49 protein-coding genes (1 of these 49 running past the window's edge) are annotated in these 57,671 nt (G+C 44.2%); 41 read left to right on the top strand and 8 right to left on the bottom strand.

Features of this window, described 5'->3' with window-relative positions; all coding sequences use genetic code 11:
* Window positions 1-141 precede the first annotated feature (141 nt).
* The 6 genes from urtA to HB631_RS10980 all read left to right on the top strand — a co-directional run bounded on the left by urtA (window position 142) and on the right by HB631_RS10980 (window position 6,366).
* A complete protein-coding gene (urtA, locus tag HB631_RS11005; RefSeq protein ID WP_255556921.1) occupies window positions 142-1,440 on the top strand; it encodes an urea ABC transporter substrate-binding protein in 1,299 nt (432 codons plus the stop codon).
* Between the two features lie 116 nt (window positions 1,441-1,556).
* Window positions 1,557-2,483 carry an urea ABC transporter permease subunit UrtB gene (gene urtB, locus HB631_RS11000; RefSeq protein WP_213991186.1) on the top strand — a complete coding sequence of 309 codons (927 nt, stop codon included), beginning with the start codon at window positions 1,557-1,559 and terminating at the stop codon, window positions 2,481-2,483.
* 10 nt (window positions 2,484-2,493) lie between these two features.
* Window positions 2,494-3,657, top strand: a complete 1,164-nt coding sequence (urtC, locus tag HB631_RS10995; protein WP_213991185.1) for an urea ABC transporter permease subunit UrtC — start codon at window positions 2,494-2,496, stop codon at window positions 3,655-3,657.
* Window positions 3,658-3,663: 6 nt separating this feature from the next.
* Window positions 3,664-4,410 carry an urea ABC transporter ATP-binding protein UrtD gene (gene urtD, locus HB631_RS10990; protein WP_213991184.1) on the top strand — a complete coding sequence of 249 codons (747 nt, stop codon included), beginning with the start codon at window positions 3,664-3,666 and terminating at the stop codon, window positions 4,408-4,410.
* Window positions 4,411-4,419: 9 nt separating this feature from the next.
* Window positions 4,420-5,109: an urea ABC transporter ATP-binding subunit UrtE gene (gene urtE / locus HB631_RS10985; protein ID WP_213991183.1), complete on the top strand. Its 690-nt coding sequence runs from the start codon at window positions 4,420-4,422 to the stop codon at window positions 5,107-5,109.
* A gap of 246 nt (window positions 5,110-5,355) precedes the next feature.
* Window positions 5,356-6,366, top strand: a complete 1,011-nt coding sequence (locus HB631_RS10980; RefSeq protein WP_213991182.1) for a formamidase — start codon at window positions 5,356-5,358, stop codon at window positions 6,364-6,366.
* A 268-nt stretch (window positions 6,367-6,634) separates the two neighbouring features.
* On the opposite strand, the gene cdd is transcribed toward HB631_RS10980, so the two are convergent.
* The 3 genes from cdd to HB631_RS10965 all read right to left on the bottom strand — a co-directional run bounded on the left by cdd (window position 6,635) and on the right by HB631_RS10965 (window position 8,784).
* The gene (gene cdd / locus HB631_RS10975) at window positions 6,635-7,549 is read right to left on the bottom strand and encodes a cytidine deaminase (RefSeq protein WP_213991181.1); all 915 of its coding nucleotides are present in this window, start codon (window positions 7,547-7,549) and stop codon (window positions 6,635-6,637) included.
* Between the two features lie 132 nt (window positions 7,550-7,681).
* The gene (locus tag HB631_RS10970; protein ID WP_213991222.1) at window positions 7,682-8,377 is read right to left on the bottom strand and encodes a CidB/LrgB family autolysis modulator; all 696 of its coding nucleotides are present in this window, start codon (window positions 8,375-8,377) and stop codon (window positions 7,682-7,684) included.
* A complete protein-coding gene (locus HB631_RS10965) occupies window positions 8,377-8,784 on the bottom strand; it encodes a CidA/LrgA family protein (RefSeq protein ID WP_213991180.1) in 408 nt (135 codons plus the stop codon). Before HB631_RS10965 ends, HB631_RS10970 begins: the two co-directional genes overlap by 1 nt.
* Window positions 8,785-9,127: 343 nt before the next feature.
* On the opposite strand from HB631_RS10965, the gene HB631_RS10960 reads away from it, so the two are divergent.
* Both HB631_RS10960 and HB631_RS10955 read left to right on the top strand, forming a co-directional pair.
* Entirely contained in the window at window positions 9,128-9,757 is a 630-nt protein-coding gene (locus HB631_RS10960) for a protein phosphatase (RefSeq protein ID WP_213991179.1), read from the top strand.
* 217 nt (window positions 9,758-9,974) lie between these two features.
* Window positions 9,975-10,880 (top strand): dihydrodipicolinate synthase family protein, encoded by a 906-nt coding sequence (locus tag HB631_RS10955; protein WP_213991178.1) that lies wholly within the window; start codon window positions 9,975-9,977, stop codon window positions 10,878-10,880.
* Between the two features lie 31 nt (window positions 10,881-10,911).
* Here HB631_RS10955 and HB631_RS10950 read toward each other — a convergent pair whose 3' ends face one another.
* A complete protein-coding gene (locus tag HB631_RS10950; protein ID WP_213991177.1) occupies window positions 10,912-12,222 on the bottom strand; it encodes an MFS transporter in 1,311 nt (436 codons plus the stop codon).
* 88 nt (window positions 12,223-12,310) lie between these two features.
* Complete coding sequence (metG, locus tag HB631_RS10945) at window positions 12,311-14,356, bottom strand: methionine--tRNA ligase (RefSeq protein WP_213991176.1); 2,046 nt, start codon at window positions 14,354-14,356, stop codon at window positions 12,311-12,313.
* Window positions 14,357-14,561: 205 nt separating this feature from the next.
* On the opposite strand from metG, the gene apbC reads away from it, so the two are divergent.
* The 7 genes from apbC (at window position 14,562) to HB631_RS10910 (ending at window position 18,593) form a co-directional block, all read left to right on the top strand.
* A complete protein-coding gene (gene apbC / locus HB631_RS10940) occupies window positions 14,562-15,674 on the top strand; it encodes an iron-sulfur cluster carrier protein ApbC (protein ID WP_213991175.1) in 1,113 nt (370 codons plus the stop codon).
* Window positions 15,675-15,694: 20 nt separating this feature from the next.
* Complete coding sequence (locus HB631_RS10935) at window positions 15,695-16,069, top strand: type II toxin-antitoxin system VapC family toxin (protein WP_255556920.1); 375 nt, start codon at window positions 15,695-15,697, stop codon at window positions 16,067-16,069.
* Between the two features lie 104 nt (window positions 16,070-16,173).
* The gene (gene nadS / locus HB631_RS10930; RefSeq protein WP_213991173.1) at window positions 16,174-16,470 is read left to right on the top strand and encodes a NadS family protein; all 297 of its coding nucleotides are present in this window, start codon (window positions 16,174-16,176) and stop codon (window positions 16,468-16,470) included.
* A gap of 430 nt (window positions 16,471-16,900) precedes the next feature.
* Window positions 16,901-17,053 (top strand): hypothetical protein, encoded by a 153-nt coding sequence (locus HB631_RS10925; RefSeq protein ID WP_213991172.1) that lies wholly within the window; start codon window positions 16,901-16,903, stop codon window positions 17,051-17,053.
* 229 nt (window positions 17,054-17,282) lie between these two features.
* Window positions 17,283-17,756 carry a hypothetical protein gene (locus HB631_RS10920; protein ID WP_213991171.1) on the top strand — a complete coding sequence of 158 codons (474 nt, stop codon included), beginning with the start codon at window positions 17,283-17,285 and terminating at the stop codon, window positions 17,754-17,756.
* Window positions 17,757-17,923: 167 nt separating this feature from the next.
* On the top strand, window positions 17,924-18,295 hold the full coding sequence (locus HB631_RS10915) for a type II toxin-antitoxin system RelE/ParE family toxin (RefSeq protein ID WP_213991170.1): 372 nt from the start codon (window positions 17,924-17,926) through the stop codon (window positions 18,293-18,295).
* Window positions 18,296-18,323: 28 nt separating this feature from the next.
* Window positions 18,324-18,593: a DNA-binding transcriptional regulator gene (locus HB631_RS10910; RefSeq protein WP_213991221.1), complete on the top strand. Its 270-nt coding sequence runs from the start codon at window positions 18,324-18,326 to the stop codon at window positions 18,591-18,593.
* Window positions 18,594-18,729: 136 nt separating this feature from the next.
* Here HB631_RS10910 and HB631_RS10905 read toward each other — a convergent pair whose 3' ends face one another.
* Window positions 18,730-19,386: a phosphatase PAP2 family protein gene (locus HB631_RS10905; RefSeq protein WP_213991169.1), complete on the bottom strand. Its 657-nt coding sequence runs from the start codon at window positions 19,384-19,386 to the stop codon at window positions 18,730-18,732.
* A gap of 250 nt (window positions 19,387-19,636) precedes the next feature.
* Here HB631_RS10905 and udk point away from each other — a divergent pair, with 250 nt between their 5' ends.
* The 3 genes from udk (at window position 19,637) to asmA (ending at window position 22,820) form a co-directional block, all read left to right on the top strand.
* Window positions 19,637-20,278, top strand: a complete 642-nt coding sequence (gene udk, locus HB631_RS10900) for a uridine kinase (protein WP_213991168.1) — start codon at window positions 19,637-19,639, stop codon at window positions 20,276-20,278.
* Between the two features lie 73 nt (window positions 20,279-20,351).
* Window positions 20,352-20,933, top strand: coding sequence for a dCTP deaminase (gene dcd, locus HB631_RS10895; RefSeq protein WP_213991167.1), 582 nt, complete (start codon window positions 20,352-20,354; stop codon window positions 20,931-20,933).
* A 45-nt stretch (window positions 20,934-20,978) separates the two neighbouring features.
* On the top strand, window positions 20,979-22,820 hold the full coding sequence (asmA, locus tag HB631_RS10890; protein ID WP_213991166.1) for an outer membrane assembly protein AsmA: 1,842 nt from the start codon (window positions 20,979-20,981) through the stop codon (window positions 22,818-22,820).
* A gap of 52 nt (window positions 22,821-22,872) precedes the next feature.
* On the opposite strand, the gene HB631_RS10885 is transcribed toward asmA, so the two are convergent.
* Window positions 22,873-24,453, bottom strand: coding sequence for a TerC family protein (locus HB631_RS10885; protein ID WP_213991220.1), 1,581 nt, complete (start codon window positions 24,451-24,453; stop codon window positions 22,873-22,875).
* 1,233 nt (window positions 24,454-25,686) lie between these two features.
* On the opposite strand from HB631_RS10885, the gene HB631_RS10880 reads away from it, so the two are divergent.
* The 23 genes from HB631_RS10880 (at window position 25,687) to galE (ending at window position 56,854) form a co-directional block, all read left to right on the top strand.
* The gene (locus HB631_RS10880; RefSeq protein ID WP_213991165.1) at window positions 25,687-26,814 is read left to right on the top strand and encodes a polysaccharide export protein; all 1,128 of its coding nucleotides are present in this window, start codon (window positions 25,687-25,689) and stop codon (window positions 26,812-26,814) included.
* Window positions 26,815-26,831: 17 nt separating this feature from the next.
* Entirely contained in the window at window positions 26,832-27,269 is a 438-nt protein-coding gene (locus tag HB631_RS10875; protein ID WP_213991164.1) for a protein tyrosine phosphatase, read from the top strand.
* A 12-nt stretch (window positions 27,270-27,281) separates the two neighbouring features.
* Window positions 27,282-29,462: a tyrosine-protein kinase Wzc gene (gene wzc, locus HB631_RS10870; protein ID WP_213991163.1), complete on the top strand. Its 2,181-nt coding sequence runs from the start codon at window positions 27,282-27,284 to the stop codon at window positions 29,460-29,462.
* A 203-nt stretch (window positions 29,463-29,665) separates the two neighbouring features.
* Window positions 29,666-30,502, top strand: coding sequence for a glycosyltransferase (locus HB631_RS10865; RefSeq protein WP_213991162.1), 837 nt, complete (start codon window positions 29,666-29,668; stop codon window positions 30,500-30,502).
* A 127-nt stretch (window positions 30,503-30,629) separates the two neighbouring features.
* Window positions 30,630-31,706, top strand: a complete 1,077-nt coding sequence (locus tag HB631_RS10860; protein ID WP_213991161.1) for a glycosyltransferase family 4 protein — start codon at window positions 30,630-30,632, stop codon at window positions 31,704-31,706.
* The gene (locus HB631_RS10855) at window positions 31,703-32,920 is read left to right on the top strand and encodes an O-antigen ligase family protein (RefSeq protein WP_213991160.1); all 1,218 of its coding nucleotides are present in this window, start codon (window positions 31,703-31,705) and stop codon (window positions 32,918-32,920) included. The genes HB631_RS10860 and HB631_RS10855 overlap by 4 nt, the downstream gene beginning before the upstream one ends.
* A complete protein-coding gene (locus tag HB631_RS10850) occupies window positions 32,913-33,926 on the top strand; it encodes a glycosyltransferase family 1 protein (RefSeq protein WP_213991159.1) in 1,014 nt (337 codons plus the stop codon). The genes HB631_RS10855 and HB631_RS10850 overlap by 8 nt, the downstream gene beginning before the upstream one ends.
* Entirely contained in the window at window positions 33,913-35,064 is a 1,152-nt protein-coding gene (locus HB631_RS10845; protein WP_213991158.1) for a glycosyltransferase family 4 protein, read from the top strand. The genes HB631_RS10850 and HB631_RS10845 overlap by 14 nt, the downstream gene beginning before the upstream one ends.
* Window positions 35,065-36,299: 1,235 nt before the next feature.
* Window positions 36,300-38,273: a hypothetical protein gene (locus HB631_RS10840; RefSeq protein WP_213991157.1), complete on the top strand. Its 1,974-nt coding sequence runs from the start codon at window positions 36,300-36,302 to the stop codon at window positions 38,271-38,273.
* Window positions 38,274-38,433: 160 nt separating this feature from the next.
* Entirely contained in the window at window positions 38,434-39,333 is a 900-nt protein-coding gene (locus tag HB631_RS10835; protein ID WP_213991156.1) for a glycosyl transferase, read from the top strand.
* 14 nt (window positions 39,334-39,347) lie between these two features.
* Window positions 39,348-40,481 (top strand): glycosyltransferase family 4 protein, encoded by a 1,134-nt coding sequence (locus HB631_RS10830; protein ID WP_213991155.1) that lies wholly within the window; start codon window positions 39,348-39,350, stop codon window positions 40,479-40,481.
* Window positions 40,474-41,775, top strand: coding sequence for a hypothetical protein (locus HB631_RS10825; protein WP_213991154.1), 1,302 nt, complete (start codon window positions 40,474-40,476; stop codon window positions 41,773-41,775). Before HB631_RS10830 ends, HB631_RS10825 begins: the two co-directional genes overlap by 8 nt.
* An 822-nt stretch (window positions 41,776-42,597) precedes the next feature.
* Window positions 42,598-43,122: a serine acetyltransferase gene (locus HB631_RS10820; RefSeq protein WP_213991153.1), complete on the top strand. Its 525-nt coding sequence runs from the start codon at window positions 42,598-42,600 to the stop codon at window positions 43,120-43,122.
* 276 nt (window positions 43,123-43,398) lie between these two features.
* Window positions 43,399-44,820 (top strand): mannose-1-phosphate guanylyltransferase/mannose-6-phosphate isomerase, encoded by a 1,422-nt coding sequence (locus HB631_RS10815; RefSeq protein WP_213991152.1) that lies wholly within the window; start codon window positions 43,399-43,401, stop codon window positions 44,818-44,820.
* 19 nt (window positions 44,821-44,839) lie between these two features.
* A complete protein-coding gene (gene cpsG, locus HB631_RS10810) occupies window positions 44,840-46,213 on the top strand; it encodes a phosphomannomutase CpsG (RefSeq protein WP_213991151.1) in 1,374 nt (457 codons plus the stop codon).
* A gap of 210 nt (window positions 46,214-46,423) precedes the next feature.
* On the top strand, window positions 46,424-47,485 hold the full coding sequence (gene rfbB, locus HB631_RS10805; protein ID WP_213991150.1) for a dTDP-glucose 4,6-dehydratase: 1,062 nt from the start codon (window positions 46,424-46,426) through the stop codon (window positions 47,483-47,485).
* 23 nt (window positions 47,486-47,508) lie between these two features.
* Window positions 47,509-48,381 (top strand): glucose-1-phosphate thymidylyltransferase RfbA, encoded by an 873-nt coding sequence (gene rfbA / locus HB631_RS10800; RefSeq protein WP_213991149.1) that lies wholly within the window; start codon window positions 47,509-47,511, stop codon window positions 48,379-48,381.
* Window positions 48,381-48,911: a dTDP-4-dehydrorhamnose 3,5-epimerase gene (rfbC, locus tag HB631_RS10795; protein WP_213991148.1), complete on the top strand. Its 531-nt coding sequence runs from the start codon at window positions 48,381-48,383 to the stop codon at window positions 48,909-48,911. The genes rfbA and rfbC overlap by 1 nt, the downstream gene beginning before the upstream one ends.
* A gap of 2 nt (window positions 48,912-48,913) precedes the next feature.
* Window positions 48,914-49,771, top strand: coding sequence for a dTDP-4-dehydrorhamnose reductase (rfbD, locus tag HB631_RS10790; RefSeq protein ID WP_213991147.1), 858 nt, complete (start codon window positions 48,914-48,916; stop codon window positions 49,769-49,771).
* 696 nt (window positions 49,772-50,467) lie between these two features.
* Window positions 50,468-51,901, top strand: coding sequence for an undecaprenyl-phosphate galactose phosphotransferase WbaP (gene wbaP / locus HB631_RS10785; protein WP_213991219.1), 1,434 nt, complete (start codon window positions 50,468-50,470; stop codon window positions 51,899-51,901).
* Window positions 51,902-52,751: 850 nt separating this feature from the next.
* Entirely contained in the window at window positions 52,752-54,737 is a 1,986-nt protein-coding gene (locus HB631_RS10780) for an acyltransferase family protein (protein ID WP_213991146.1), read from the top strand.
* 158 nt (window positions 54,738-54,895) lie between these two features.
* The gene (locus HB631_RS10775; protein WP_213991145.1) at window positions 54,896-55,786 is read left to right on the top strand and encodes a sugar phosphate nucleotidyltransferase; all 891 of its coding nucleotides are present in this window, start codon (window positions 54,896-54,898) and stop codon (window positions 55,784-55,786) included.
* Window positions 55,787-55,837: 51 nt separating this feature from the next.
* Window positions 55,838-56,854 (top strand): UDP-glucose 4-epimerase GalE, encoded by a 1,017-nt coding sequence (galE, locus tag HB631_RS10770; RefSeq protein WP_213991144.1) that lies wholly within the window; start codon window positions 55,838-55,840, stop codon window positions 56,852-56,854.
* A gap of 133 nt (window positions 56,855-56,987) precedes the next feature.
* Here galE and HB631_RS10765 read toward each other — a convergent pair whose 3' ends face one another.
* Window positions 56,988-57,671, bottom strand: the 3' end of a protein-coding gene (locus HB631_RS10765) for a glucosyltransferase domain-containing protein (protein ID WP_213991143.1). It continues 789 nt past the right edge of the window; 684 of the gene's 1,473 nt are visible here — the last part of the coding sequence; its start codon lies off the right edge, out of view; the stop codon is at window positions 56,988-56,990.

The following is a 57,671-nucleotide window of genomic DNA, read 5'->3' as shown; positions in this document are numbered from 1 at the left end:
ATTGTGCGCGCCCGGCCGTCTCCGGCCTATACGTCAAATGACGTAGGGCCTGCGTATATTGGCCCATTGCCGCTTTCTGGCACTGAACACACTATGGAGACCTTACAAAACCAGACAGCCATTTATCAGGGGATACCAATCATGCTCAACCAACAGCAGGCGGCGGACGCGGGCCAAGGCGCCATTCGTGCCGCATATCGGGGCGATAAAAGCAGGGCGGGGCGCTTTTGGCGCACCCCCTTGCTGGCCGCGGCGCTTCTGGCCGCCGGTCATTTCACGCCGGTTTTCGCCGCGCCGCCGGCCACCGCCGCCGTCAATACCAGCGGCCTTGCCGTCACCGACAGCACGGTGAAAGTCGGCATACTGCACTCTTCCACCGGCACCATGGCCATCAGTGAAACCGGGTCGATTCAGGCGGAAAAGCTGGCAATAGACCAGATTAACCAGTCCGGCGGCGTGCTGGGCAGAAAAATCGATTTTATTCAGGAAGACGGCGCCAGCGACTGGCCGACCTTTGCCGAGAAGGCCAAGAAGCTGCTGGTGAGCGATAAAGTCGCGGCCATTTTCGGCGGCTGGACTTCCGCTTCACGCAAGGCGATGCTGCCGGTGCTGGAGCAATATAACGGCATGTTGTATTACCCGACCTTTTACGAAGGACTGGAACAATCCCCCAACGTGATTTACACCGGGCAGGAAGCCACCCAGCAGATTATCACCGGCATTGATTGGTTGGTAAAAAATAAACACGCCAAAACATTCTACCTGCTGGGTTCGGACTATATCTGGCCCCGCACCGCCAACAAAATCGCCCGTCATCATATTGAAAAGCTGGGCTTGAAAGTGATTGGCGAAGATTATTATCCGCTGGGCAATACCCAGTTCAATTCGGTCATCAACAAGATCAAATTGAAAAAACCGGATGTGATTTACGCCATTGTGGTGGGCGGCTCCAACGTGGCGTTTTATAAACAGCTCAAGGCGGCGGGTATCGACATGACCAAGGAAAAACCGCTGCTGATGACCATTTCGGTTACCGAAGATGAAATCCGCGGTATCGGCGGCGAGAATATCGTCGGCGCCTATGCGGCTATGAAGTACTTCCAGAGCATGGATAACCCGGCCAATAAAGCCTTTGTGGCGGCCTTCAAGCAACGCTGGGGCAACGATATCGTCATCGGCGATGTCACTCAGGCGGCCTATCTGGGACCCTGGTTATGGAAAGCCGCGGTGGAAAAAGCCGGCTCCTTCGATATCGATAAGGTACGCGCCGCCTCGCCGGGCATTGAAATGAAAAATGCCCCCGAAGGTTATGTGCGTATTCACGAGAATCATCATCTGTGGTCAAAAACGGTGATTGGCCGGGCGCGGGCGGACGGACAATATGACGTCATCTACCAAACCCCCAACCTCATCGAACCCAACCCGTTCCCGAAAGATTAATGACAACGGCCCCCCGTTTCTGACGGGGGAATCATGGCATTTTACCCTAAATAATTCGTGTTGCAGGAAGGCCAACGTACCTGCAACTCGAAGTATGACGGGTAAAGGGGCATATCATGTTCAGTGGTTATAGCATTGCCGACCTGACCTCAATTTTTGTCATGCAGGGTTTCGCCGGACTGAGCCTGTTTTCGGTTTTTGTCCTGATGTCGTTAGGGCTGGCAATAATATTCGGCCAAATGGGCGTGATTAACATGGCCCATGGGGAATTTATGATTCTGGGGGCCTATGTCACCTGGCTGACGGAACTCTTTTTTAAACACTATTTGCCGGGCTTATTCGGCGGCTACTTTTTTGTGGCGGTGGTGCTGGCGTTTATCAGCGCCGCCTTATTGGGCATGTTTATCGAGCGGGTATTAATCCGTCATCTCTATCACCGGCCGCTGGATACTCTGCTGGCCACATGGGGCTTGAGTCTGATACTCCAGCAAACTTACCGTACCTTATTCGGTCCGCGGGAAGTGGGGGTGGATTTGCCGGACTGGCTGATGGGCTCTTATCACTTCGGCGACAATATCGAAATTCCCATCAACGGCGTCTTTGTCATGCTGTTGACCCTGGTCATCACCCTGCTGCTGGGCTGGCTTATGTATCGATCCCCCTGGGGCATTCATGTACGGGCGGTGGTGGCCAACCGGGCCATGGCCGGCGCGGTGGGCATCAATACCGCCCGGGTGGATAATCACAGCTTCGCCCTGGGCTGCGGCATTGCGGGTATCGCCGGCAGCGCCTTTACCATGATCGGCTCCACCGGGCCCACCGCCGGACAGCAATATATCGTCGATACCTTTCTGGTGGTGGTGTTCGGCGGCGCGCAGAGCCTGTTAGGCACCATTGCCTCGGCGTTCGCTATCTCGCAGTCGCAGTCGACGCTGGAATTTTTTCTCAGCGGCTCCATGGCCAAGGTCATGACCCTGCTGATTGTCGTCGTGATTTTAATGCTGCGTCCCCAAGGCCTGTTTGCCAGCCGGATTCGTCGTTAGGAGAATTATCATGTTTGCATCTATCAAACGATTAGCGGGACAGCGACAGGTATCTGGCGTCGTGCTGCTGTTTATCCTGATTGCCGTCGTGTTTCCCCTGACCATGGATATTTTCCGCCTCAACCTGGTGGGCAAATACCTCACTTACGCCTTCGTGGCGGTGGGACTGGTATTATGCTGGGGCTACAGCGGCATATTAAGTCTCGGCCAGGGAATATTTTTCGGCCTGGGCGGCTACTGCATGGCGATGTTCCTGAAGCTGGAAGCCTCCACCCCCGCCGCCACCAAAATTCAAACCACCCCCGGCATTCCCGATTTCATGGACTGGAATCAGCTGACCCGGTTACCGGCTTTTTGGCAGCCGTTTCACTCCTTCAGTTTCACCCTGCTGGCCATCGTGGTGGTGCCGCTGATCTTTGCCTATATCCTCGGCATCGCGATGTTCAAACGCCGGGTGGGCGGCGTCTATTTCGCCATTATCACCCAGGCGGTTTCAGCCATTCTGACCATCCTGATTATCGGCCAACAGGGTTATACCGGCGGCATCAACGGTATTACCGATCTCCGTACCCTGATGGGCTGGGATATCCGAACCGATTACGCCAAATACGTTCTTTATTATATTAACGCCGGCTGTTTACTGGCGGTGGTGCTGATGGCCTATTTTATCCTGAAAAGCAAATTAGGCCGGTTATTGGTGGCCATTCGCGATAAAGAGGACCGAGTCAGATTTTCCGGTTATGACGTAGCCAATATCAAGACCATGATATTTTGCGTCAGCGCCATATTCTCCTCCATCGGCGGCGCGCTGTTTACTTTGCAGGTGGGATTTATGTCCCCCGGTTTTATCGGCACCGTGGCTTCCATTGAGATGGTGATTTTCTGCGCGGTGGGCGGGCGTTTATCCATTCTGGGCGCGATATACGGCACCTTATTGGTGAACAGCGCCAAGAGTCAAATATCGGAAGCCTTTCCGGAAATCTGGCCCTTTGCCATGGGAGCCTTATTTATCCTGGTGGTATTAGGCTTCCCGAAAGGTTTGGCGGGCATCTACAGCGATATTTTGCTGCCGAAAGTAAAACAGCTGTTATTTCCCCGGCGGGTGAAAAACCTCCCCCCGGCCCCCCCTATCCTGGCTACCGATCCGGTAGACGATAAAGTTTCTCCACGGTGAATGCTGATGAAAACCAACAAGGACATCATATTGGCCGTTGAGGGACTCACCGTCTCTTTTAACGGATTCAAAGCGGTAAACGACTTCTCCATGTATGTGGATGAGGAGCAGATTTACGTGATTATCGGACCTAACGGCGCCGGTAAAACCACGGTGCTGGATTTGATTTGCGGTAAAACCGCCGCCACGGCGGGAAGTATTAAATTTAAAGGCCGCGAACTGAGCAAATTAAGTGAAAACCAAATTGTCCATGCCGGCGTGGGGCGTAAATTTCAGAATCCGTCGATTTATGAAAACCTGACGGTATTCGAGAATCTGGAGCTCTCCTATCCCCAGGCAAGAACGGCGCTTGGCGCCCTGTTCGCCCGGCGCGATCAGGCCATGACCGACAGCATTCTTGACGTTGCGCAACAAATCTTCCTTTCCGACTTTCTCGGTGTGCAGGCGGATTTTCTCAGCCACGGCCAGAAACAGTGGCTGGAAATAGGCATGCTGCTGATTCAAAACCCCAGCCTGCTGATGCTGGACGAACCGGTCGCCGGCATGTCGGTGGCGGAGCGGCGGCAGACCGCCGAGCTGTTGCGGCGTATTGCCACCGGACGGTCGGTATTGGTGATTGAACACGATATGCAGTTTGTGGAAAACATCGCCGATCACGTCCAGGTGATGCACCAGGGCAAATCGCTGTCGGAAGGCAGTATGCAAAAAGTGAAACAAGACCCACGGGTTATCGATGTCTATTTGGGACATTAAGGGGGAACTATGCTGAAAATCCAGGATTACCATGTTGCCTACGGACAAAGCCGTATTATTGAAAACCTTAATATCGAGGTGAAGGAAAATGAAATCGTGGCCTTGATCGGCCGCAACGGCATGGGCAAAACCACCCTGATGAAATCCCTTATCGGCATGATACCCGCGCAGTCCGGCCGGGTGTTATTCAAGGGCAGCGATATTTCCGCCTTAAAAAGCTATCAACGCGTACGGAAGGGCATAGGGTATGTGCCCCAGGGCAGAATGGTGTTTGCCACCATGACGGTGGAAGAAAATATCAAAACCGGTTTGGCGGCGAAAGAAAAAGGCAAAATTCCCGCCGCGCTGTATGCCATTTTCCCGGTGCTTGAAGAAATGAAAACCCGGCTGGCGGGCAATCTTTCCGGCGGCCAGCAGCAGCAGTTGGTTATTGCCCGGGCGCTGGCGGGAAATCCTAGTTTGTTGTTATTGGACGAACCCACCGAGGGGATCCAGCCTTCCATTATTAAAGAAATGGCGCAAACGCTGCGCAACATTCGCGATCGGCAGGGATTAACCATTGTGGTTTCCGAACAGGTATTGAGTTTTGTCCTTGATGTGGCGGATCGGGTGTTGGTGATTGAAAAGGGCGCCGTCGTGCATCAGGAAGAAAGGCAAACCATCGATGAAAAAACCATTGGGGCGTATTTATCCGTTTAAGAAATAGGTATTGGAAATAAGGACAATTTATGTTTTCGGAAACGGGCAGCCCCGAATGAAAATATTAATTATGGAGTCGTTATTAATTTTTAAGTAAGTGCCAATTTGCAGTTAGCTGTCGTGACGTATCTTGCGTTGGTGAACAAAGGGGCATGTCAATTTGTACTTATCGTCATTGTAAACGCTGAAATAATAATGTTTCGGCCGCCGTTAGTATTGCCAATCAATCGCTATAAGGGGTGATTTATGGGAAGTACCGGAAGTGTCAGTGCCTGGGAAGAAGCGTTATTGGTCGCCATGATTCAATATCCGGTTCCCGTGATAAAAGGACCTGAGGATATCCAGGTTCAGGTACAGCAGATATGTAAAGCCTTGGCCAATACCAAAGCAGGTTATCCCGATCTGGATTTAATCGTTTTCCCTGAATATTCCACGCAGGGATTGAATACCAAGATCTGGACCTATGATGAGATGCTACTGACCATCGATAGCCCGGAAATAGACTGTTTCCGTCAGGCCTGCCGGCAAAGCGATGTCTGGGGGGTATTTTCATTAATGGAGCGCAATGAGGATCCCGCGCTGCCTCCTTACAATACCGCCATCATTATTAACAGCCAGGGCGAGATTGCGCTCCATTACCGCAAGCTGCAACCCTGGGTCCCTATCGAACCCTGGATGCCCGGTAACTTCGGTATGCCGGTATGCGACGGGCCGAAAGGATCGAAGCTGGCGGTGTGTATTTGTCATGACGGTATGTTCCCGGAACTGGCACGGGAAGCGGCATATAAAGGCTGTAATGTTTATATCCGTATTTCCGGTTATTCCACCCAGGTGAACGATCAGTGGATCTGGACCAACCGCACCAACGCCTGGCAGAACCTGATGTATACCATTTCGGTGAATCTGGCGGGCTACGATGAGGTTTTTTATTATTTTGGCGAAGGGACCGTATGTAATTACGACGGTAATGTTATTCAGCAGGGGCAGCGCAATCCCTGGGAAATAGTGACCGCCGAGCTTTTCCCGCGTCTGGTGGATAAAGCGCGGGAAAACTGGGCGCTGGAGAATAACATCTTTAATCTGGGCTGCCGGGGTTATGTGGGCAAGCCTGGGGGCGAGCGGGAGAATTATCTGACCTGGGTGAAGGATTTGGCCAACGGGGAGTATAAATTGCCGTGGGATGAAAAGGTTCGTATCCGCGACGGCTGGAAATACTATCCGGACGGCGTGAAGCTCGGGCCGATGCCGAAGGAGTAAGTTGCGGCGCGGTCTCCCTTTAACAGGCTCGTTGCACGTTCGGTGATCGCGGGCCTACCGAGCCATGTGGCACTCGGTCGGGCGGAAAAACCACGCCCGATTCGACCACATTGGCACGGTCTCCCTTTAACAGGCTCGTTGCACGTTCGACGATCGCGGGCCTACCGAGCCATGTGGCACTCGGTCGGGCGGAAAAACCACGCCCGATTCGACCACATTGGCGCGCTCTCCCTTTAACAGGCTCGTTGCACGTTCGGTGATCGCAGGCCTATCCCTCCAGCGTCCGGCGATATATTTCCCCGCAGCCTAAGGCGCGTAGGGTGGAGCAGGTGGCGTCCCATTGCGATAACGGCGCGGCGTCGCGTTCCACCAGTACCGCGCGACGGATATCCAGGCAATTCCCTCCGTTGATATTCAATAAAATCAGCGCTGATTGCAGCGGCGGCAGGCTGGGGTTGAAGGCGGCGTTTTCAGCATAACGGCCGGCGAAGATCCGGCCGTCCGCCAGTTGTAGTGCTACACCACTGTGCGCCTGACTGTAGGGCGCATGGCTCTGGTTGGCCGCTTGTAATGCCTGTTGCAATAGGGGGTCGTTGGTGCTGAGCCCGTTCGCCGTGGCGGCTGTCAAACGATAGCCATGATCTACCTTATCCAATAACAGGCTTTGGATGGATAGATCGCGGGGGCCGAACGCATCGGGCAGATAATGGGAGAGGGTAGCGGGTGCGCGTCCGGGCAGGTGAATCATGATATCCACGCCGCTGTTCAATTCATTCATAAACTGCCGGCAGTGGCCGCAAGGGGTGTAATTAACCGTGATGCCGCGCAGGCGCTGTTCGTCACGCAGCCAGGCATGGTTGATGGCGCTCTGTTCGGCATGGACGGTTTGAGACAGGGGAACGCCTGGGAATTCCATATTGGCGCCGAAATAGAGATTCCCGCCGATTCCCCGGGCAATGGCGCCGACGCTAAAATGGGATACCGGCGCCAGGGCACAGGCGGCCGCCAGGGGTAATAAAGCCAGGCACAGATCGTCTTCATTCAGATTGCCGGCATTCATTAGCGCCTTAACCTGCGAGGCGCTCAGCATGCCGTTGAAAGCCGGTTCGGCGAGCATAGGCGCCAGTGCCGCCCGCAGCCCCGGTTCAAGGGTTGCCAACGGTGATTCAAAACGTGCGTGCATGGTGGAGATTCTCCCGGGATGCCAAGGGAGGATCATTCTAAACGCTCATGGAAAAAATAATATGATCATTATCTTATCCCGGCCTGCTATCAGCGAAAACCACCAGCGCTAACGGCATCCTCAGCCGTTCATTTAGCCAAAAACCGCCAGCAATACCGGGAACAGGAAGGGTGCGATCAATGAGGTGATAATGCCGCAGATCACCAGCGCCAGCGAACTGAAGGCCCCTTCCTGGAAATCCATTTCGGCGCAGCGGGCGGTGCCGAGGGCATGGGAGGCGGTGCCCATCGCCAAACCGCGCGAAGCCTTGGTGGTGATGTTGAGCAGGTTCAACAGGGTGTGGCCGAAGACCGCGCCGAGGATACCGACAAAAATAACGCAGACCGCGCTGATGGCGGGAATGCCTTTAATGGACTGCGACACCGCCATGGCGATGGGGGTGGTGACCGATTTAGGCAGAATTGACGCGGCGATTTCCGGGGTGGCTCCCATCCATAACGCAATCACGGTACCGGTTATCATGGCGGTGAGGCTGCCGACAAAGCAGATGCTGATGATGGATTTCCAGCGTGCGCGGATTTGGTGCAATTGCTCATAAAGGGGAAATGCCAGGGCCACCACCGCCGGTTGTAATAAGTCGTTAAGCACCCGGCTGCCGGCAAAATAACGATCATAAGGAATGCCGGTCATCAACAGAAAGGGAATAATCACCACCATCGAGACCAATAACGGATTTAACAGCGGCATGGGGTATTTAACCGCCAAACGGCGCGCGGCGAAAAATACCAGCAAGGTCAACGGCAGAGACCACCAGATATTGGCTAACATCATTTATCCTCGCGGGGTTGCGGCGGCTCATCGGCCACCGGGCGTTCGCGGTGAATATAATGGGAACTGTAACCCACCACCAGCATGACAATAAGGGTACTGACCATGCATGACACCACAATGGGTCCGAATTGCGATGAAAGTTGCTGGTAATAATTCATCACGCCGACCCCGATGGGCACAAACAACAGCGCCATATAACGAATCAGCAAATGGCAGCCCGGCTTGAGCCATGCCGGCGGCAGCAGCTGCAATGAGAGCAGTAAAAACAATATGAGCATGCCGATGATACTACCGGGAATGGTAATAGGCAGCAGCGAGGACAGGAAATTACCGGCAAAAAGACAAAGATAAATCAAGGCAAAAGCGCGGATTAAGGCCCAGCCATCCAACATTATATTGCGCATTATATCAACCTTATTACTCATCGCTTTCATCATACAATTAAACCACAGGACGTGCTACCGCGCTCTGCGTATCCCGGCAAAAGGTTTTAATGACATTGTCATAGATCATGGCTATGGTAATTCAGCCGCCCGGCGCGTTATACCCATCATCTTTCAAGTTGCAGCTGTGTTGGCTGCGCCCGTTCACCCCAGTCACTTAGTTATCTAAGTTCCTGGGGTTCACGGGCTTGCCGCCTTGCTGCAACTTGAAAGCTATAGTGTATATATTGCTGTCCTATTATTAATAACCTGTGCATTATCCGTTGACGGCTTGTCCGTCGTAACCAAGCCGCATGAGGTCTCTATGAAGGTGAAACCGGCTCCGCTTCAGGAGAATCTTATCACGTCCTTACCCACCCTATCGACAAAGCAATATGAAGACAGCCGGCCGTTGCTTTGGCCGGTGGAACATCATGTCGGGCCTTATGATGCCACGCTGTTTCTCGGTAACGGCCGGGCGGCCTGTGACGGGGAGTTACTGGCCGCGAGGGGCATCACCAGCGCCTTGAATGTGGCGGTGAATTTGCCGCTGGCGCCATTAATCCTGCCTGACGGCATGCTGTTGCGCCGCAGCCATGTGGGTCTGATCGACGGACGGGGCAACACCGCCCCTCATCTGCTGGCGGCCATGCTGGCGCTGGCCGGGCTGCTTACCCAGGCGAGCCCCGGTAAGGCCGGTTATCCCGCCCACAGGCCCGGAAATATTCTGGTGCATTGCCGTGGCGGGCGCAGCCGTGGGGTGGCGGTACTGGCGCTGTTTTTGCATTTGGCGCTCACCGAGCGCTACCCGACGCTGAAAGATGCCCTTGATCACCTGCGTGAGGTACGCGGCCTGGATAGCACTGAGCCCTGCGGACCGCTGTGGCAACTCATGGTGCAGTGCCTGAACAGTCATTTAAGCGCCTGGCTGAAGGGATTGCTGCACGGCTACTAATAAACAGTACCGGTTGGCCCCGGCGGCGGCGCGTTCTTCTTCTGACGAGACATGGAAGGCTGCCCGGCAGGGGACCGGTCGCCAAGGGCATTTTTTTGAACTGGCGCACGAAACAGAGCCAGTTAATCTGCTAACAAATATACCCGTCATACTTCAAGTTGCAGGTATGTTGTCTTTGTTACTCTGCTCAATTCAGCTATCAGGAGAAAGATTGATTATGGCGAATCCACGCTTTTATGGGGTTATCCCGCCGGTGCCCACGTTGTTTACCCCAGATGAACAATTAGATGAAACCAGTATGGCCAATCTCTTGGACAGCCTGCTTGCGTCGGATGTCAACGGTCTGTTTTTTCTCGGCAGCGCCGGCGAGTTCGCGCATATGTCCGAAGCTTTGCGTTTTCAGACCGCTGAATTTTGCGTCAACTATGTCAACAAGCGCAAGCCGGTATTGGTGGGTATTGCCCATTCCGGCACGCGGGAGGCCATCCGTTTCGGCCTGCATGCGCAAAAAATCGGCGCCGACGGCGTGGTGGCGGTCAATCCTTATTACAATCCTCTCAGCGAGGAGAATCTGTATCTGCATTATAAACATCTCGCCGATGCTCTCGAACTGCCGATCCTCATCTACAACTTTCCCGGTTTAACCGGTCAATCGATAGCGGTTCCGTTAATACGCCGTCTGGCGGAAACCTGTCCGAATATCGTCGGCCTTAAGGATACCGTGGATACCTTGAGCCATATTCGCGAAACAATCCATGCCGTCAAGCCGGTACGGCCCGATTTCGCGGTATTCTCCGGCTACGACGAATATCTGTTCGGCACCCTTATCCTTGGCGGCGACGGTTGTATTCCCGCCAGCGCCAATTTCGCGCCGCAATTGACCTGCGGCATTTACCAGGCCTGGCAGCGGCAGGATTACGCCGAAGCGGTGAGATTGCAGCAGCGGCTCTCGTTTATCCCCGAGCTGTATAACTACGATTTGCCCTTTTATAACGTGGTGAAATACGCCATTCAGCTGGTGGGGGTGGATGTATCGGTGAATGCGCTGTGGCCCGCCTCTCCCTTGACCGATGAACTGAAAGCCAGAATCAAGGCGGCGCTGCAGCGCAGCGAGGTGATTTGAGGCAGATATTTCCATCCCACAGGGAATGGGATCAGCCCAAAGCGGAAGATGTCCGCCGCGAATAGCGAAAGCCGCGGTAAAACAGCCCGAGGCTGATAAGCGTCGCGAGGATCAACACCCAAAACAGCGTCACCGGCGGCGCATAGGTGAGCACAAAACCGGTCAACAGCGGATTGGCCGCGCCGCCCAGGCTGCCCAGGTTCTGCATGCCGTAATAACTGCCCTTCAGGTGCGGCGGGGCGATAAAGTCGATAAACAGGTATTCCACCGGGATAATGATGATTTCCCCAAGGGAAAAAATGGCGACGCCGATAATCCACAGCGGCAGCGAATGATGGGCAAAGGTGAATATCACCAGGCCGATAATAAAAAACAGGCTGCCGGCCACGAGCCAGGGCATCAGGGTCTCCCGCCTGATGTTCCGGCTCACCAGGTATTGCAGCGTAATCACGATGGCGGCATTGGTGGGCAGGGTTAACCCCACCACCCGGTAGGCGAACTCGCTGTTGAACGCCACCATGAGAAACTGGGATATACAGCTGGCGAACTGGCTGCACACCAGGCTGCCTAACGCGCCGCCCAAGGTAAAATACATAAGCCGTTTATCATGGCCCAGCACATAAAAGACCTGGCGGAAGTTAACCGTCTGTTTCTTTGTCGGCGATTGAGGGGTCGGTATTTCGCGGGCCGATGTGTCATGAACAGATGCTTTATGGGCCGACGTTGAATTGGCCGATGTTTCATCGGTTTCGATAGTTACCGGCGGCTGGCCGCAGCGGGGCAGGATCCAGGCCATGATAAGCGTCGCACCGGCGCTCAATACGCCGGCCAGATAAAAAGGCAGGGTCGGATTGGTTTTGGCCACCATCACCCCCAGCGGCGGACCCACCGCCCAGCCCACATTCACCAGCGTATAGTTGGCGGAAAACGCCTTGATGCGCGACGCCACCGGCAGCCACTCGGCGATGGTGGCCTTAAGGGTAATGCTGAACTGCCCGTAGGCGCTGTTGATCAGCCCTATCAGCAGCACCAGCCCCATGACGGCGCGGCACTCCGGCAGCAGGAAAAACGACAGCGCGAACAGGATCATGGAACCCAATATCAACAGATGCTTGTTGAATCTGTCCACCAGGTAACCGCCGTACAAATTGAAGATAATGCCCAGGGTCAATCCGCTGCCCAGCACCAGTCCGATTTCACCGGGGGTCATGCCCCGTTGCCGGGAAAAATAGAGGGCCAGAAACGGCAGGGTCAGGCCGCGCCCGATGGTCAGCACAACGGAGGTCAAGACCAGGGCGTTGATAATCGGCGGAAATCCTTTCTTGGCAAACACGGCTTCCATGGTAAAACCTTAAAATATCCGGCCTCACCGAGGCCGGATAGGTTTGTCTACAGGCTAAGCCGGAGATTCTCTCCGGCGAGGGATTCTCTTATTTCACCGCCATGCCCGGCAGCGCGCCGGCGTCCGGGCTGAGCAGGAAGATGTCTTCTCCCCCCGGACCCGCCGCCATGACCATGCCCTGGGAAACGCCGAAGCGCATTTTGCGCGGCGCCAGATTAGCCACCATCACCGTCAAACGTCCTTCCAGCTGCTCTGGATCGGGGTAAGCGGCCCGGATGCCGGAAAAAACCTGGCGGGTCTCGCCGCCCAAATCCAGGGTCAGCTTCAGCAACTTATCCGAGCCTTCCACCAGTTCAGCCCGTTTGATCAAGGCAATGCGCATATCCACTTTGGCGAAGTCATCAAAGCTGATGGTCTCCAGCAGCGGCTCGTCCGCCAGGGGACCGGCGCCCGGTTTGTCAACGGAGGGGGTCCCGGCTGCGGCGGCCTCTTCTTTCGACTCGGCGATCATGGCTTCCACATGGGCCGGATCGATACGGTTGAACAGCGCCTTGAAGGTGCTGATGGTATGTCCGGTCAGCGGCGTTTGGATAGCGTCCCACTCAAGGGTGGCGTTCAGAAAGGCTTCCGCCCGCTGAGCCAGCGACGGCAGCACCGGCTTCAGATAGGTCATGAGCACGCGGAACAGATTTATGCCCATGGAGCAGATATCCTGTAGCTTCTGTTCACCGCCTTCCTGCTTGGCCACCACCCACGGCGCCTGTTCATCCACATAGCGGTTAGCCACATCCGCCAGCGCCATGATTTCCCGGATCGCCCGGCCGGATTCGCGGCTGTTGAACGCCTCGGCAATGCTCTGCGCCGCATCGGTAAAGGTGCGGTATAACGCCGGATCGGCCAGGGTATCGGATAAGCGGCCGGCAAACCGCTTGGCGATAAAGCCGGCGTTGCGGGAAGCCAGGTTTACCACTTTATTGACGATATCCGCATTGACCCGCTGGATAAAATCTTCCAGGTTCAGATCGATATCGTCGATATGGGACGAAAGCTTGGCGGCGTAATAATAACGCAGACAATCCGGGTCCAGATGTTTGAGATAGGTGCTGGCCTTGATAAAGGTGCCGCGGGACTTCGACATCTTGGCGCCGTTTACCGTGACATAACCGTGCACGAACAGATTGGTGGGCTTGCGGAAATCGCTGCCCTCCAGCATGGCCGGCCAGAACAGGCTGTGGAAGTAGACAATATCTTTACCGATAAAGTGGTACAGATCCGCATCGGAACCCACCCGCCAGTAATCGTTAAAATCGATATCGCCCCGCTTATCGCACAAATTTTTAAACGACCCCATATAGCCGATGGGGGCGTCCAGCCAGACGTAAAAATATTTACCCGGCGCGTCCGGCACTTCAAAACCGAAGTAGGGGGCGTCACGGGATATATCCCACTGCTGCAGGCCGGTTTCAAACCACTCCTGCATTTTGTTGGCCACCTGTTCTTGCAACGCGCCGGAGCGGGTCCAGGCCTTGAGCATGTCGCTGAACGCCGGCAGGTCGAAGAAGAAATGCTCCGACTCCCGCATCACCGGGGTAGCCCCGGATACCGCCGATTTAGGATCGATCAAATCGGTGGGGCTGTAGGTGGCGCCGCAGACTTCACAGTTATCGCCGTACTGATCCGGAGACTTGCACACCGGGCAGGTGCCCTTGACGAACCGGTCCGGCAGGAACATCTCCTTTTCCGGATCGTACAGCTGGGATATGGTGCGGTTTTTGATATGGCCTTTCGCTTTCAACCGCCGGTAAATCAGGTTGGATAACTCGCGGTTCTCCTCGCTGTGGGTGGAGTGGTAGTTATCATAGCTGACGCCGAAGCCGTTAAAATCCGTCAGATGTTCATGGTTCATTTCATCGATCATTTTTTCCGGCGCAATGCCCAACTGCTGTGCTTTCAGCATAATCGGCGTGCCGTGCGCGTCGTCGGCGCAAATGAAATAAACCTGATTGCCGCGCATTCGCTGAAAACGGACCCAAATATCTGCCTGGATGTGCTCCAGCATATGGCCTAAATGGACTGAACCGTTTGCATATGGCAACGCACAGGTTACCAATATTTTTTTCGCGACTTGAGTCATGTTGGGAATGCGCTTTTGTTGGGTGTCATAAAGAATTCTGATGGTAACCGATAGCGACACCCCGCGTAAACAAGCTCGGCCAGTTCTGTTATGCTATGGCCATCGGTGACCAACCCTATTTACTCTAAATAATTCGAGTTGCAGGAAAGCCAACGCACCTGCAACTGTAAGTATGACGAGTATAAACAGAATACAAGGAGCCGGGATGACATCTCCATCACCCGAACAATCAACCCCCGACGCGCTGCGCGCCCAGGTTGCCCAGGTCCTCGCCGCCTTTGGGCACCCAACCCTCAAGGGCAATGTGATCGCCCTCAAGGCACTGAGCCACTGCGCCCTGCTCGACGGGACGCTGCACATTGAACTCACCATGCCCTTTGCCTGGCAAAGCGCCTTTGATGAGATGAAAGAGAGCCTCAGCGCCGAGCTGCTGCGGGTCACCGGCGCCGGCGCCATCGACTGGAAGCTGTCGCACAATATCGCCACCCTGCGGCGGGTGAAAGATCAGCCCGGGGTCAGCGGCGTGCGCAACCTGATTGCGGTCAGCTCAGGCAAAGGCGGCGTCGGCAAATCCAGCACCGCGGTCAACCTGGCGCTGGCGCTGGCGGCGGAAGGAGGGCGCGTCGGCCTGCTGGACGCGGATATCTACGGTCCTTCCATCCCCGCCATGCTCGGTACCGCCCATGAACGTCCCACCTCACCCGACGGCCAGCATATGGCGCCGATCATGGCTCACGGCCTGGCCACCAACTCCATCGGTTATATGGTCACCGACGACAACGCCATGGTCTGGCGCGGTCCCATGGCCAGCAAGGCGCTGTTGCAACTGCTGCAGGATACCCTGTGGCCGGAGCTGGATTATCTGGTGCTGGATATGCCGCCGGGCACCGGAGACATCCAGCTTACCCTGGCGCAGAATATCCCGGTCACCGGCGCGCTGGTGGTGACCACCCCGCAGGACATCGCACTCACCGATGCCCGCAAAGGGATTATCATGTTTGAGAAAGTCGGCGTGCCGGTGCTGGGCATCGTGGAAAACATGAGCATGCATATTTGCAGCCATTGCGGTCATCTGGAGGCCATCTTCGGCTCCGGCGGCGCGGAAAAGCTGGCGGAACAGTTCAACTGCGCCCTGCTGGGCCAACTGCCGCTGCACATCAGCCTGCGGGAAGATCTCGATCGGGGCGAACCCACGGTGGTCAGCCGGCCGGACAGCGAATTCACCGAGCTTTACCGCCAGCTGGCGGGACAAGTGGCGGCCCAGCTATATTGGCAGGGGGAGGTAATACCTACCGAGATCGCGTTTAAGGCGGTTTAACCCCCCCCATCTTTACGGGGATGGGCGAGTGTCCCGTCCCCGGCAAGGTGCGGCAATGGGGTCAAAGAATCGAACATCATGAGATGTTTACGTCAGTACTGGTCATCATGGAGATTGAAAAGGGCATTCTGTTAAAAGAACGAAAAGACCCTGATCATGCTAAATTACTGCGCTCTTGGTATACAGAATCGGTTATGAAGAATTTTGACGGACGGATTTTGGACATAAACGTGCCCGTCGCGTTATGTTGCGCAAAAATGCACGTGCCGGACCGTAAATCCATTGCGGACTCGCCTATCGCCGCGACCGCCGTGGTTAACGCCATGACGCTGGTGACGCGCAACACAGCGGATTTTGCCCAAACGGGTACCGTTTTACACAACCCCTGGCTTTAGCCGAGCGCCCTCATCATGTTAATCCCTCAAGCTGAGGTTCTGTAACCCCCATATGGGCGAAGTATAAGGCCCGATGCGGCGTCAACGAGGGCGATGAGGTACAGATGAAAGACGAATTATTTGCCGATCTGCTGGCCAGTGCAGAAGAAATGGTAAGAATTGAAAAGGGCGAGCTGACACCGGAACCGGAGCATGTTCATACGTTTAGTCCGATTGATGTTAAAGCGATTCGTGAGGCGACTGGGTTGAAACAACAGGATTTTGCTGTCGCTGTTGGCGTCAGCTATGACCTTGTAAAAAGCTGGGAAACAAAACGGCGTCAGCCAACCGGTGCGCCGCGAAAGCTGCTGCTGCTGTTGCAGACCAACCCTTTTATTATCAATCAGCTTAAAGCTATTTAGTTTTGTGATGCGGTTGCGGTAGGAATAGTCGTTACCGGCTCTCACTGGCAACAAAAAAGCTCCCAAGAGCCCTTTTTCGATTGAATGTTAAACCCGGCATCTTTCGTTCATTTTTAATGAGGCTATCAATGATTGTGTTCAGTATCTCAATACTGGAAGTTAAACAAATTTTCACAAAAACGAGACGGAACGTGTTCAAAGGACCGGTGTTTATCCCAACCCGAATCAATAAGGCTAATGCCTTGTCTGGCCGGGACGAAGGTTTGCCTATGGCGCGTCGTCGGAAAAGTGACGCGGGTAAAAGCATATTCGATGCGCTGTTACCGCCCGAGGGTATATCTCTTGATCTTGAAACGAAGCGCGTGGCTATGCATAGTAGGCTGGCTGATTTTCGATAAATGCGTATCTGAACGATCCTGGAGGATAAAATATGGCAACCTTAGACGAACTGTTGGCGAAACGTACCCCAAAAAGCCGTAAGAGAATCGCCGCCCGGGCCGAAGAAATCCGGCGAGAAATCACTTTAGCCAAGATTCACGACGTTACATTGCCGAATGGGAAAAGCCTCGCATTTTATCAATAAACGGATTTTACATCGGCAAAACCCCTTGTGATTCAGTAACGTTGACGATATTGTTTGACTGCGCCTGAAATCCAGGCGTCGGGATTGGTCTCCTGAATACTACTCGTTGAAGACAAGAAGGCGCATCGGCGTCTTTTTGCCAGCGTCCGGCCCCGGCAGCGATCTCTAATCGCTTCCTTACCTCAACGGAGGGCTGTGATTATTTCAATTATTTTCTGGAGGCCACCTTATGGCTAATACCCCTATCCAAACGTATCAGCTAATCCCCCTTCCTTTCAGTTCCGCCACGGATTTCACTGTGCTTGCTGATTATTGCGAACATTACGCTGAATCGTTGCTGGAAAATAGCGATCCCGCACAGCGGCAGGGGCTTTGCTGTCGGCTGGCCGCTTGCCTTGATCTATTGCAACCTACTTTGGAAGATCCTATTCCGCCTCACCTGATAGATAGCCTGACCGTGGATGATCTTCCACTGACATCGCCCCGCTTCGAACCCGATTCAGACCTGCTATGCGGATATTGCCTGGTGCTGGTAAGGCTTTTAACTGAGCGGGTGGTGTTGCCGCAAATGGAGAAAATTCTCACGGGACTGCTGTTTGATCTGGTGAGCTATTTGGCGGATGAACTGCGGGCGCCGCGCTGGATACGAAACGACGATGGGGTGAAATTCATAGAAGAAACGGAGGGTTCTGGGGGGCGCTGAATGCCTTAAAAGCAAAAATCCTTTGATGGCGGATTGTATTGGCCGGCAAGGGATAACGCCTCATGCCGGTTTAAGATGAGTTAAATGCCGCATGGTCGCATGAGTGAGGGAACACCGGGTATGGAAAATCATGCCCGTTTCGGGTACAGTTTAGGAGTTGTGTTGGCATGAAGATTCACAAACATATAGATTTTGCACGATGGCAGTCAGGAGAAAAATTACCTAATGACGCCTTGTGCAAGGCAGTCAAAGAGATGGAAAACGGTCTGATTGATGCGGATCTGGGTGGTTTTCTCTATAAGAAGCGGGTAGCGCGTTCTGGTGGTGGCAAAAGCGGCGGCTACCGTACACTGCTATCAGCACGTATAGGTAATCACTATGTGTTTCTGCATGGGTACGCGAAGCACAACAAAGCGAACATCACCCAAGGCGAGAAAAAAGCGTTTCAATACTCAGGAAAGGTATTTCTGACTTTATCCGCGGACGAATTGTTTCAAGTAAAGCAGACTGGTGTGCTTTTGGAGGTAAATTGTGACTAGCAAGATAATTGAATCCCTACGCGAAGATATGGCCCTATTGTATAAAGTTGGCGCGATTGACAAGGTAACAATGCGCGGATTCGACGCGATCTGTCCTCCTCCAGTGAGGCAATTCAGCGCCGACGATATCAAACATTTACGCGAAAGTCTGAAATTCAGTCAATCTGTATTGGCGCATCACTTAAATACGACCGCCTCTACCGTGCGTAAATGGGAGCATGGCGATACTCACCCGGCCGGTCCGGCCCTTAAGCTGCTCAATATCATCGCGGACAAGGGCTTGCAAGCTATTATCTAATTTTCAATGGTGGGCTGTGCGGGGGCAACGAAAGGTGCGCCGTTATCCAGAGGCCGGTGAGGCCAAACCCGCTCAGCCCACCACCCGGCAAATTGGCATTTCCGGGCGGTAGAGAATAAATCACATCCAAAGGATATTATTGCGGGGTGATAAGAGAGGTATCCGGATCAAGACGGCCTTTGAGCAGGTCCGACCGCGTATACACATGCTGGATCGGCGCAATGGTCAGCGCGATGCGCTCCAACATGCCCTGGGTCGGCGCCTTTTTGCCCTGCACAACCAGCAGCAGGGGCAATAACAGCACCGCCGTCAGCTGGCCCGCCGAGAGATGATGGATGCGGGTCCCGCGGGAATACTGCATCAATAAAAACGAGGTGCTGATGGTAAAGCCCAGCGCCAGCCCGGCGATGACCTCGGAAACCGAATGGGCATGCAAAATGACCCGCGAAACGCCGATGGTCAGCGCCAGCAGATAACCGCAAGCCACCGCCCCTAGACGAACCCGCCGGGACGCCCGGCTGGCCAAAATCCAAATCATCACCGGCCAGATACTGGCGGACAACGCCGAATGACCGCTGAAGCCGGTAAAATCAAAGGTGCGGCTGCCGATGCCCCAGCCTAAAAATGCCAGCTTCGACACGATGACAATAGCGCCGGCCGTGCCGAACAGCAGCATCCACTGCAGGCTGGTACGACGGGTTTCCGCCTTCCAAAGCAGTAATGCGACGATGATTACCCCACAGGGCAGCAGCAGCATGCTATCGCCGAAAAAAGTCAGCCAATGCCAATTCATTCAATAGGACTCGGATTTTATAGGATATAGAGGAATGACCATGATTATACCTTACGCAATACTTTTTGTTTGCTCCAGCATGAATTATCTTAAATATGTGACTTCACTCGCTGCAAAGCACAAAATAAGTGCTCACCTCTAATGCAACGAACCGCTAACGCTGGCATCGTTTTCTCCATCACTCTATAATTGCCGCGTCAAACGCGCCGCAAACGCGTATCGCTTCTCTTTTTACCAGGCCATTAATTGTATGACTGACAAGTCCCACCAGTGCGTTATTATCGGCATTGCCGGCGCATCTGCCTCTGGAAAAAGTCTCATTGCCAGCACGTTGTACCGTGAATTGTGTGAACAGGTGGGTGACGAACATATCGGTATTATCCCTGAAGACAGCTATTATCAAGATCAAAGCCATATGATCATGAGCGAACGGGTGAAAACCAACTACGACCATCCCAGCTCCATGGATCATAATCTGCTCTTCCAGCATCTACAGATGCTGAAGGCCGGCAAGGCCATTGAAATGCCGGTGTACAGTTACCTGGAGCATACGCGCCGTCCCGAAACCCTTCATCTGGCGCCGAAAAAAGTGATTATCCTGGAAGGGATCCTGCTGCTCACCGACGTGCGCCTGCGAGAAGAGATGAATTTTTCCATCTTTGTCGACACCCCATTGGATATCTGTCTGCTGCGGCGTATGAAACGGGATGTCAATGAACGCGGACGATCCATGGACACGGTGATGGAGCAGTATCAGAAGACCGTACGCCCCATGTTTCTGCAATTTATCGAGCCTTCCAAGCAATATGCCGACATTATTGTACCCCGCGGAGGCAAAAATCGTATTGCCATCGATATACTGAAGGCCAAGATTTGTCAGTTTTTTGAATAAAACGCCGCACCCGCGCAACGTACGCCCGCGAGGATGACGGCCCCCTTTTTAGCGTCTTACGGAGAAACCCGCGATGAGACTGTGCGATCGTGACATTGAGGCCTGGCTGGATGACGGCCGGCTGGTAATTGACCCGCGTCCTCCCCAGGAACGGATCAGCGGCGCCACGGTGGACGTCCGGCTCGGCAATCAGTTCAGGGTATTTCAGGGACACAACGCGGCGTTTATCGATCTGAGCGGTCCCAAGGATGAAGTGACCGCGTCTCTGGATCTGGTGATGAGCGATGAAATCGTGCTGCCGGAAGGGGGCGCTTTCTATCTGCATCCCGCTGAACTGGCCCTGGCGGTCACCCTGGAATCCATAACGCTGCCGGATAATTTGCTGGGTTGGCTGGACGGTCGCTCGTCCCTGGCCCGGCTCGGTTTAATGGTGCATGTCACCGCCCATCGCATCGATCCCGGCTGGCGGGGTAGAATCGTGCTGGAGTTCTATAATTCAGGAAAGCTACCCCTGGCCTTGCGCCCCGGGATGTTGATTGGGGCATTGAGCTTCGAACCCTTAAGCGGTCCGGCCGCGCGTCCGTACAATCGCCGCGAGGACGCCAAATACCGTAATCAACAGGGAGCCGTTGCCAGCCGGATCGATAAGGATTAACCCGCCGGACGCAGGGTTAGGGCAGAGATAACAGATGGGGATTTCATGAAGAGATTATTGACTACGCTGGTCATACTGCTGGCGGTTCTGGTTGTCGGCATCACCGCGTTGGTGGTGCTGATCAACCCAAATGATTTTCGTCACTATATGGTTAGCAAGGTTAAACAGCGCAGCGGTTATGCCTTGGAGCTGGACGGCGACCTTCGCTGGCATGTGTGGCCGCAGCTCAGCATCCTTGCCGGGCATATGACGCTTACCGCGCCGGGCGCCGGCGTACCGGTGGTGAGCGCGGAAAATATGCGTCTCGATGTCGAGCTTTGGCCGCTGTTGTCCCATCAGCTCGCCATTAAACAGGTTTTACTGAAAGGGGCGGTCATCACCATCACCCCCGACAGCGCGGCCCGGCGGCCGGAAAACGCCCCCGTTGCGCCGGCCGGCACTCCGCCGCCGGATAGCCAACCGGGTTGGTCTTATGACATCGCCAGCCTGAAACTCACCGACAGCCTGATGGTCTGGCAAAAGCAGCCCAACGAACAGATCAACCTACGCGATCTTAACCTGGATGTGGAACAGAGCGCCACGCGCCAGGCCGACATCACCTTTTCAAGCCGAATCAACCGCGACCAGCGGGATTTGACGGTGGCCCTCAAAGGCAATGTGGATTTAAGCCATTATCCGCGTCAGATGACCGCACGCCTCGACAGCGTTAACTACCAATTGCAGGGTTCCGGGCTGACGGCGGCAGGGATCAAAGGTGTGGGCACACTAAACGCAGATTATTCCCGCACCAACCAGACGCTGGAAATCAGTAATCTCACTCTCAGCGCCAATGACAGCCACCTCTTGGGCCAGGCCAGCGCCAAGATGGATACGGTGCCGGTTTATCAACTGGATCTGAATGCGCAGCATCTGAACCTGGATAACCTGATGGGTTATAACCCGAATAACCCGGCCGACAATAACGGCCAGGCCGCCGACCATCAAAATAATGGCCGGCCGATCATTGTCTCCGCAGTGGAGGTCCATAATCCGTCATTCCTCAATGGATTCAACGGTCAGCTTAGTCTGACGGCGGATCAGGTCATCTATCACGGTTTGAACATCACAGGTTTCAAAACCCAGGCGGATAATCGCCACGGCCACCTGGCGCTCAATACCCTGAGCGGTAAATTGGGGGAAGGGGAGTTCAGCCTGCCGGGCACCGTCGATACCACCGGACCGCAGCCCAAATTCGAACTGCATCCCGATATCAAACGCATCGCGCTCGGACCTTTGATGCAAGCCTTCGCGCTGCCGCAGACCCTTACCGGGCTGCTGTCGGTGGAAGGACAAATCACCGGCCAGACATTCACCGCCCGTGATTTTGCGCAGAACTGGCAGGGTTCCGGTCATATGGCCCTGGATAATGCCCACTTGGAAGGGCTGAATATCCAGCAACTGATCCAGCGGGCGGTCACGCACAGCAATAGCAGCGTCAGCGCGGAGCAACGCACGGAAAACTACTCTGAAGTGAAACAGCTGACCGCCCAGGCCACCTTGGACCACGGCAACCTGCGGCTGGATAACCTGGCGGGAGACTCCGAAGTGCTGGCTCTCAGCGGCAACGGTACGCTCAATCTGCCGGGCCGCCAGTGCGACGTAAACCTGAATATCAGGGTCCTGAAAGGCTGGCAGGGCGATCCGCAAACGGTGGCCGCCCTGATAGCCACGCCGATCCCGCTGCGCGTCTACGGCCCCTGGGATGCTCTCAGCTACCAGCTGCACGTGGATCAGCTTATTCGCAAACAGCTTGAGGATGAGGTGAAGCGCCGCCTCAACGAGTGGGCGCAGAAAAACCAGAATCACCCGCAGAATAAGAATATCCAGAAGCTGCTGGAGAAGCTTTAATCTTTTCCGCCTGAATCGTCCGGCTATCGGGCGATTCAAGCGTGGTCAGATGTCAAACCTCATACTCCGTTTCCCTCATCGGGGTAATCAGCACTTTCAGGATCCGGTGGCTCTCCACGTCCAGTATCTCAAACAGGTAATTATCGATGCGAATCCGGTCTCCCACTTGGGGAATGGTTTGGCTATGCTCCATCAATAATCCCGCCAGGGTGTGATACTCCCGCCGCTCAGCCAGGGAAATATCGATATACCCCGCCAAATCCTCCAGCGGCAGGTAACCGTTGACAATCAGCGTGCCGTCATCGTGCTGTTGAATATCATGGCGTGGATCGATATCCTCGTTTTCCAGCGGCAAATTGCCGGCAATGGTTTCCATAATATCGCTCAGGGTAATAATCCCTTCCACCGAACCGAACTCATCCACGATAAACGCAAAATGGGTATGGGCCTCACGGAACTGCTCAAGGGCCAGCAACAGCGACAACTGCTCATGAAACACCAGCGGTTGTCGGATCAGGGAGCGGATATCTAGAGGCTCCTGGCGAAGCTGCTGAGTCAATAGATCAATCACATGCACCACCCCAAGCGGCTCGTTGGCAGCCGAATCCTCGGTGATCACCAGCCGGGTATGCTGGTTATTTTCCAGCAAAAAAACGATCTTATCCGACGGGTCTCGCAAATCGATATGTTCAATATCATGGCGCGAGGTCATCACGCTGCTGACGGTGCGCTGGGCCATGCCCAGCACCCGCTCAATCATGCGCCGCTCCTGCTCGTTGAACACTTCCTGCCCGTCCCCTTCGTTATCGGCGATTAACGAAGACGACTGGGGATCCAGCTCCGCTTCTTCATGTTTACCGTTCAGCATACGCAATACCGCCTCGGCGGTGCGCTTGCGCAACGGCACCGAGGAAGATAAAAAGCGTCGCCGATTAAACTGCGCCAGCTGATTAAGGCATTCTATTCCAATGGAGAAACCGATGGCGGCATACAAATACCCTTTAGGGATGTAGTAGCCGAATCCATCGGCCACCAGGCTAAAGCCTATCATCAGCAGAAAGCTCAAACAGAGGATAACAATGGTGGGATGAGCATTGATAAAGCGGGTCAGGGCTTTGCTGGCCAGCATCATCACGCCGATGGCTATTACTACTGCAACCATCATCACCGCCAGGTGATCCACCATGCCCACGGCGGTAATCACCGAATCCAGGGAAAACACCGCATCCAGGATAACGATCTGCGCCACCACCGGCCAGAATTTCGCCCCCTTGCGTTCGGATTCCGAATCTTCATCACTGCCTTCCAGCCGGTCATTCAGCTCCATGGTGGCTTTGAAGATCAAAAATATCCCGCCGGCCAGCATAATCAGATCCCGCGGGCTAAAGGGGTGACCCAGGGTGGTAAACAGGGGAGATGTCAGGGAGACCAGCCACGACATGGACGCCAGCAGCAACAAACGCATCAACAGCGCCAGGGCCAATCCCACTATCCTGGCGCGATCGCGCTGACCCGCGGGCAGCTTCTCCGCCAGAATGGCGATAAACACCAGATTGTCGATGCCTAACACCAGCTCCAACACTATCAGGGTTGCCAGTCCGGCCCATATTGTCGGATCAGCGATCCAGTCCATCATCGGCGATTTACCTTATGTATTAGCAGCTCAGTAGGGAATGATGGGAGTTAACCGGCTAAAACTCAACAGAAGCTTAACTAAAAATAACGGGTGTTTTTTAACCAATTCTGAACCCTGTTAACGGTAAATGACAAAAACATTAATTTAAGTAATTAATTTGTAACTGCCATCAATTAAATACATTTTAATGTTATGCATATTAACTATTATGGGCTTGAATTAATCCTATTGGGTTGTGGTTTTCAGTCCGCCTGTCGCCAGAAGGGCAGCAGCGATAAGTTTTATTTATTTCTCATAGGGATCGCACTTATTTGTTCCCCTTTTAGGTGTCAAAACGCCAAGTTGCGACCAGGGGTAAAACCGAAACGGGTAGTCTTATTCCTAAAACGCGGGACAGGGGACAGGGAAACCTTGTAAAGAGTTAATTAATAATTAGTATAACAATGAAGAGGCATATGTTGTGCCAATAGTGTCTTTTTGGGTAAAAAAACACCGGGGAACTACGGTTTTGTGACTAAGCTAACACTGGTTATCAAGCCCCAGCTAAGCAAAGCACCCGGAACTTGTATAGATTTCAGGCAAATAATGAAGTGCAGTGCATTGGTAGCTACAAGCCAAGGGCGGTAGCGTGTCTGGCAAAAAAACAGGCATAACAACACGTACCAGGTCTTTAACTGGCTGAACCATAATCGTTCGACACTATTTTAGTGACGAAACCTATCCAATGTGTCACGTACTGCATCAACAACTAGTGACACATCCTATTTTAGTGACTCTATGAGTTATTGCGCTAAATGCTCCTCATTAAGTTATGTCGCATACTATCGGCCTCTGCGGCAAAACCTTTAGCCAAAAAAAGATTTTTTTTAAATAAAATTCGGTGTGAAATTTTGGTCAATATTTAACCAAAAAAGTAAAATTAAGCAGCTTTTTGCCCACGTCAAAGGCCCCTGTTAATGCTGGGTCCGGCTGTGATATGAAATAGGTGCGTAATGTTAAGTTTTATAGTTGTATTCTTAGGCTATATTTGCTCAAGTAGTTCTAACTTTACTGTGAATGACATTTTAAGAGATGTGAGGCGATGACGCGGATCAACGCTTGCAAGTGGAGTACCTTGACCTATAGCGCGATGTTTTGGGACCTTTTTGGCATTAACCCCCTTTCGGAAGGCGGTATCAAAGACATGGATACGCTTTTTAGCCGAGCAACAACGAGAGTGACGATAACTCAATGATGAAAACAAAACTTAAGTTGATGCCGCTTTTGGTGTCTATAAGCTTGATCAGTGGCTGTACGGTGGTTCCAGGTTCAAATTTGACCTTGAGTGGTAAAGAAGTGATAAAACAGGATGATTCAAATTATGACATTGGTCATTTTGTGAATGTATTTGCCATGTCCCCTGCACTTCTAGAGCAAATGAGACCAAAAGAAATCATTGCCCAAAACAATGTTGAGCTTGAACACGAGCTCCAAAATTATGTATATAAAATTGGCATTGGGGACGTTTTGAGCATTACAGTTTATGATCATCCTGAATTGACTACTCCGGCAGGTACTTACCGTAGTGCGTCAGATGCGGGTAATTGGGTGAGTTCTGATGGAACGATATTCTATCCCTATATAGGTAAGGTTCAAGTAGTAAATAGAACAATTTCGGAAGTCCGCAATGAAATAAGTAGCAGGTTAGCTCAATATATTGAAAGCCCTCAAGTTGATGTTACTGTTGCTGCGTTCCGTTCACAAAAAGCATACATTACTGGAGAGGTCCAGAAGTCTGGACAGCTGCCCATTACAAATGTGCCTTTAACGATTATTGACGCGATCAACATAGCTGGGGGATTAACCGATAATGCTGATTTGCGAAATAGTGTACTGACACATGATGGTAAAGAACAAACAATTTCATTGCAAGCTCTGATGAAAAATGGTGATCTCTCGCAAAATCATCTACTTTATCCAAACGACATTCTTTATGTACCAAGAAATGATGATCTAAAGGTTTTTGTTATGGGTGAGGTTACAAAACAGACGACCCTCAAAATGGACAGAAGCGGAATGACATTGACTGAAGCTTTAGGAAATGCTCAAGGTCTCGATCAAACGACTTCTGATGCTACAGGAATATTTGTTATACGTTCGCTGCATGGTAAACAGGGCACAGGTAAAATTGCTAATGTTTATCAATTAGATCTATCCGATGCGACGGCTCTCATATTAGCTAATGAGTTTCAATTACAACCATATGATATAGTGTATGTTACCACTGCACCAGTAACACGTTGGAATAGAGTCATAAATCAATTGATACCGACAATAAGCGGTGCCAAAAATATAAGCGATTCAAAGTCAGATTTCTGAGCCAATTGGTGATGTTAATGGTCGAAAAAATATTAGTTGTGTGCATGGGAAATATTTGTCGCTCACCCACTGGAGAATTTATTTTAAAACATCTATTGCCAAATAAAATAATCACATCTGCTGGGATTTCGGCTTTAGTAAATCATACAGCAGATAGTAAAGCAATTTTAGCAGCAAAAGCACACAGCATCAATATAGAGCATCATAAAGGTAGACAACTGACCCAGAAGTTGTGCACAGGCAACGACCTTATACTAGTAATGGAAAAAAAACATATTGAGGCCGTATATAATATTGCTCCAGAGTCAAGAGGTAGGGTTATGCTTTTTGGTCATTGGCTTAAGCAAGTCGACATTCCAGACCCATATCGCAAAAGTGACGAAATGTTTGAGCTTGTGTATGGTCTTATAAATGATTCCGCCCACCAATGGGCGAAAATGCTAACTCAAAAATAATCAGGGACCAGAATGTCTGAGAAAATTAAAACTTCATATATTTCTACCGATAGCAAAGATGAAATTGATCTCGGCAAATTGATAGGAATGTTACTCGATTATCGGTGGATAATAATAAGCATAATATCGCTGTGTCTAATAATAGGGATTGTATATATTCTATTTGCTACACCAATATATAAGGCAGATGCGCTGGTGCAGGTGGAACCTAGTGTTGGTAATAGCCTAATGTCTGATTTAGCGAATGTTTTACCAAGTGCACAACCAAGTTCTGATGCGGAAATCGAATTAGTTCAATCACGAATGGTATTAGGTAAGACGGTTAAAGAATTAAATTTAGATTTATCTATCCGGCAAAAATATTTTCCTGTGATTGGTGAAGGTTGGGCACGAATCATAGGAAAAGAGCCAGCTGTGCTCAACATCAATGAACTATCAATACCAGAAAATTATTTTAATGAAGATTTGATTATTACGATTGGAAATAACGGAAATTATAATTTTTATGATAAAGATCATAAAATTTTACTTTCAGGAAAAATCGGAGAACTTAATACAAAAAATAGTATCTCTTTACAAGTTAAAAATACTACAGCTGAATCTGGAACATCTTTCATTATACGTAAAACATCACTTTTGTCCGCCATTAATACATTAAGACAGCAGCTTACTGTTATGGATGTTGGTAAGGATACCGGCGTATTGACGTTAACATTGACAGGTCAAGATTCTGATTTGATAGAAAACATATTAAATGAAATAACAACAAACTATTTATTTCAAAACATTGAAAGAAAGTCTGAAGAAGCTGAAAAAAGCTTGATATTTCTTAAAACACAATTACCTCAAGTACGGTCTGCTTTAGATGCTGACGAAGACAAATTAAACCAGTACAGGCAACAAAAAGACTCAGTAGATTTATCATTGGAAGCTAAATCTTTACTCGATTCAATTGTTAATATTGATACTCAATTGAATGAATTGACATTTAAAGAAGCTGAAGTTTCGAAATTATATACTAAAGAACATCCAGCTTATAGAACGCTAATTGAACAAAGACAAATTTTGGAGGACGAAAAGGCAAACCTTAATAAACAAATTAATGCTATGCCAAAAACTCAACAAGAAATATTGAGATTGACAAGAGATGTAGAATCTGGTCAAGCTGTGTATATGCAACTCCTTAACAAGCAACAAGAATTAAGTATTTCTAAAGCAAGTACCGTCGGAAATGTGAGAATAATTGATACGGCAAAAACATTACCTGGAATTGTACGTCCGCAAAAATTGCTGATTGTTCTTTTATCATTAATAGCCGGAATAATTATTTCTTTAGGTTATGTAATCCTCAAATCAATGCTCAATAAGGGAATTGAAAACCCAGCAATACTTGAACAAAACGGTATAAGTGTCTATGCAAGTATACCTCTTTCCATATGGCAGCAAGAAAAGGACCATGCTATCTTCAGAAAAGATAAAAAAGGTAATATAAGAAAGGAAATACATAGAGAACTTCTGGCAACCGGAAATCCTGGGGATTTGGCGGTAGAAGCAATCCGTAGTTTGAGGACGAGCTTACATTTCGCAATGCTTGAGGCAAAGAATAATATTCTTATGATTTCCGGGGCAAGTCCGTCAATAGGAAAGACATTTGTTTGTACAAACCTTGCTGTAGTTGTGGCCCAAGCCGGGAAAAAAGTACTCGTGATTGATGGTGATATGCGAAAAGGATATATTCATAATATATTTGGGTTAAAAAATGACAATGGGCTTTCAGATATTTTGTCTGAACAATGCAGTATTGAGGAATCAATCAAAGCAACGGATGTATCTGATGTCGACGTGATTACGAGAGGTAAAGTACCGCCTAACCCTTCAGAACTTATCATGGGAGCTGGTTTTGAAGCACTGATTGAATCAGTGAAAGCAAGGTATGATATGATTTTGATTGACACACCACCAATACTTGCTGTAACCGATGGTGCTATTGTGGGAAGGCATGCGGGTACGTCTCTAATGGTTGCACGTTATGCGGTAAATACCTTAAAAGAAATTGAAGTTAGCATCAATCGTTTCAATCAGAATGGGGTGGAAATTAAAGGGGTAATAATAAATTCAGTGATGAAGAAAGCGAGCGATTATTATAATGAATATGGATATTATGAATATAAATACCAATCAGTCGAACGATAATTAACAGTCGAGCAATAATTAAAAAATTATAGATAAATATCAAAGTTATATTTTTTGTTAATTAAAAATATATGTTTTGGAAGAAAATAAGTATCTTATCAATACAACCAATTATTAGCTTGTTATGGCCAAAGCTTTCAACATTATTACCGACAGAGCGATTGGTTATGACTCACCAAAATGGATCTTAATTGAGACAAAATATGACCAAAAAATTGGTATCAGTTTATATAGCTACCCATAATAGGGCTAAACTCCTAGAAAGAGCCATAAATTCAGTCATCAATCAAGATTATCAGTATATTGAGATACTGATATGTGATGATGGCTCAACGGATGATACTGTTGAACTAGCCGCTGACTATGCTAATAAATTCGGGAATATAATTTATCTTCGTAATGAAATTGCTCAAGGCGCCTGTTCAGCAAGAAATCTAGGAATTAATAATGCCAACGGCGAATTCATAACGGGGCTTGATGATGATGATGAATTTTGTGTTGATAGGATAAGTAAATTTGTCACTTTCTTCGAGAGAAATAACTATAGTTTTTTATCGTCTGGAATAATTTATGATTATGGAAAACATAAAAAGGAAGGATACACTCAAAAAGGTGAAATTAAGTTAGATAAGCTTCTTTACAACAATATTGTAGGTAGTCAAGTTTTTACGAAAACAAGTACTCTAAGGAATATCGGTGGTTTCGATGAATCATTCAAAGCTTGGCAGGACTATGATACTTGGATAAGACTAAGTCTAAATTATGGTGTTGGATTTAATATAGGAAATGCGACATATGTACAGCACCTTGAGCATGAGTACGGTAGGATCACCACAAGTAATAAACTTGATATAGGGTATAACCAATTTCTAAAAAAACACAAAAGTCTCTTGAATGAAAAAAATAAAAAAAGTTTGTATGTTAATTATAAAATGGCAAAAGGTGAAGCCCTTACATTATCAGAGCTTTATAAATATATGTATTTGGGGAATCTTGTTAGTTTATCGAAATTTCAGATAAAAAAATATCTATATAATTAACAATAATATTTATTGATAAAACCGTGGTTGTTTGATAGTGGGTTATAACAAAATATACTGTTCATTATAATAAATTATAGTGAATAACTTTATTTATAGAATTTTTGACAAAAAAAAGATAAGTTCAATGAAGAAACTTCTAGAGATAAAAGCTATAGCTATATTTACATCGTCAATATTGGGTGGACATGAACTGATGGCTTTGGCTCATATAAATCGGTTCAGAAAAAAAAAGCTTCATATTGAGATTTCAATACCAAGTAATAATAAGCAATTGCATAATTACTGTATGGAAAATAATATTGAATTTCAGACACATGACATCAATCATTCTAAATTGGAAATTTTACATACTTTTTTAGATATTCCTAAATTAATCAAAACCAAAAAATTTATTAATACGTTAATTTATAAGTATGATAAAATAGTTATAATTCAAGGCGATATTGAAATCGGCTCGAATTTTTTAAAAATGTCAAACCGACAGGGTATAAACGTAATATCTTATTTGCCTTATGCGCACAGTTTCAAATCTATGGGTTCAAAACTCGGTTATTTGAAAGACAAATTAAGCAAACTTGTTTATAGATATTGTGAAAACTACATAACTATCTCAGAATGTTTTAAAAACGATATTTTTCTATTACAACCCAAAGCTAAAATAAAGGTGTTAAAAAACTTCGTTGATAGCGTCCCAATATCGGAAATACGTGGGGTTGGATATAGGCTTGAAAAAAAACAGAATTCCTTTAACATATTAATGCCAGGAAGAATTAGTTTTCGTCAAAAAGGGCAGGATATATTAGTAAAGGCCTTGTGTAAAATTAAACATGACAATGTAAATGTCTTTTTTGTAGGTAGCGGACCTGATGAAAAAAAATTGAAAGAATTAGTTAAACAGTTACCAAAGAAAATCAATTCAATTTTTGTAGGTTGGAAATCAAATCTCTGGGAAGATGCAAATGATAAAGATATAGTTGTTATTCCATCACAATATGAGGGGGTTCCGCTGGTTATGTTGGAAGCATTAAAACGGAATATTCCCGTTATAGCAGCTCGCAGGGATGGAATGAAAGATTACTTATCTTCCGATTATACTTATATTGGCAAGAATAATGATAAAGAGTCGGAATCTCAAGCTTTAGCGGAAAAAATAGATGAGTTTATAGCGGTTTATTATTCTCAAAATAAAGAAGAGAGATGATGATATTTATACATGCAAAAAAAAATTTTACAATATCAAGCACACTTCTATTTTTAACGGCTATTGCTTGCCAATTAACTGACGTAACATTTGGTCCAGTTAAGGTATGGGAGTTGATGGCGATAATCATTTTCCCCTTGTTTACACGTAAAATAGAAACACGTTTTTTTATTTTTATAACTGTATTTGTCTTGTTTTTAATTTTATCGATGATCAAGGCCTCGTATACTGATATTTTTTATTTTGATTATGGTGGTTTAAAAAGCAAATATATAATATCGATTGTTAGATTTATAGAATTGATGTTATGCATTATAGTTGCAAGCGTCCCCTTCAATTTAGCCAGAATATATAATATTAGTTTAGATATTATGGTTAGGAGATTTATAAATTATAATATTATATTCACTCTGGCAATCCTTTTTTTATTCATAGCTGATTTCACCTTAGGAACAAATGTTGTCTCATATGGACCCTCTCATCGGCTCAGAGCATTTTACGTGGAAGGAGGGCCATACGGGTTATTTCTAAGCACACTTTTTTTTCTTGAGGCAATCTTCTTTAAACGGAAAATATTTTATGCAATTCTTCTAGTGGCATTATTTTTGACGCAATCAAAAGCTGGGTTTGCTTCACTAGCAGTTTTTTTCTTTTTGATAGTAGTATACAAATACCCCTTATTGAGAAGCTTTACAAGGCCACGCAATATATTTAGGTTTCTCACTATGGTGATAGTTGGGATAGCTTTTGGAGCATTTATACTCTTAAAAGTGAGTGAAGGTTATATAAATGAATTAAATAACATTTCCGAGTCACTTAACGAACGTGGTGATGATCCATCATTAGTTATGGGCCGAATAGCAGCTACATATATTGGGCCCAATATAATTTTAGATAATCCTTATGTTGGTGTTGGACTGGGTGCCTATTCTCTCGTAAGAAATGATCCACAATATAGAGGGCCTTTCCCAGTAGTATCTACATGGGATCTTACTGGCCTGGGTGGCTTTTTTAATTTATTAATAGAAAATGGAAGTATAGGTTTAATTCTTTTTATTTTGGCAATTTGGAAATATTTTGAATTTAAAGGGCAGCATTTGATTTTTGCAATATTGTTTATTATTCCCTTTATTTTTGGTGCGCAATTATACATGGTCTATCCCTGGTTTTACTTAGGTTTTTATAGTTTATATAGGCGTGAGCATTATGAATAAAAAAATTGTTTTTGATAATAGATGGCAGGGATTTGGAGGTATAGGAACTTTTTCTAATGAAATATTTAAAATTGCAAAATATAAAAGCGCAAATTTTGCAGGTGATCCTATATCTCCCTTAGATCCTTTTAAAACTTCAATAAAGATACCTTTTGTTCCTGCAGACTTTATTTTTTTTCCTGGATATATACCTCCTTTTTTTTCATCTAAACCTTATGCCTTTACCATTCATGATTTGAATCATCTTGACAGACCAGAAAATTCAAGCATTTTAAAAAAATTATTTTACAATTTATTTATTAAACGTGGTTGCAAAAAAGCACAACTTATATTTACTGTCTCAGACTTTTCAAGACAAAAAATCATATCATGGGCGGGTATCGATCCAAATAAAATCGTCAATGTTGGGAATGGGGTGTCACCAGCATTTAATCTAAAAGTGACTCTACATCGCTTTGAATATGACTATGTATTATGTGTAAGTAATAGAAAAATTCACAAAAATGAACAAAGGACAATCTGCGCCTTTGTCGAGGCCAATCTTCCAAATGGAATTAAGCTTGTATTTACTGGTGAGAAAACTGAGGAGCTTGAACTATTAATAAATGAATTAGATGCAGAAGACAAAGTTGTATTTACAGGTTTTGTTAAAGAAGATGAGCTTCCGGCCTTATATAAAGGAGCTTTAGTATTGATTTTTGTATCACTATATGAGGGATTCGGTTTGCCGGTCATTGAAGCCATGGCATGTGGTACGCCGGTAATAACATCTAATACAAGTTCATTACCTGAAATTGCAGGAGATGCAGCAATTTTAGTTGATCCTGAAGATACTAAAGAAATAGCGTTATCTTTAAACCGAGTTATTGACGATGATGTTTTAAGGGCTACAATGATAAAAAAAGGAATAAAGCAAGCTGAAAAATTTACTTGGGATATAACTGCCAAGAAAATTGAAACTTCAATCGAACAAGTCTTATTTGGAATTAAAAATGGAAGAAATTAATTTAGCATTGGTTGCTGACTGGCTTATAACTTATGGTGGCGGCGAAAAAGTATTAAGTGAACTATTAAAAATATTTCCTAATTCAGAGCTTTATTCTGTGATTGACTTTTTGTCTAATACTGACAGAGAAAAACTTCAAGGAAGAAGAGCTAATACAACGTATATTCAAAAATTTCCGTTTGTAAAGACAAAATACAAAATGTATTTACCATTTATGCCTTTAGCGATAGAACAGCTAGATATGTCAGAATATAATGTCATTTTATCTTCAAGCCATGCTGTTGCGAAGGGTGTGATTACAGGTCCAGATCAATTACATATAAGCTATGTACATTCACCTATCAGATATGCATGGGATCTTCAACATCAATATTTAACAGAATCAAATTTGCAAAGAGGGTTGAAGAGCTTATTAGCGAAATATTTTTTACATAAATTGAGGATTTGGGACTATCGCACAGTCAATAGTGTTGACCATTTTATTGCCAATTCCCAGTTTATTGCGCGACGCATATGGAAAATTTATGGAAGGGTTGCTGATGTTATCTATCCGCCTGTAAATGTAGATAGATTCAACCTTTATGAAAAGAAGGAAGAATTTTATCTAACAGCCTCCAGAATGGTGCCATACAAAAAAATGGATTTGATTGTATCAACGTTTGCAAAACTGCCTGATAAAAAACTAGTAGTTATTGGGGATGGCCCAGAGATGCAAAAAATTAAAAAAATTGCAACTAAGAATGTGGAAATTTTAGGTTATCAATCCGATGATATACTCACAGATTACATGAAAAAAGCCAAAGCATTTATTTTTGCTGCAGAAGAAGATTTCGGTATATCCCCCGTTGAAGCTCAAGCTTGTGGGACCCCTGTGATTGCATATGGTAAGGGTGGAGCCCTTGAAACTATTAGACCGATAGGAGTTGAACGACCAACCGGCATTTTTTTTGCTAAACAAACGAATGAATCGTTGGCGAAAGCAATTAATTTCTTTATTGAGAATGAATGCAAAATTTTAGCAATTGATTGCAGGCAAAACGCTATGAAATTTTCTGAAGAAAGATTCCATCATGAGATAAAAGATTATATTGAAAATAAATGGAATTTATTTCAAGACTCCAAAAAAATAAAGTATTAAGCATTTTTAACGAGAAGGTATTTCCCATAAGAATTTTACATATCAAATGAGATATTGTTATTGAAAATTTTACCGCATGTGAGTTTGGTCGCTTGAAAAATGTAAGTAAAAAAATCAACTTGGAGAGTGTTTATTAAATTCTAGAAATTTCCTAATATTAACTTCATAATTAAACAAAATTGATTTGAAGTTATCACCAGGTAAAGTTTTTTTAATTTTTATGAATTATCAACTTTTGAATCATTTTAAAAGTTTAATTATCAATAAATATACAGTTAGTACAATATCATTTTCTTATAAAAACTAATTAATTACCAGGTTATCATAATGCATACGAGGATTATATGAATTTTCAGAATAGAATTTTTTATTGGAAGTATGGTATATCCCCAGTTATAATGAAAAACTCTATTTTCAATAACCATAGAGTTTGTTCAACATGCATCTAAGGATATTTGCTAAAAATTTTAAGAACTTGGGCACAGATTTTAAGTGTTTTGCTTTGCAGAATAGATGTATCACCATAATTAAGCCAAAAAATAATTATGTAGGAATAAATAATAATCTGTTAGATACGTCTACTCGTTTTATAAAATAAAATATTTGAATTCATTTGAGTCTTACTAGTTTTTTCTTCATATCAGATATATTTTCTTTACTGCGATAATTGGTATACTAAATTTTAAACGCTCCTATTTATGGAGATAAATAAATTGTTTTATCTTGAAAAAATCAAAAATCAAAAATCAAAAATTAATAAAGTTTTTTAAATATGGATATATATTTATCTCCTTGATCTTGGCTAAATACTCGTGGATAAAGATTTTTTTTAATTATAATACAAGATTAGTAAAAAAAATTAACTTGATCTGGAAAATAAGCCTTTCCAAATTGATGCCATTGCTAAATATGCATTGGGGATGTTTGGATTTAGGCGGCAATCATCCATTTAATGAAAATTATTTTAACGATATATGGTTAACTTTGATTATCATCTAATGGCAAAATCAGTTTGACTAATTTATGACAAGTAAGTGCACGCAACAGTATCGATTATGTTCCCAATGTACGTACTGATGATTGGAATGCAAATAAATGTTCTTTGGTATTAAATTGTATTTTTAAGACCATAGTTGGATTTCTCTGGGGTATTTTTAAAGCGCCTTGAATTATTGATGTGGTAATCATTAGCATTAATAACCTTAAAATCCTTTCACATTATTGATGAGAATACCATGAAGAATATCCGAATTTTTTTTCGCGCTATTAAAAAACCTGTTACGGATTATTCAAAACGTAATCTATTATTTCGATTTGCTTTTTATCTTCCTGCCGCACTAATCATATCAAAGGTGAACTATAGCAAGGCATCAGACGATAATAAAAGTGTTTTGTCCAAGACAGCAAAAGAAGTGAATACTAATACTGATATTTGGCAAGAACCTAACTCTATGAATAACCTACCTCTGCTTCTAAGACAAAGGGATGGATTGAAATTATTAGGGCGATGTTCGAATATAGATCAACTGAGATTGACTGAACCAAGTATTTTGGGGCAAAAAATAGATGTTGTAAGTTATCATCCGGGATGGTCACAAATCGACAATGGAGCCATTGGGGGCGGAGAATTTTGGTATGATGCCGCTGATGTTAAATCAATAGATAATGGCGGGAGTGTGATAGTAACTGAAAAAGGTAGACGCTGGAAACGTATTACAGATCAATTGCTGCCTGAACATTTTGGGTGTGTGCCAGGTGCAAAGAATGATGTCACTGTTAGAATGCAAAACTATGTTAATGAATCTAAAAATAAAACTGTGATTTTTTCAAATGGTCCATGGTTAATCAGTTCAACACTAGATTTATCACATGTTTCTAAAGTTGTATGTAGTAGTTCAGCTATATTTATTGTTGATTCAACACATTTTAATGGTGAGTGGGCCATAACAATGGGGCTACCGGGGAAATGGAATAAAAACAGGGCCGATGGCCTTACGCTTGATGGAATACTTACTATTCATTCTCTAAATCGTGAATCATCATTGAATGGTATATATATAAAAGGCAGTTGGCTAAATATAGGGCATTTGCGTACTGTTAATTTCAATGGTATAGGCATATATCAAGATTCAGTGTGGGACTCTACAGTTCAAAGACTTTCTGCAGAGCTTTGCGGCAATATTACATCTCCGCAAATAAAACTAGGAAGCGAAGGGGATACGCATAATGCAACACATATTATCAGCATACAAAGTGAACAAGCATACCATTATGCACTTTATATCAATGTTGTACGCGATGTAATTGATAATATTCATGCTGAAAGAACTTACATTCTAAGTACAAACGATGGTTCTGAATTACCATCGGGCAGGAAATATAAAAATATCTACATTGTATTAGGTAATTCAATAATAAATCATTCTATTTTTGATGCTTCTCCTCTGAAAAAGACCCCTGATAATATAAATGTCGTGACTGACGAATTGTCTGTTCATATTAATGCTGACTATAGTTCTATTAATACGTTAAATTCTTCAAATGGAATATTGTCGACAACTTTTGGCACCTTGTCAGAATTTAATGTGTTTAGATGTAGAGAGTGGTACTTTAGTGAACCTGCGACAAAAAACACTATATGTAACGCCAAAATAAATAGATTGTTAGCTGCCTCAGATCATATTTTCGAAAATTGTGAAATCTCAGAAATGCTGGATTTTCATTATAACGCAAAAAATATTAACTTCAATTTTGTGGACATTAATACTATAAATTTAACTGCAAAATATCGTGGGGACCATGTATTTAATAACTGTAACATTAATAAAATTCTTAATTTATCAGCTCCTCAAGACAGTTACTTTGCAATCACTTTTTGTAATTGTAAAATAAATTCTATTCAGTGTGGAAAAAAATCAAGAGCCATTTTTAATGGTGGATATATTGAAAGTGTTAATTTAGACGACAGTGCGGCAATTGAATTTTTAAACTTGAGTTGTAACCAATTCAATTATAATGGTATAAGCGAATTTACAACTAGTAACTTGAATGTGCAAAATGTTATTAAATGGGATGTTCCACATGAATTTAGCTATCCACTTGGCAAGGTCACTAGTAAAATAGGAAATTTGGAGCAGGGTGGAGGTGTTTCATACGTGAAAATTGATAATAAAAATAAATGGAAGGCGATATCTTATGTTTCTCATTAATTTTTATTATTTTAAATTAAATCAATCACATGTTATTAATGATTATGAATGTACACATATGCTATAGCTAATTGGATTTCAGCATGAATGTCGCTAAGTTTCAGTGGTTATTATTAGTTATTTTATTGAAATAATAGGTTCTCATCTATAGGTCAAATTTATGAATTCATTAAGCACCCATGTTATCTATATTTTAGTGGTTTTATATAACAAAGAGCCAAAGGATTCAACGACACTGATATCTCTCTTAGATTATAAGTTTAATAATTGTTCATTGATTATTCTTAATAACGGACCAAAAAATATTGATAATGATAATGCGGTAATACTGAATTTAAAAGATATTTTTAATTATGTAGAGCTAGAGAATCATATCGAAAATGTGCCTTTAAGTATTGCATATAATGCATTTATTACTGCTCATAATGATGGTGATAGATATATATTATTAGATGATGATACTACATTAACTGAATCTTTCGTTGAACAGATCAATCAGCAAAAAACATTTTATGATTTAGAATTGCCAAAAATCACTTCTTTGATAAATGACATAATATATTACCCGTTAGTGGATGATAAACCCGTTATAAAAGATTGCATCATTTGCTCTAAATCTATTACATCAATAGGCTCAGGTCTAATAATTTCAAAAAATTTAGTCGAAAAATTTAGAAAACATAATCTAAATTTATTTGATACCCACTTTGCCTTATACGGAGTTGATTTTAGCTTCTTTAGACGTATGCGAAATGTGACACAAATGAATGAAAGATTTATGATTTCATCATCATCAACTCTCTACCACTCTTTGTCAAGAATTGAAGGCGACTCAAGTTTAGCCCGATCAAGGGAAAGATTATATGATCTAGTATTAACTGTAAAACATTATCCATCGAAAGATAATGTAAAATCTTTAATTAAAATATTTTTTAAATTTCTGTTTTTTTTGGATTTTTTTTCAATTCTTTTAATATGTAAAACCTACTTTATCGGTTATCACCCAAGATGTAGATTATATTTAAAGAAAATTAATGACATTAATGAAATTAATGTGTAAATAATAGATATGATATGTTTAATATGAATTTTCAAGGCCAAGCGCAAATGACAAAAAAATGGGTCACATTATTTGAGCGTTATGAAGAGTTCCATCTACAAAAGGACGTTGGACAGATACCTTATAATGCTCACAAAGTTCTAGGTTATGAAGTTGAACTTTGGCGCAAAGGTAAGATTGATAAAATAGATAAAGTTAGCAACTTTAATCTCGTCGATATCAAAGCCAATATTAAATTTTTTAATATATATTTTTCAATATTATTATACATTATCAAACATGCAAAGGAAATTGATGTTTTATCACTCTTCCATTTTAGAAAATATACTTTGATATATGCATTTTTTTTTAAATTATTTAATAGAAAAAGCATTGTATTAATCAAATGCGATTCCAGTGACAAGATTAAACCTTTTAATGATACCAATTTACTTAAAAAGGCAATTAATATTTTTTTGGCTAAAAAAGTTGATTATGCATTAGTTGAGCACAAATTTGTCTATGATTTTTTTGTTCGTAACAATATTAAGGCGATTTATATGCCTAATGGAATAAGTAGTGACCTCAAAGCAGCGTTTAGTGAATTTAGTACAAAAAAAGATACCAAGTTGGCAACGTTAATTTTTATTGGTAGATGTGGAGATCCTAGAAAAAATGCTGAGCTTGCCATTAAAGCATTAAGTGAATTACCTGAAAATTTAGGGTGGCGAGCTTTTTTCGTAGGCGGTGAAACTGATGAGTTCAAATTATATTATTCCGGTATTCTTAAGAGCAAACCTTATTTGGCTGCAAAAATCTTTTTTAAAGGATACATTACAGATATCAGAGTGATTGCTGAGTTATATGGCCATTCGCATATTTTTTTGATGACCTCATTGCAAGAAGGCTATCCGATATCGTTGGTCGAGGCATGCTGGAAAGGATGTATGCCGATTTTATCTCCAAAGTCTGGCGGCGATGATCTCGTTGGTAATTCAGCGGGTTTTATTTTTATGGACGAAACCCAGCTTGTATCGATATTATATTCATCGATAAGTAACATCCAAAATACGATTAATGCGGGAATTATTTGCAAAAATTATGTGATGCAAAATAATGACTGGGAAAAAAATCTTAAGAACCTTGCTGATATAATTAACCATGAATAAGTCTATATTAGGTACGGCATCCTTGTATGCAGGTGGATCTCTTGTAACTCAGGCCATAGGTTTTTTTTCGCAAATAATCCTCATGAGAAATCTTACCTTATCTGATTATGGATACTATGGTCTTTCATTTGAGGTTTTAATTTTATTACAAATGGTTGTTGGAGGAGCATTTAGAAATTTTTATCTGCAGTCCTTTAGGAATGATAAGGCTGACTTAAATAGTTTGACTATATATCAATTTTTCAATGGTAGCTTATATATTGCAGTATTTAGTGTTTTTCTCTATTTTTTATATGGAGTTAATTGGCTGATAAGTTTGAGCTTAACCGTTTCTTTTGTATTAACTTCCTTTGCACTTCCACTTCAAACTAAAATGTTAGCCGAAAATAGAAGAACAATACTTATTATAAAAGATATTGTGACAGCGTTATTAGCTCTTCTTACCATTTGGCTGAGCCTAAAAATATTCCGTCTCCCAGTAGAAAAGGTTGTAATGGTGCAGCTTTTACCTGCCGTCATTGTTGCATTTACTTATATGTTGTTATATCAAAAAGATCTTTTTGTTTGGTTAAAGATTAATAAGATTTTATTGTATGCAAAGCTTCGTTATGAAAAAGTTTTAATATCTTTCATTTTTGTTTTTTTGGTTAATTCTTTGCATAATAAGCTAGGGGTATTATATATCAAGCATTTTTCAAATTTGTCAGTCCTAGCACTTTATCTCGCTGCGTTTAAGTTTATAAATCCCACTCTCTTTATTCAAACTTCATTAGTTTCAGCATACATGCCAAAATTCGTTAGCGATGTGAATTTTAAATTTGATAAAAAAATATTTTTTACTTTTTTTATACCTGGTTTCGCAATTGTAGTTTTTCTATACTTACTTTTCCCTTACTTAATTTCTTTGCTAGGCTTAAGCCATTACCAGAATGTTTATCCGCTTATTAAAGTCGGATCATGGTTTATTCTAATAGTCTTTATTTATGGTCCGTTGTCTAATTATATAGCAGTGATAGGTGGGCAGCACTTCATATTGTTAGCCAACATTTTTGCCTTTTTGTTTTACATGATTTCCGCATGCATTTTTGGTTTTTTCTTTGAGAATCAAAGAATGGCATTAAGTATAACCTTTTGTTTTGTTATTGCTGAATGCATTATTTGTATTTTGTATTTCTTTTATTTGATTAAAAAGAAAATAGAAATATCGTTCTATTTCTTTTTCTCTTCATTGATTGTTATGATTTTGTGCTCGTTGACTTATTTGCAAATTATCTCACTTACAACTTTTAAATAAATATAATATTGAGGGAACAATCATTTTTTGATAATTTTTCATTAACAACATCCCCTGTAATTTAAGTGATGTTACAATTGTTAATTCCTCAAAAAAATTTATGAATTTTAGTGTAAAAATTTTTTTTGAGATCAAACTATTTTTGACATTTTTTGTTGCTTTCTTAGTTTAGATAAGTGTGAGTAAGGATATACTATATGATCATCGTAGGAGAATTAGCTAAGATTATTTTTAATATTCTTGGATGATCACGTTTAAATAGTTAACTTTATGCTTGATTGCATTGATTTTCCATAATGAGCGCAGTCATTAAACCATCAAACTAATATCTTCAGGATTTTTTTATGATTAAATGAAAAGGTCTAATATAGTATATTTTGAGGATTATATGAGTCTAAAAATGTAATTTAGCGTTTTATCAATTATTTTTTGCTTAATAATCAAAAAATTACATTAATTTTAGATTTATGAAAAATTGGGCTGTTGATAAAGATAAATGGAGAGTTATCTAGTTAACACGAATTTTTCAAATCTTAGACTTGCGCTTTTATTAATATTATTATTTTCTAATTGAGTCCAATAACATTATGGAAAAAAATTTATGAGAAATTTTAGCTGTTTGTTTTACTGATCAAAGATTACATCCAGAAGTTTTCTTAAAATCTAGTAAGTTTATGTTATGACCTTTAAATATATTTTATTAAACTTACTTCAATTATTTTCTGATCAAATTATTTGTCTTTGACGCTTAAATTGCTTTGTATGACTTTTTTTGATCTTTATTCTAATGCGTCGATATTCTTAATATGCTGGAAATATGTAATGGAAACTTTTAAAGAAACATTTTCAACTATTTTCTACGAAATAAAAGTAAATGATTCGAAGCATATTATAATGCTTTTAATATTGTTCAGAATCACCCATTTTTTACGCTCAAAAATAAAAAAGAGTATCTTTTATTCTTTTCTATTGCCGTTATATATATTGTTTTTTTTGTTTTTCAGATTTTTTTCGGTGTGTATTTGTTCTTGCGATTTGTATCCTAAAACAAGAATTGGCAAAGGGCTTTTAATTTATCATGGTTTTGGTCTTGTTGTTCATCCTGAGGTTGTGATAGGAGAGAATTGTATTTTACGACAAGGGGTTACTATTGGAAATAAAATTGGGCAAAAGAATATATTGAGTGGTTCACCAAAAATAGGTAATAATGTGCAGTTTGGTGCAAATTCTTGCGTCATTGGTGATATTATAATAGGTGATAATTGTATAGTGGGTGCAGGAGCTATCGTTACAAAAAATCTTAAAGAAAATAGCGTCATAGTTCCTGCAAAAATGATTAATTTATAGAGTATTTTAATTTTTTTATTTTACCTCCTCGCATTTTAAATGTTTTAGTCTGTTTTAGTTATTAGTATTAAAGTAATACTTTTCAAAAAAATTGGATTAGATTTTTTCTAAGACTATATATTTCGTTTTTATTTTGTATTTTATGCTTAGAGCTGACAAAGCTAAAATTCATTATGAGAGATTAACAATTTGGTCTTATGGTCTTTTTTTTATTATGTTTCATATCAACAAACTTGTTAATTTGCGTTTTTTCTACTGACTACTAAGGGAAACAAAATGCTCCTTCCTGTAATCATGGCCGGCGGTACCGGTAGTCGTTTATGGCCGATGTCCCGGGAACTCTATCCAAAACAATTCTTGCGACTCCATGGCGAGCTTTCAATGTTACAAGAGACTGTATCTCGTTTAAATGGACTTAATATTCTAGAACCACTAGTTATTTGCAATGAAGAGCATCGTTTTCTTGTAGCGGAGCAACTACGTCAAATTAAACAGCTTTCACATAATATAATTCTTGAGCCTTTTGGCCGTAATACTGCTCCGGCTATAGCCCTTGCCGCATTAAACGCTACTGCTAATGGGGATGACCCAATATTATTAGTTCTGGCGGCTGATCACGTTTTAGATGAGACTACTGCATTCCATCAGGCCATTCACCATGCCCTGCCTTATGCTACCTTGGGTAAGCTGGTGACATTCGGTATAGTGCCGACCGGTCCGGAAACCGGGTACGGCTACATTCAACATGGTGAGACGTTAGATACCAGTGGTAACGGTGTGTATAAGGTATATCGTTTCGTAGAGAAACCCGATACTGCCACGGCAATGAGCTATATCACCAGCGGAGATTATTTCTGGAATAGCGGCATGTTTATGTTCCGGGCGACTGTATATCTGAGCGAACTGGGTAAGTTCCGGCCAGATATTCTGGCCGCTTGTGAAAAAGCCATTGAAACGCCGGAGCCCGATGTAGCGCAGGATTTCATCCGCGTGAAAAAAGCCGCTTTCCTCGCCTGTCCTGACGAGTCGGTTGATTATGCCGTAATGGAAAAAACTGACGAAGCCGTTGTGGTTCCCTTGGATGCTGGATGGAACGATGTAGGCTCCTGGTCGGCGTTATGGGAAGTAAATGAGAAAGACGAAAATCACAATGCGCTGACCGGAGATATCTTCCTGCATAATGCCTCCAATTGTTATATCAATACAGATGAAAAACTAGTGGCCGCAATAGGCGTCGATAATTTAGTGATTGTGAATACTAAGGATGCTGTGCTGGTGATCGACAAATCCCAGGTACAAGACGTTAAAAAGGTTGTCGATTATCTTAAGAAAAATAACCGCAGCGAGTTTCGTCGCCACAGGGAATCGTACCGCCCTTGGGGACGCTGTGATGTCATTGTTAACGAGGCTCGATTTAACGTCAACTGTATTACGGTTAAACCTGGCGGTATGTTTTCTTTACAAATGCATCATCACCGTGCCGAGCATTGGGTGGTGCTGTCCGGCACAGGTAAGGTAACTCTTGAAGATAAGTCCTATCTTATAACGGAAAATCAGTCCACGTTTATTCCTATCGGTTCAGTGCATATGCTTGAGAACCCCGGCAATATTCCTCTTGTGTTGCTAGAAATTCAGTCGGGTTCCTACCTCGGCGAAGACGATATTATACGAATAAAAGATCATTACGGCCTTTTTTAAAATACAAGGAAATTAGACCATGGCTGCGCTTTCTTGCTTTAAAGCCTACGATATCCGTGGGAAACTGGGTGAAGAACTCAATGAAGATATTGCCTATCGCATCGGCCGAGCTTACGGTGAACTCCTTAAGCCTAAAACCATGGTGGTAGGTGGTGATGTCCGTCTCACAAGTGAGTCGTTAAAACTGGCGTTGGCTGACGGTTTGCGTGATGCCGGTACTGATGTGCTGGATATAGGTGTGAGCGGAACCGAAGAAATTTATTTTGCAACCTTTTATCTCGGAGTCGATGGTGGAATTGAAGTGACTGCCAGCCATAACCCACTCAATTACAACGGCATGAAATTAGTCCGGGAGGGGGCAAGGCCCATCAGTGGAGACACTGGTTTGCGGGATATCCAACTTTTGGCGGAAGTAAATGTGTACCCTGAAATTGATCAGTGCAAGCGGGGCGGCTATAAAACTATTTCAGTTCTTGATGCCTATGTCGATCATCTGCTGGGTTATGTCAATATCAATAATTTTAGACGTCCCATGAAATTAGTGATTAATTCGGGTAACGGGGCGGCGGGACATGTGGTGGATGCCATAGAACAGCGATTCAAAATGGTCGGTGCCCCGGTGGAATTTATTAAGGTGCATCATCAGCAGGATGGTACTTTCCCCAACGGTATCCCTAATCCGCTATTGCCCGAATGTCGACAAGATACTACCGACGCGGTCATCAAGCACAATGCGGATATTGGTATAGCATTTGACGGCGATTTTGATCGTTGCTTTTTATTCGATGAAAAAGGCAATTTTATAGAAGGGTATTACATTGTCGGTTTATTGGCGCAATCCTTCCTGGAAAAGCATCCTGGCTCAAAAATCATTCATGATCCCCGTTTGAGCTGGAACACGGTGGATATCGTCACCGCTGCCGGGGGCACCCCGGTGATGTCCAAGACCGGACATGCCTTTATAAAAGAGCGCATGCGTAAAGAAGATGCCATTTATGGTGGTGAAATGAGCGCTCACCATTATTTCCGTGATTTTGCATATTGCGACAGCGGTATGATCCCATGGTTATTGGTAGCTGAATTGTTAACACTTAAATATGAAAAATTAGGGGAATTAGTAAATGATAGGATGGCGGCATATCCCGCTTCCGGAGAAATAAACAGCTCCTTGAGCGATCCCAAATCTGCCATTAATCGCGTACTGGAAAAGTATTCACCTGATGCCCTGGCGGTGGACCATACTGATGGGATTAGTCTGGAGTTTCCCGAGTGGCGTTTTAATCTCCGTAGCTCAAATACAGAACCGGTGGTACGTTTAAACGTAGAGAGTAAAAAAGATACTGCACTTATGCGTGAAAAAACGGCAGCGTTGCTTACATTACTAAGAAGTTAGCGGCAGATTTTTTTGAACGTATATCAGTGCAAGACCAGAATATAGCGCTTAACAACACATTACGATGTTTAATATTCACATATATTTTATTATTAATCGTCTGTTTAGTTTTATGTTTACCAGAGTTTTTATCACCAGTGCTAAATAAAAAGAAATATTAATATAAGCATTAAATGCAATTCCTAAAAATAATCAAGGGATCCATTTCAAATGAAAATATTAGTTACCGGCGGCGCCGGATTTATTGGGTCGGCAGTAGTGCGACATATAATTATGGACACCAAAGATGATGTACTGGTGTTGGATTGCCTTACATATGCCGGCAATTTGGAATCGCTTGCCGATGTCAGATATGATGCCCGCTATAGATTTGAACTTGCCAACATCTGCAATTGCGCCGACTTGGATCGAGCTTTCGCACAGCACAAACCTGATGCTGTAATGCATCTGGCCGCGGAAAGCCACGTAGACCGTTCTATAGACGGCCCATCGGCATTCATGGAAACGAATATTATGGGTACCTATACCCTGCTGGAGGCTGCCCGTAAGTATTGGCTTGGCTTGGACGCCGCACGAAAAACCGCGTTTCGTTTTCATCATATCTCCACTGATGAAGTTTACGGCGACTTGCAAAATACCGATGATTTATTTACAGAAACCACTCCCTATGCCCCTAGCAGCCCATATTCAGCGTCAAAGGCATCCAGTGATCATCTGGTGCGCGCATGGCATCGCACCTATGGCCTGCCGACCCTGGTGACCAACTGCTCCAATAACTATGGCCCTTATCACTTTCCAGAAAAGCTCATTCCTCTCACCATTATTAATGCTATTGCTGGCAAGCCGTTGCCGGTATATGGCAACGGTGCGCAAATCCGTGATTGGTTATATGTGGAAGATCACGCTCGCGCGCTCTATCAGGTTGTCACTACCGGTGTAGTGGGTGAAACCTATAATATTGGCGGCCATAACGAGCGCAAGAATATTGATGTGGTGCGGGCAATCTGTGGCCTGCTTGATGAGTTGGTACCATCTAAGCCTAGTGGTATCAACCATTACGCAGACCTTATCACTTATGTAACCGATCGTCCCGGCCATGATCTGCGTTACGCCATTGATGGTGCCAAGATGAAGCGAGAACTTGGCTGGCAGCCTCTTGAAACATTTGAGAGCGGGCTGCGTAAAACTGTTGAATGGTATTTAAATAACCAGACTTGGTGGCAACGCGTTCAGGACGGCTCTTATTCCGGTGAGCGTCTCGGCTTAAATTAATACATAAGGGAAAGGTGATTTTTATGAAAGGTATAGTATTGGCCGGCGGTACGGGCACGCGTTTATATCCTATCACCCGTGGAGTTTCTAAACAATTATTGCCCCTATACGACAAGCCGATGATTTATTATCCTATCTCGGTATTAATGCTTTCTGGTATCCGAGATATATTAATCATTTCAACTCCTGAGGATATGCCATCTTTTCAACGCCTTCTTGGTGACGGTAGTCGTTTTGGCGTTAATTTTACCTATGCTATCCAGCCAAGTCCTGATGGGTTGGCTCAAGCTTTCCTGATCGGTGAGAAGTTTATTAATGGCGATCGCTGCGCATTAGTTTTGGGTGATAATGTCTATTTTGGCCAAAGCTTCGGTGCAAAATTAGAAAATGTGGCAGCCCGTACCATTGGCGCCACAGTTTTTGGTTATCATGTTGTTGATCCCCAGCGTTTTGGTGTAGTGGAATTTGACGATCAATTCCGCGTATTGTCACTTGAAGAAAAACCCCTAAGGCCAAAATCCGAATGGGCGGTTACCGGGCTTTATTTTTATGATGGGCAGGTTGTTGAACTGGCTAAGAAGGTAAGACCTTCCTCACGAGGCGAATTAGAAATTACCACGCTTAATGAAATGTATTTAAAACAAAATCAGTTGAGCGTTGAGCTACTCGGTCGTGGTTTTGCCTGGCTAGATACGGGTACACATGAAAGTCTGATTGAAGCCTCGGTGTTTATCCATACTATCGAGAAGCGTCAGGGTTTCAAAGTGGCTTGTCTGGAAGAAATTGCCTTTAAAAGAGGTTGGCTGGACAAAGAACAAGTTCTGGAAGAAGCGCAGCTAATGATTAAGACCGAATACGGCCAATATTTGATTCAAATTGCTGGGGAAAAATTTTAATGAAAGTACATGATACAAAAATTGATGATGTGAAAATCATCGAGCCAAAAATTTTTGGCGATGCGCGGGGATTTTTTTTGGAGACATTTGAAAAACAGCGCTACCGGTCGCTGTTAGGTGTAGATCTGGATTTTGTTCAGGATAACCATTCAAGATCCTCAAAAAATGTACTGCGCGGTTTGCATTTCCAAAAGATCAATCCGCAAGGCAAGCTTGTCAGGGTTGTGCGCGGTGAAGTTTTTGATGTGGCGGTAGATATTCGCCGAGATTCTCCGACTTATGGACAATGGGAGGGAGTAATTCTTTCAGAAGAAAATAAGAAGCAATTCTGGATACCCCCTGGATTGGCGCATGGCTTTGTTGTGCTAACAGACGTAGCGGATTTTGAATATAAATGTACTGATTATTATAACCCACAGCATGAAGGATGTTTATTATGGAATGATCCAGCAGTGGGAATCAATTGGCCGGTCACAGACCCCCTTTTGTCTGAAAAAGATAAATTTGGCAAATATTTGAAGGATCTGTGAATATGAGAGTATTACTTACCGGTGCTAATGGCCAGCTTGGCCGTTGTTTTCAGGATCGCGTACCTACAGACTGGCAAATAGTGGCCACAGATAGCGATTCACTTGATATTACCGACTTCCAACAGGTCAAAGAGACTGTAGATCGATTTCATCCTGATTTGATTGTCAATGCGGCGGCCTATACCGCCGTGGACAAAGCTGAGGTTGAAACCGAGCTTGCCCGGCTTATCAACGTTGTGGGTCCGGAAAATCTTGCTAAAGCCGCCAAGCGCATTAATGCCGGTTTTGTGCATGTATCAACAGATTATGTCTTTGACGGCTCATCTTCGTTACCTTATAAAGAAACCGATGCAACACATCCAATTAGCGTGTACGGAGCGACTAAGCTCGAAGGTGAAATGGCTCTGCAACGAGTTTATCCTCAAGCTATAATTATCCGTACTGCTTGGGTCTTTAGTGAATATGGTAATAACTTTGTCAAAACTATACTGCGTCTAGCCCGTGAGCAGGAAAGTCTGAATATTGTTGATGATCAGAGAGGCTGCCCCACTTATGCCGGAGATATCGCCCAGGCGATAATCCAACTCTACTGCAAGAATGCTAGTGGCATCTATCATTTCTGTGGGGACCGTGAAGTTTCATGGAAAGAGTTCACAGATGAAATTATAGCTACTGCCGATACATTGAAATTAATTAGCCATAGACCGATAATTAAAGGTATAAGTACTGCAGATTATCCTACGGCTGCGCAGCGTCCATCGTATTCAACCCTATGTTGCGAAAAGATTAATAGTTACGGCATCAATACATCGGATTGGGCTTCAGCATTAAATTCTTGCATACTGAAGTTGGGCAAGTAAGCGAGTCTTTAAGACATCTTTTGAGACTTGAAATTTATTAACTTTTATTCTTGATAAATAACCTCTGTATTTTTTTAGCTAATGTCAAAGTCCATATACTTACACAAAGTTATTCCATTTAAAGTTTTTTAATAAAACAACCTTGACCTTATTTAACTGATAATTTAGATATTTATGCACCGGATTGGATTGATCGGAAATTGGCATGTTATTGTCTTAAACTGCGTGCGCTTATTAGGTAAGGGCGGCGCGTTAGAGAACAGGTATCGAGAGATTTTTCGTTGAAACAGAAAACAAAAGATATATGTTTACTATCAAGAAGTTAACAATGAGAATATATTTTAAGAAGCTAGTGTTATCATCCATTTAATATACCAACCTACATTAATATGTCGGGTATCTGTCAAGTACATCAATTTCGATTATGAACTAATAAATTTTATTTCGAAATGCGAAATGTCATGAACATGATTAGGATAAAGTACCTTTATGTGAAAAAATTTCTTTCGGAAATTGGATTTTTTACCTGTCTGACTTTATAATTTTTCAAAAAAATTTCTACACTTTAAATAATGTGATTGCAAGATAAATATAAGCTATGGCCACGGCAAAAAGATTCATTTCATGGTATCTAAAAATATGGTGGTTCTCAATATGACTGTGCGCCCAAATTTTTTTTATGAAAAAGAGCATCATATGAGTAAAAATAATAGTTCTGTTCATTCAGTTATAGGAAAAATATCTTTGGCATTTTCAGATTTGTTCTTCCTTATTATTTCTTTAGTTTTAGCTTTAACTATATTAGATCTAACGACAGATGACCTTTATGCCTTTGTGCCAAGGGATGAAATGCATGCTAGATATTATTCCCATATTATACTTTCGGTCGTCTGCGTCTCATGGTTTTGGACTCGACTACGGCATTATACATATAGGAAGCCTTTTTGGTTTGAGCTAAAAGAAGTATTGAGAACGATTATTATATTTTCGGTTATAGATCTCGCTATAGTTGCTTTTTCTAAATGGGAATTGTCCAGATATGTCTGGTTTTTGACCTGGGTTTTCGCGAGTCTGCTTGTTCCTATTGGCCGAGCCATCGTAAAGCGTACCTTGAACTGGGCCGGTATTTGGAAAAAGCAAACTATTATTATAGGTTCCGGTAAAAATGCCTGCGACGCTTATTCTGCCTTGCAGAGTGAAGAGATATTGGGTTTTGATGTCATTGCATTCTACACTGTGGGAAATCACGATAAATCAACCTTATTCGACAAACAAATTCTTCAAGATGAATCAGAATTGTGGTCAATGGTTGATACGGATAATACTCAATTTATCGTTGCTGTTGAATTTGAACAGCACGCTGACAGGGATTATTGGTTAAAAAATCTGGCTAAGCATGATTGCCGCTCTGTATCTGTTATACCAACTCTCCGTGGTGTACCATTATACGGTACCGATATGTCGTTTATATTTAGTCATGAAGTCATGATATTAAGGGTCAGTAATAATCTTGCAAAACGTTCTTCGCGTTTTCTTAAGCGCGCTTTTGACATCTTTGGGTCTGCGATGATCATGTTATTCTTATCACCTGTAATAATATTTATACTTTACCAAGTCTCTCGAGACGGGGGCAGTCCTATTTATGGCCATGAAAGAGTGGGATTAAATGGGAAAAAATTTAGCTGTCTTAAATTTCGGTCAATGGTTTTAAATTCACAGGAAGTGCTCACCCATCTGTTGGAAAATGATGAAGAGGCTAGGAAAGAATGGGATAAAGATTTCAAACTTAAAAATGACCCCCGGATAACGAAAGTTGGGCAATTTATCAGAAAAACCAGCCTTGATGAATTGCCCCAATTGTGGAATGTTTTTAGAGGGGAAATGAGTTTGGTGGGCCCGAGACCTGTCATTGAAAAAGAACTTGAGCGTTATGCAGGTGATGCTGATTACTATCTCATGGCGAAGCCGGGTATGACGGGTTTGTGGCAGGTTAGTGGCCGTAATGATGTCGATTACGATGTTAGAGTTTATTTTGATGCGTGGTATGTTAAAAACTGGTCGCTTTGGAATGATATTGCCATTTTATTTAAAACGATAAATGTTGTATTGAGACGAGATGGCGCCTATTAAAATATCTGATTATTTTGAAAGCTAAAGGTCAAACTTTCAACCTACCTAGCTCCAATAATGAGCCGGAAATGCAATGCGTTTGAATGACGAGAGCAAAAAAATCCTGCACTCATGCATGAAAAAATAACAGCGTTGCTGGCGTTGTTAGGAAGATACCTCCAATGAACTTGAAGCCTTTCTGTAAGCCCGGGTGAAAAAAACACCCTGCTGAAATAATTGTAGGAGAATTGTCCGAAGGGCCTGATCATAATGAAAGCACCAGGGAGAGTCGTTGGGGCTGGGTCATGCAATTAAGTGTCAAACTGATGTTGGTGATCCGCTGTTCGTGGCAGTATTACTGGATATGCACTTTGATGACTCTATTTATAACAACCTTACATTTGTAGCATAGCATTCTGTTTTACCTAGAAGGGTTGCGCTAAATATTTTTTTAGTTCATATGGCGATTCCCGTCACCGGCGGGGCGGGGTACATTGGTTCGCATACGGTTTATTTCTATTGGAGCGCGGCGATGAATTAGAGGGGCTATTTGACTATTGACGTTTTGATCTAGCAGCTCAAACATCAGGCGATGATACGTTTGAATGTTGAGACAAAAAACAATACTGCACTTTTGAAAGAAAAAACGGCAGCATTACTATCGCTGTTAAGAAGCGAGTAATGAATATATGTTATTTTAATGTAACACTTCTAATTCTTTCCAATAAAGAATTTTCGATTATGTGTAATGGTTAGTTACTTTTACTTCTTTGAGATTTTATAGATAACTCACATCCCTATAACTTCTAACAGTTTACAGTAATGGCTTTCCAATTTTATTGTTGCAATAACAATATCGAAAGGAAAAGCTATGAATCCTGGAAATAATCTTTATAACAAGAAGTACCGGAAAGACATTGATGGACTGAGAGCTCTAGCGATTTTATCGGTTGTTTTATTTCATGCGGGAGTCCCTCTCGTTCCTGGCGGTTTTGTCGGTGTCGACGTTTTTTTTGTCATTTCAGGTTTTCTTATTGGGGGTATTCTTTATTCTGAAATGAAAGAAAACGTATTCTTTTTTCGTAAGTTTTATATGAGGAGAATAAGAAGGATCGCCCCCGCGTTGATTTTTATGTTAGTGATATGTGCAATTTTTTCATATTTTTATTTAGCACCTTTAGAGTTCAAGGATTTTTCATACTTTTCGATTTCCACCCTAATGTCGGTTTCAAATATCGCCTTTTGGCAAAGAATAGACTATTTTTCACCCGGGTCAAACCTTAATCCACTACTAATGACTTGGTCTTTGGGTATTGAAGAACAATTTTATATATTCTTTCCTATATTATTATTGTTGTTGCTTTTTAGAAAAACAACAAAAGCAATCATGTTAATATTCTGTATAACTTTACTATCATTTATTACCAGTGTGTTCTTGACGTTTAGTCACCCGATGTTGTCTTTTTATATTCTTCCAACCAGGGCCTGGGAATTAGGGTGTGGCGCTATTTTGGCAATGTTACTCAAAGAGGATAAAATAAGAATAACAAGTTTAAAAATAAGAGATATATTCTTTGTAAGTGGATTTATATTTTTGATAATATCATTTTTATTTTTGACTGAAAAAATTCCTTTTCCGGGTTTCATAGCACTGATGCCAGTGATAGGCAGCCTATTTATAATTATGGGAAACGGGAAGATAAGTGATTTTATTTTAGGAAATAAGATCATGGTTTTCTTTGGGGTAGTGTCCTATTCATGGTACTTATGGCATTGGCCTCTTCTTAGCTTTGCACGCTTAAGCTTAAATGGAACCCTCCCCGTTGTCTCGGCCTTAATCATCTGTTCGATTTCTTTATTCATTGCATATTTATCATATAAATATATTGAAACGCCTTTCAGAGTTAAGTTTAGATTTACAGATAAGCGAATTATTTATGGCTATTTAATAGTCTGTGTATTGCTGATTTTTCCTTTTTTGTGGATTTATTTTCAAAATGGAATACCTAGCAGGGTAAGCCAAAATGTCATTGCCGCTGAGAAAAATAGGTTATTTAGCATTCATGATGAATGTTTGGTCAGATATGGCCCGACAGATTTTTCCAGAAGCAATAGATGTATACCGGAAGTTGAGAATAAACCGGGTGTCGCATTAGTTGGAGATAGTCATGCCGCGGCGTTAAGGGGAGGCATTGACTTATATGCCAATAAGAAAAATTTCTTAGTTTATCAGTTAACAAAATCTTCATGTCCATTTTTGATCGGTACAACATTGACTTTGGAACAATACCCTGATCACGGTTCCGAATGTGCGGTTTATAATAAAAACGTATTAAATTATATTTTAGGTAACCCAAATATTACAGAAGTTGTAATGTCCAGCTATTGGGATTCTGGTGTTGGAAACAACGATAACAGCGAGGGTTATGTCCCGTTAAAAAATAATTTGACGCTTGGCAGCATTGACGCGTTGCGGCTTGGGCTTACTAATGCCATTGAAAGTTTACAAAAAGCAGATAAAAAAATAATAATCATAAAAGACGTACCCTTTATGAATTTCAACGTCGTTAATTCAGTTTATAATAAAGATATAAAATTGAGAAATTTTGTTCATACTTTGATAGTAAAAGATTCCGTTCAATTATCTGATGACTATACATCGAATATTATGGCTAAAAATCCTGAAATTGATAAATTTCTTGATTCGCTGGTTTCTTCGAATGTGCAAATTTATGATCCAAATGCTATTCTTTGTAAAAATGATGAGTGTAAGTTTTTGAATCATGGACAGGCTCTATACTACGACAGGCAGCACCTGAATTATCTGGGTAGTGCCATAGCATTAAAAGATATTTAAGGATCGTTAAAAAGGAGAATCCCGCGCTGATGTACAAAAAAACAGCAGCATTGCTGGCATTGTTAAGAAGTGAGTAATCATATCTCTTGTCCTGGTGCTATTATTGTAACTATGTTTATAAAGTTATGTCTTTTTTTTAACCACTTGGTGCTTATTGAATGAAAATTTTAAAAGCTGTTATACCCGTTGCAGGCCTGGGCATGCATCTTCTGCCAGCCACCAAAGCCATACCGAAAGAGATGCTGCCCATCGTCGATAAGCCGATGATCCAGTACCTGGTTGAAGAGTGCGCGGCCGCAGGCATTAAAGAGATTGTGCTGGTGACCCATGCATCAAAAAATGCCATTGAAAACCATTTTGATACCTCTTATGAACTGGAAGCCCTGCTGGAAGCCCGGGTGAAAAATACCCTGCTGAAGGAAGTGCAGGCGATTTGCCCCAAAGGCCTGACCATTATGAACGTGCGCCAAGGCGAGCCGCTGGGTCTGGGCCATGCCATTCTGTGTGCCAAGCCGATGTTGGGGGATTCGCCGTTCGTGGTGGTGTTACCGGATATCCTGCTGGATGATTCTACCTATAACAACCGCACGCAAAATCTGGCCGATATGGTCAAGCGGTTTCATGAAACCGGTCATAGCCAGGTGTTGGTACAGCCCATGCCCCGTGAACATTTGCCGGAATATTCAGTTATCAGCTGTGATGAAAAAATCACCAATCCGGGTGACAGCGCGCATATTCAATCTTTTATTGAAAAACCACAGGACCTGAGCACGATAGATTCCGATCTGGCGGCGGTGGGGCGTTATGTCCTGTCGGCGGATATCTGGCCATTACTGGAAAAAACCGAACCGGGCGCCTGGGGCCGTATTCAGTTAACCGATGCTATCGCCTCGCTGGTTAATCATCAGCCGGTGGATGCCCTGTATCTTACCGGTAAAAGTTTCAACTGCGGACGTAAGCTGGGTTATATGCAGGCTTTTGTGACCTATGGCCTGAGAAATGAAAAATTCGGCAAAGATTTCCGTGAGAAGATCAAAAGCCTTCTGTAGCATGGCTTTCTGTTGTAAAAAAAGCTGTGCTAAATAACTTCAGGAGTTCTTATGGCGATTCTCGTCACTGGTGGGGCCGGGTACATTGGTTCGCATACGGTTTTATCGCTGCTGGAGCGTGGCGATGAGGTGGTGGTGCTGGATAACCTTTGCAATGCGTCCGATGTCTCACTTGACCGGGTGTCTGAGTTAACGGACAAGGACATTATCTTTTATCAAGGTGATGTGCGAGATCCGGATTGTCTGCAGCGTATTTTTGACGATCATGATATTACGGCGGTGATTCATTTTGCCGGCCTGAAGGCGGTGGGGGAGTCCACCCATAAACCGCTGGAGTATTATCAGACCAACGTCAGCGGCACCCTGGTGCTGCTGGAAGAGATGCGCCGCGCAGGCGTGCATCGTTTTATCTTTAGTTCCTCAGCCACCGTGTATGGGGTCAATGCGGCGGTGCCTTATGTGGAAACCTCGCCCATTGGCGGCACTACCAGTCCTTACGGTACCTCCAAGGTGATGGTGGAACAGGTGCTGGCGGATTTTGCCAAGGCCGAACCGCAATTCTCTATTATTGCCCTGCGCTATTTCAATCCGGTGGGTGCCCATGAGTCCGGCCGTATCGGCGAAGACCCAAACGGCATTCCCAATAATCTGCTGCCGTTTATTGCCCAGGTGGCGGTAGGGCGCCGTGACCAGTTGCAGATTTTCGGTGGCGACTATCCCACCGAGGACGGCACCTGCCTGCGCGACTATATCCACGTTATGGATCTGGCTGACGGGCATCTTAAAGCCATGGATCATCTCGCCAACCTCAAAGGCTTTAAAGCCTATAATCTCGGCGGCGGGGTGGGTACGTCGGTGCTGCGGATGGTGAAGGCGTTTGAACAGGCCTCCGGCAAAACCATTCCTTATGTTATCGCGCCAAGGCGCGAGGGGGATCTGGCGGCGTTTTGGGCCGACCCCGCGTTGGCGAAAAAGGAACTGGGGTGGGCGGTGACCCGCGATCTGGACTGTATGATGCGGGATACCTGGAACTGGCAGAAGAATAATCCGAACGGTTATAAAGAGTGATTGTATAAAGTACTCTCGGCGTGAAGTAATAGTTTAAAAGACCAGATTAAAACCTGGTCTTTTTTTGTGGTACGTCAATCACGTTGCTCAGATTGGGCGACTATGTTGAAAGATCGCCGGGCAAGTGCAAACGTTATTCTTTTGTCATACCATCACGCATAAAATCGGATGTCTTGATAACGATGCAATTATCCCTGCAGGCATTTGACGGCGTGACAATCACATTATCCCTCATGGTGAAATGATAGCCTTTGGCCCTTTGCAGCGACAAGGCCATGCCTTGCGGCGCCCATGGGGTCGCAAGGCTGATATTGCCGTATTCATCATAGCGGGAGAGCGGGGCAAAGGCATTCCATGCGGTATCGGTGATATCGAACATGACTTCGCCGGTATAATTTTTATCGACTTTAGAAGCCAACGCAAAGGCCAGCGTCTGGTATTCAGCCTGTTGCGGCCTGATAAAATAGCTATAGAGATTGTTTTGCGTCGCTATCACTAGTATGGCAAACAGCGCCGTTACCACCGTGCGTCTCAGGTCTTGATCGAGGAATGAAACTACAGCAAATACGCCCATGACAAACACCGCACAGACAATGGACTCTAATGCCACCAATGAGCGGAATGCACCCCAGCTCTCGGCCACAACGAGATTGGGCGCAAAACTGCCCACTGCCAGCATCAGCGCCAACAGAATCTTCAGCAGCCCCTGTTTTGAGCTGGTTAGTTTAACCAGCCCCGCCAGCAAAATGAGCACGCTGAAAAATGTCCAGCCTAAAACCGGGTTGATATTGTAATTGCTGACCGCGTTAAGTAGCGG

The organism is Sodalis sp. dw_96 (assembly GCF_018449575.1).
Classification (GTDB): Bacteria; Pseudomonadota; Gammaproteobacteria; order Enterobacterales; family Enterobacteriaceae; genus Acerihabitans.
This window is presented reverse-complemented; position numbering and strand designations above follow the sequence as displayed.

What these genes read in the sequence shown, in the direction of transcription:
- urtA (WP_255556921.1), top strand. Translation starts at nt 142, where the DNA reads ATGCTCAACCAACAGCAGGCGGCGGACGCGGGCCAAGGCGCCATTCGT.
- urtB (WP_213991186.1), top strand. Translation starts at nt 1,557, where the DNA reads ATGTTCAGTGGTTATAGCATTGCCGACCTGACCTCAATTTTTGTCATG.
- urtC (WP_213991185.1), top strand. Translation starts at nt 2,494, where the DNA reads ATGTTTGCATCTATCAAACGATTAGCGGGACAGCGACAGGTATCTGGC.
- urtD (WP_213991184.1), top strand. Translation starts at nt 3,664, where the DNA reads ATGAAAACCAACAAGGACATCATATTGGCCGTTGAGGGACTCACCGTC.
- urtE (WP_213991183.1), top strand. Translation starts at nt 4,420, where the DNA reads ATGCTGAAAATCCAGGATTACCATGTTGCCTACGGACAAAGCCGTATT.
- HB631_RS10980 (WP_213991182.1), top strand. Translation starts at nt 5,356, where the DNA reads ATGGGAAGTACCGGAAGTGTCAGTGCCTGGGAAGAAGCGTTATTGGTC.
- cdd (WP_213991181.1), bottom strand. Translation starts at nt 7,549, where the DNA reads ATGCACGCACGTTTTGAATCACCGTTGGCAACCCTTGAACCGGGGCTG.
- HB631_RS10970 (WP_213991222.1), bottom strand. Translation starts at nt 8,377, where the DNA reads ATGTTAGCCAATATCTGGTGGTCTCTGCCGTTGACCTTGCTGGTATTT.
- HB631_RS10965 (WP_213991180.1), bottom strand. Translation starts at nt 8,784, where the DNA reads ATGCGCAATATAATGTTGGATGGCTGGGCCTTAATCCGCGCTTTTGCC.
- HB631_RS10960 (WP_213991179.1), top strand. Translation starts at nt 9,128, where the DNA reads ATGAAGGTGAAACCGGCTCCGCTTCAGGAGAATCTTATCACGTCCTTA.
- HB631_RS10955 (WP_213991178.1), top strand. Translation starts at nt 9,975, where the DNA reads ATGGCGAATCCACGCTTTTATGGGGTTATCCCGCCGGTGCCCACGTTG.
- HB631_RS10950 (WP_213991177.1), bottom strand. Translation starts at nt 12,222, where the DNA reads ATGGAAGCCGTGTTTGCCAAGAAAGGATTTCCGCCGATTATCAACGCC.
- metG (WP_213991176.1), bottom strand. Translation starts at nt 14,356, where the DNA reads ATGACTCAAGTCGCGAAAAAAATATTGGTAACCTGTGCGTTGCCATAT.
- apbC (WP_213991175.1), top strand. Translation starts at nt 14,562, where the DNA reads ATGACATCTCCATCACCCGAACAATCAACCCCCGACGCGCTGCGCGCC.
- HB631_RS10935 (WP_255556920.1), top strand. Translation starts at nt 15,695, where the DNA reads ATGGGCGAGTGTCCCGTCCCCGGCAAGGTGCGGCAATGGGGTCAAAGA.
- nadS (WP_213991173.1), top strand. Translation starts at nt 16,174, where the DNA reads ATGAAAGACGAATTATTTGCCGATCTGCTGGCCAGTGCAGAAGAAATG.
- HB631_RS10925 (WP_213991172.1), top strand. Translation starts at nt 16,901, where the DNA reads ATGGCAACCTTAGACGAACTGTTGGCGAAACGTACCCCAAAAAGCCGT.
- HB631_RS10920 (WP_213991171.1), top strand. Translation starts at nt 17,283, where the DNA reads ATGGCTAATACCCCTATCCAAACGTATCAGCTAATCCCCCTTCCTTTC.
- HB631_RS10915 (WP_213991170.1), top strand. Translation starts at nt 17,924, where the DNA reads ATGAAGATTCACAAACATATAGATTTTGCACGATGGCAGTCAGGAGAA.
- HB631_RS10910 (WP_213991221.1), top strand. Translation starts at nt 18,324, where the DNA reads ATGGCCCTATTGTATAAAGTTGGCGCGATTGACAAGGTAACAATGCGC.
- HB631_RS10905 (WP_213991169.1), bottom strand. Translation starts at nt 19,386, where the DNA reads ATGAATTGGCATTGGCTGACTTTTTTCGGCGATAGCATGCTGCTGCTG.
- udk (WP_213991168.1), top strand. Translation starts at nt 19,637, where the DNA reads ATGACTGACAAGTCCCACCAGTGCGTTATTATCGGCATTGCCGGCGCA.
- dcd (WP_213991167.1), top strand. Translation starts at nt 20,352, where the DNA reads ATGAGACTGTGCGATCGTGACATTGAGGCCTGGCTGGATGACGGCCGG.
- asmA (WP_213991166.1), top strand. Translation starts at nt 20,979, where the DNA reads ATGAAGAGATTATTGACTACGCTGGTCATACTGCTGGCGGTTCTGGTT.
- HB631_RS10885 (WP_213991220.1), bottom strand. Translation starts at nt 24,453, where the DNA reads ATGGACTGGATCGCTGATCCGACAATATGGGCCGGACTGGCAACCCTG.
- HB631_RS10880 (WP_213991165.1), top strand. Translation starts at nt 25,687, where the DNA reads ATGATGAAAACAAAACTTAAGTTGATGCCGCTTTTGGTGTCTATAAGC.
- HB631_RS10875 (WP_213991164.1), top strand. Translation starts at nt 26,832, where the DNA reads ATGGTCGAAAAAATATTAGTTGTGTGCATGGGAAATATTTGTCGCTCA.
- wzc (WP_213991163.1), top strand. Translation starts at nt 27,282, where the DNA reads ATGTCTGAGAAAATTAAAACTTCATATATTTCTACCGATAGCAAAGAT.
- HB631_RS10865 (WP_213991162.1), top strand. Translation starts at nt 29,666, where the DNA reads ATGACCAAAAAATTGGTATCAGTTTATATAGCTACCCATAATAGGGCT.
- HB631_RS10860 (WP_213991161.1), top strand. Translation starts at nt 30,630, where the DNA reads ATGAAGAAACTTCTAGAGATAAAAGCTATAGCTATATTTACATCGTCA.
- HB631_RS10855 (WP_213991160.1), top strand. Translation starts at nt 31,703, where the DNA reads ATGATGATATTTATACATGCAAAAAAAAATTTTACAATATCAAGCACA.
- HB631_RS10850 (WP_213991159.1), top strand. Translation starts at nt 32,913, where the DNA reads ATGAATAAAAAAATTGTTTTTGATAATAGATGGCAGGGATTTGGAGGT.
- HB631_RS10845 (WP_213991158.1), top strand. Translation starts at nt 33,913, where the DNA reads ATGGAAGAAATTAATTTAGCATTGGTTGCTGACTGGCTTATAACTTAT.
- HB631_RS10840 (WP_213991157.1), top strand. Translation starts at nt 36,300, where the DNA reads ATGAAGAATATCCGAATTTTTTTTCGCGCTATTAAAAAACCTGTTACG.
- HB631_RS10835 (WP_213991156.1), top strand. Translation starts at nt 38,434, where the DNA reads ATGAATTCATTAAGCACCCATGTTATCTATATTTTAGTGGTTTTATAT.
- HB631_RS10830 (WP_213991155.1), top strand. Translation starts at nt 39,348, where the DNA reads ATGTTTAATATGAATTTTCAAGGCCAAGCGCAAATGACAAAAAAATGG.
- HB631_RS10825 (WP_213991154.1), top strand. Translation starts at nt 40,474, where the DNA reads ATGAATAAGTCTATATTAGGTACGGCATCCTTGTATGCAGGTGGATCT.
- HB631_RS10820 (WP_213991153.1), top strand. Translation starts at nt 42,598, where the DNA reads ATGGAAACTTTTAAAGAAACATTTTCAACTATTTTCTACGAAATAAAA.
- HB631_RS10815 (WP_213991152.1), top strand. Translation starts at nt 43,399, where the DNA reads ATGCTCCTTCCTGTAATCATGGCCGGCGGTACCGGTAGTCGTTTATGG.
- cpsG (WP_213991151.1), top strand. Translation starts at nt 44,840, where the DNA reads ATGGCTGCGCTTTCTTGCTTTAAAGCCTACGATATCCGTGGGAAACTG.
- rfbB (WP_213991150.1), top strand. Translation starts at nt 46,424, where the DNA reads ATGAAAATATTAGTTACCGGCGGCGCCGGATTTATTGGGTCGGCAGTA.
- rfbA (WP_213991149.1), top strand. Translation starts at nt 47,509, where the DNA reads ATGAAAGGTATAGTATTGGCCGGCGGTACGGGCACGCGTTTATATCCT.
- rfbC (WP_213991148.1), top strand. Translation starts at nt 48,381, where the DNA reads ATGAAAGTACATGATACAAAAATTGATGATGTGAAAATCATCGAGCCA.
- rfbD (WP_213991147.1), top strand. Translation starts at nt 48,914, where the DNA reads ATGAGAGTATTACTTACCGGTGCTAATGGCCAGCTTGGCCGTTGTTTT.
- wbaP (WP_213991219.1), top strand. Translation starts at nt 50,468, where the DNA reads ATGAGTAAAAATAATAGTTCTGTTCATTCAGTTATAGGAAAAATATCT.
- HB631_RS10780 (WP_213991146.1), top strand. Translation starts at nt 52,752, where the DNA reads ATGAATCCTGGAAATAATCTTTATAACAAGAAGTACCGGAAAGACATT.
- HB631_RS10775 (WP_213991145.1), top strand. Translation starts at nt 54,896, where the DNA reads ATGAAAATTTTAAAAGCTGTTATACCCGTTGCAGGCCTGGGCATGCAT.
- galE (WP_213991144.1), top strand. Translation starts at nt 55,838, where the DNA reads ATGGCGATTCTCGTCACTGGTGGGGCCGGGTACATTGGTTCGCATACG.